The 42723-nt window shown below is 74.2% G+C and carries 43 protein-coding genes; 28 read left to right on the forward strand and 15 right to left on the reverse strand.

Annotation, left to right across the window (positions count from 1 at the left end; translation table 11 throughout):
* The 12 genes from ABD993_RS27400 to ABD993_RS27455 form a co-directional block, all read left to right on the forward strand.
* Positions 1 to 1859: phosphopantetheine-binding protein (locus ABD993_RS27400; RefSeq protein WP_345424586.1), on the forward strand; the 1859-nt coding region annotated here is incomplete at its 5' end.
* Positions 1856 to 3118 (forward strand): GNAT family N-acetyltransferase, encoded by a 1263-nt coding sequence (locus ABD993_RS27405; RefSeq protein ID WP_345424589.1) that lies wholly within the window; start codon positions 1856 to 1858, stop codon positions 3116 to 3118. The genes ABD993_RS27400 and ABD993_RS27405, both read left to right, overlap by 4 nt.
* An 18-nt stretch (positions 3119 to 3136) precedes the next feature.
* On the forward strand, positions 3137 to 3799 hold the full coding sequence (locus tag ABD993_RS27410; protein ID WP_345424592.1) for a formyltransferase family protein: 663 nt from the start codon (positions 3137 to 3139) through the stop codon (positions 3797 to 3799).
* Entirely contained in the window at positions 3790 to 5061 is a 1272-nt protein-coding gene (locus ABD993_RS27415) for an MFS transporter (RefSeq protein WP_345424594.1), read from the forward strand. Before ABD993_RS27410 ends, ABD993_RS27415 begins: the two co-directional genes overlap by 10 nt.
* Positions 5062 to 5163: 102 nt before the next feature.
* Positions 5164 to 6417: an FAD-dependent monooxygenase gene (locus tag ABD993_RS27420; RefSeq protein WP_345424596.1), complete on the forward strand. Its 1254-nt coding sequence runs from the start codon at positions 5164 to 5166 to the stop codon at positions 6415 to 6417.
* 34 nt (positions 6418 to 6451) lie between these two features.
* Complete coding sequence (locus tag ABD993_RS27425; RefSeq protein ID WP_345424598.1) at positions 6452 to 6691, forward strand: MbtH family protein; 240 nt, start codon at positions 6452 to 6454, stop codon at positions 6689 to 6691.
* Between the two features lie 17 nt (positions 6692 to 6708).
* Positions 6709 to 8013 (forward strand): lysine N(6)-hydroxylase/L-ornithine N(5)-oxygenase family protein, encoded by a 1305-nt coding sequence (locus tag ABD993_RS27430; RefSeq protein WP_345424601.1) that lies wholly within the window; start codon positions 6709 to 6711, stop codon positions 8011 to 8013.
* A 22-nt stretch (positions 8014 to 8035) separates the two neighbouring features.
* Positions 8036 to 9493: an AMP-binding protein gene (locus tag ABD993_RS27435; RefSeq protein ID WP_345424604.1), complete on the forward strand. Its 1458-nt coding sequence runs from the start codon at positions 8036 to 8038 to the stop codon at positions 9491 to 9493.
* Positions 9487 to 10281: an aminotransferase class IV gene (locus tag ABD993_RS27440; RefSeq protein WP_345424607.1), complete on the forward strand. Its 795-nt coding sequence runs from the start codon at positions 9487 to 9489 to the stop codon at positions 10279 to 10281. The genes ABD993_RS27435 and ABD993_RS27440 overlap by 7 nt, the downstream gene beginning before the upstream one ends.
* 44 nt (positions 10282 to 10325) lie before the next feature.
* The gene (gene pabB, locus ABD993_RS27445) at positions 10326 to 12401 is read left to right on the forward strand and encodes an aminodeoxychorismate synthase component I (RefSeq protein ID WP_345424609.1); all 2076 of its coding nucleotides are present in this window, start codon (positions 10326 to 10328) and stop codon (positions 12399 to 12401) included.
* The gene (locus ABD993_RS27450) at positions 12398 to 13246 is read left to right on the forward strand and encodes an alpha/beta fold hydrolase (RefSeq protein ID WP_345424612.1); all 849 of its coding nucleotides are present in this window, start codon (positions 12398 to 12400) and stop codon (positions 13244 to 13246) included. Before pabB ends, ABD993_RS27450 begins: the two co-directional genes overlap by 4 nt.
* Before the next feature lie 672 nt (positions 13247 to 13918).
* Positions 13919 to 14644 carry a TIGR03621 family F420-dependent LLM class oxidoreductase gene (locus tag ABD993_RS27455; RefSeq protein WP_425569160.1) on the forward strand — a complete coding sequence of 242 codons (726 nt, stop codon included), beginning with the start codon at positions 13919 to 13921 and terminating at the stop codon, positions 14642 to 14644.
* Positions 14645 to 14848: 204 nt separating this feature from the next.
* Here the strand turns inward: ABD993_RS27455 and ABD993_RS27460 are convergent, their stop codons facing one another.
* The gene (locus ABD993_RS27460; RefSeq protein WP_345424615.1) at positions 14849 to 15814 is read right to left on the reverse strand and encodes a helix-turn-helix domain-containing protein; all 966 of its coding nucleotides are present in this window, start codon (positions 15812 to 15814) and stop codon (positions 14849 to 14851) included.
* Between the two features lie 288 nt (positions 15815 to 16102).
* Between ABD993_RS27460 and ABD993_RS27465 the strand changes: the two genes are divergently transcribed.
* Positions 16103 to 16945: a cupin domain-containing protein gene (locus ABD993_RS27465; protein ID WP_345424618.1), complete on the forward strand. Its 843-nt coding sequence runs from the start codon at positions 16103 to 16105 to the stop codon at positions 16943 to 16945.
* 129 nt (positions 16946 to 17074) lie between these two features.
* Here the strand turns inward: ABD993_RS27465 and ABD993_RS27470 are convergent, their stop codons facing one another.
* The gene (locus tag ABD993_RS27470; protein ID WP_345424621.1) at positions 17075 to 17608 is read right to left on the reverse strand and encodes a GntR family transcriptional regulator; all 534 of its coding nucleotides are present in this window, start codon (positions 17606 to 17608) and stop codon (positions 17075 to 17077) included.
* A gap of 188 nt (positions 17609 to 17796) precedes the next feature.
* On the opposite strand from ABD993_RS27470, the gene ABD993_RS27475 reads away from it, so the two are divergent.
* On the forward strand, positions 17797 to 18351 hold the full coding sequence (locus ABD993_RS27475) for an antibiotic biosynthesis monooxygenase family protein (RefSeq protein WP_345424624.1): 555 nt from the start codon (positions 17797 to 17799) through the stop codon (positions 18349 to 18351).
* A 265-nt stretch (positions 18352 to 18616) separates the two neighbouring features.
* Here ABD993_RS27475 and ABD993_RS27480 read toward each other — a convergent pair whose 3' ends face one another.
* Positions 18617 to 18799 (reverse strand): YegP family protein, encoded by a 183-nt coding sequence (locus tag ABD993_RS27480; protein ID WP_345424626.1) that lies wholly within the window; start codon positions 18797 to 18799, stop codon positions 18617 to 18619.
* Positions 18800 to 19003: 204 nt separating this feature from the next.
* Here ABD993_RS27480 and ABD993_RS27485 point away from each other — a divergent pair, with 204 nt between their 5' ends.
* The 3 genes from ABD993_RS27485 to ABD993_RS27495 all read left to right on the forward strand — a co-directional run bounded on the left by ABD993_RS27485 (position 19004) and on the right by ABD993_RS27495 (position 21448).
* Positions 19004 to 19678, forward strand: coding sequence for a VOC family protein (locus ABD993_RS27485; protein WP_345424628.1), 675 nt, complete (start codon positions 19004 to 19006; stop codon positions 19676 to 19678).
* 47 nt (positions 19679 to 19725) lie between these two features.
* On the forward strand, positions 19726 to 20628 hold the full coding sequence (locus tag ABD993_RS27490; protein WP_345424631.1) for an aldo/keto reductase: 903 nt from the start codon (positions 19726 to 19728) through the stop codon (positions 20626 to 20628).
* A 631-nt stretch (positions 20629 to 21259) separates the two neighbouring features.
* Positions 21260 to 21448 (forward strand): hypothetical protein, encoded by a 189-nt coding sequence (locus tag ABD993_RS27495; RefSeq protein WP_345424634.1) that lies wholly within the window; start codon positions 21260 to 21262, stop codon positions 21446 to 21448.
* A gap of 9 nt (positions 21449 to 21457) precedes the next feature.
* Here the strand turns inward: ABD993_RS27495 and ABD993_RS27500 are convergent, their stop codons facing one another.
* The gene (locus tag ABD993_RS27500) at positions 21458 to 22156 is read right to left on the reverse strand and encodes a LysR family substrate-binding domain-containing protein (protein ID WP_345424637.1); all 699 of its coding nucleotides are present in this window, start codon (positions 22154 to 22156) and stop codon (positions 21458 to 21460) included.
* Between the two features lie 43 nt (positions 22157 to 22199).
* Here ABD993_RS27500 and ABD993_RS27505 point away from each other — a divergent pair, with 43 nt between their 5' ends.
* Both ABD993_RS27505 and ABD993_RS27510 read left to right on the forward strand, forming a co-directional pair.
* Entirely contained in the window at positions 22200 to 22601 is a 402-nt protein-coding gene (locus tag ABD993_RS27505; protein WP_345424639.1) for a DUF5997 family protein, read from the forward strand.
* A gap of 250 nt (positions 22602 to 22851) precedes the next feature.
* A complete protein-coding gene (locus tag ABD993_RS27510) occupies positions 22852 to 23088 on the forward strand; it encodes a hypothetical protein (protein WP_345424642.1) in 237 nt (78 codons plus the stop codon).
* A 57-nt stretch (positions 23089 to 23145) separates the two neighbouring features.
* On the opposite strand, the gene ABD993_RS27515 is transcribed toward ABD993_RS27510, so the two are convergent.
* Positions 23146 to 23904, reverse strand: a complete 759-nt coding sequence (locus ABD993_RS27515; RefSeq protein WP_345424645.1) for an SDR family NAD(P)-dependent oxidoreductase — start codon at positions 23902 to 23904, stop codon at positions 23146 to 23148.
* A 25-nt stretch (positions 23905 to 23929) separates the two neighbouring features.
* Positions 23930 to 25069 carry an acyl-CoA dehydrogenase family protein gene (locus ABD993_RS27520; RefSeq protein ID WP_345424648.1) on the reverse strand — a complete coding sequence of 380 codons (1140 nt, stop codon included), beginning with the start codon at positions 25067 to 25069 and terminating at the stop codon, positions 23930 to 23932.
* Between the two features lie 80 nt (positions 25070 to 25149).
* Between ABD993_RS27520 and ABD993_RS27525 the strand changes: the two genes are divergently transcribed.
* Positions 25150 to 25722, forward strand: coding sequence for a TetR/AcrR family transcriptional regulator (locus ABD993_RS27525; RefSeq protein WP_345424651.1), 573 nt, complete (start codon positions 25150 to 25152; stop codon positions 25720 to 25722).
* Between the two features lie 37 nt (positions 25723 to 25759).
* Here ABD993_RS27525 and ABD993_RS27530 read toward each other — a convergent pair whose 3' ends face one another.
* Complete coding sequence (locus tag ABD993_RS27530) at positions 25760 to 26041, reverse strand: SDR family oxidoreductase (protein ID WP_345424697.1); 282 nt, start codon at positions 26039 to 26041, stop codon at positions 25760 to 25762.
* A gap of 158 nt (positions 26042 to 26199) precedes the next feature.
* Here ABD993_RS27530 and ABD993_RS27535 point away from each other — a divergent pair, with 158 nt between their 5' ends.
* From ABD993_RS27535 to ABD993_RS27545, 3 genes are all read left to right on the forward strand, one after another.
* A complete protein-coding gene (locus ABD993_RS27535; protein WP_345424654.1) occupies positions 26200 to 26805 on the forward strand; it encodes a dehydroquinate synthase/iron-containing alcohol dehydrogenase family protein in 606 nt (201 codons plus the stop codon).
* Complete coding sequence (locus ABD993_RS27540; RefSeq protein WP_345424657.1) at positions 26802 to 27707, forward strand: intradiol ring-cleavage dioxygenase; 906 nt, start codon at positions 26802 to 26804, stop codon at positions 27705 to 27707. The genes ABD993_RS27535 and ABD993_RS27540 overlap by 4 nt, the downstream gene beginning before the upstream one ends.
* Before the next feature lie 330 nt (positions 27708 to 28037).
* On the forward strand, positions 28038 to 29612 hold the full coding sequence (locus tag ABD993_RS27545; protein ID WP_345424660.1) for a phospholipase D family protein: 1575 nt from the start codon (positions 28038 to 28040) through the stop codon (positions 29610 to 29612).
* A gap of 24 nt (positions 29613 to 29636) precedes the next feature.
* On the opposite strand, the gene ABD993_RS27550 is transcribed toward ABD993_RS27545, so the two are convergent.
* From ABD993_RS27550 to ABD993_RS27570, 5 genes are all read right to left on the reverse strand, one after another.
* On the reverse strand, positions 29637 to 30425 hold the full coding sequence (locus ABD993_RS27550; protein ID WP_345424663.1) for a class I SAM-dependent methyltransferase: 789 nt from the start codon (positions 30423 to 30425) through the stop codon (positions 29637 to 29639).
* 10 nt (positions 30426 to 30435) lie between these two features.
* A complete protein-coding gene (locus tag ABD993_RS27555) occupies positions 30436 to 32013 on the reverse strand; it encodes a putative bifunctional diguanylate cyclase/phosphodiesterase (protein ID WP_345424665.1) in 1578 nt (525 codons plus the stop codon).
* Positions 32010 to 32384: a DUF7793 family protein gene (locus ABD993_RS27560; protein WP_345424667.1), complete on the reverse strand. Its 375-nt coding sequence runs from the start codon at positions 32382 to 32384 to the stop codon at positions 32010 to 32012. Before ABD993_RS27560 ends, ABD993_RS27555 begins: the two co-directional genes overlap by 4 nt.
* A 74-nt stretch (positions 32385 to 32458) precedes the next feature.
* Entirely contained in the window at positions 32459 to 32887 is a 429-nt protein-coding gene (locus ABD993_RS27565) for a VOC family protein (protein ID WP_345424670.1), read from the reverse strand.
* Positions 32887 to 33231, reverse strand: a complete 345-nt coding sequence (locus ABD993_RS27570; RefSeq protein WP_345424673.1) for a DNA polymerase ligase N-terminal domain-containing protein — start codon at positions 33229 to 33231, stop codon at positions 32887 to 32889. Before ABD993_RS27570 ends, ABD993_RS27565 begins: the two co-directional genes overlap by 1 nt.
* A 51-nt stretch (positions 33232 to 33282) precedes the next feature.
* On the opposite strand from ABD993_RS27570, the gene ABD993_RS27575 reads away from it, so the two are divergent.
* Complete coding sequence (locus tag ABD993_RS27575; protein WP_345424676.1) at positions 33283 to 35223, forward strand: ABC1 kinase family protein; 1941 nt, start codon at positions 33283 to 33285, stop codon at positions 35221 to 35223.
* On the opposite strand, the gene ABD993_RS27580 is transcribed toward ABD993_RS27575, so the two are convergent.
* Positions 35224 to 36003, reverse strand: coding sequence for a carotenoid biosynthesis protein (locus ABD993_RS27580; RefSeq protein WP_345424679.1), 780 nt, complete (start codon positions 36001 to 36003; stop codon positions 35224 to 35226).
* A gap of 93 nt (positions 36004 to 36096) precedes the next feature.
* On the opposite strand from ABD993_RS27580, the gene ABD993_RS27585 reads away from it, so the two are divergent.
* Positions 36097 to 37170, forward strand: a complete 1074-nt coding sequence (locus tag ABD993_RS27585; protein WP_345424682.1) for a glycosyltransferase family 2 protein — start codon at positions 36097 to 36099, stop codon at positions 37168 to 37170.
* Positions 37167 to 38672, forward strand: a complete 1506-nt coding sequence (locus tag ABD993_RS27590) for a phytoene desaturase family protein (protein ID WP_345424685.1) — start codon at positions 37167 to 37169, stop codon at positions 38670 to 38672. Before ABD993_RS27585 ends, ABD993_RS27590 begins: the two co-directional genes overlap by 4 nt.
* On the opposite strand, the gene ABD993_RS27595 is transcribed toward ABD993_RS27590, so the two are convergent.
* The gene (locus ABD993_RS27595) at positions 38635 to 39366 is read right to left on the reverse strand and encodes a CDP-alcohol phosphatidyltransferase family protein (protein ID WP_345424688.1); all 732 of its coding nucleotides are present in this window, start codon (positions 39364 to 39366) and stop codon (positions 38635 to 38637) included. The genes ABD993_RS27590 and ABD993_RS27595 overlap by 38 nt on opposite strands.
* 178 nt (positions 39367 to 39544) lie before the next feature.
* Here ABD993_RS27595 and ABD993_RS27600 point away from each other — a divergent pair, with 178 nt between their 5' ends.
* Entirely contained in the window at positions 39545 to 40273 is a 729-nt protein-coding gene (locus tag ABD993_RS27600) for a YhjD/YihY/BrkB family envelope integrity protein (RefSeq protein ID WP_345424700.1), read from the forward strand.
* Here the strand turns inward: ABD993_RS27600 and ABD993_RS27605 are convergent.
* Positions 40215 to 41777 (reverse strand): FAD-dependent oxidoreductase, encoded by a 1563-nt coding sequence (locus ABD993_RS27605; protein ID WP_345424702.1) that lies wholly within the window; start codon positions 41775 to 41777, stop codon positions 40215 to 40217. The two genes, ABD993_RS27600 and ABD993_RS27605, sit on opposite strands and share 59 nt — an antisense overlap.
* A gap of 158 nt (positions 41778 to 41935) precedes the next feature.
* Here ABD993_RS27605 and ABD993_RS27610 point away from each other — a divergent pair, with 158 nt between their 5' ends.
* Positions 41936 to 42661, forward strand: coding sequence for an ANTAR domain-containing protein (locus ABD993_RS27610; protein ID WP_345424691.1), 726 nt, complete (start codon positions 41936 to 41938; stop codon positions 42659 to 42661).
* Positions 42662 to 42723: the final 62 nt, after the last annotated feature.

Below are 42723 nucleotides of genomic sequence, written 5' to 3' on the forward strand. Positions count from 1 at the left end.
TGAAGATCCGCGGCTACCGGGTCGAGCTGGGCGAGGTGGAACACGCCGTCGCGGCGGTGCCGGGAGTGGTCACGGCGGCCGTGGTCACGAGAGAGCATCCTGAGGTGCCCGGCCAACGCCGCCTCGCGGCCTACCTCGTCGGTGCCGCCACACCGGAGGAGGTGCGCGCGGCCGTCGCCCGGCGCCTGCCCCGCTACATGGTCCCGACCCTGTGGGCCGTCGTCGGCTCCCTGCCCCGCACCGTCAACGGCAAGCTCGACACCGCCGCCCTGCCCGAGCCCGCCCCGCTCGCGGCCGGCGCGGCACGGCCCCCGCGCACCGAGACCGAACGGGTGCTCTGCCGAATCGTCGCCGAGGTCCTCGGTGCCGCCACGGTCGGCCCCGACGAGGACTTCTTCGACCTCGGCGGCGACAGCCTCGCTGCGCTCGCCCTGGTCACCGGGGCCCGGGCCGCCGGCCTCGAGCTCCGGGCACGGGACGTCCTGGAGGAGCCGACCATCGCAGGCCTCGCGGGCAGGATCGGCGCCGCCGGGCCACCACCGCGCATCGACCCGGGCGAAGGGCTCGTCCCCCTGACCCCCGGGATGCGGCGGCTGGCGGCACGCTGCGGGCCGGTCGCGGGTATGCACCAGGCCCAGCTGGTGCGCACCCCACCCGGCACCACGGCGGCGGAGATCCGCGAGCTCGCGAGGGCCCTGCTCGCCGCCCACCCGATGCTCCGGGCCGAGCTCGTCCGCGACCCGGCCGGTGGCTGGGACCACCTCCAGGTCCCCCTGATGCTCGACGGCGACCCACCGGTCGAGCACGTGACCTGCACCGATCCGGACTGGACCGGGCCACTGCGCGCCGCCGCCACCGCCGCCCGTGCCCGGCTCGACGCGGGCCCCGGCGGGATGTTCCGGCTGGTCTGGTGCGACCGCGGGGCCGAGCACGAGGGCGGGCTGCTGGTCCTCGTCCACCAGCTCGTCGTCGACGGGCCGTCCTGGCAGGTGCTCCTGGCGGACATCGCCGCGTTCGGGGCGGGCACGCCGCGGACGACGCCCCGCGGCCTGTCGTTCCGCACGTGGTCCCGCACGCCGGGGGAGGAGCGGGCCGCGGCCGGTACGGCGCCGGTGGACCCGCTCCCGCTGCTGCGGCCGCGGGGTCCGGAGGACGTCGTGGGGACCGCGCGGCGGCACGAGGAGCGCGGGTCGCCCGCCCGCGGCGCCGCCGTCCTCCAGCAGCTGCCCGCCGCGCTCGGGGTGCGCGTCGACGCCGTCCTCGTGGCCGCGCTGTACGACGCGCTGGCCGAGCTGGGGCCGGAGCACACGCTGCTGGTCGACGTCGCCGGGAACGGGCGCGTGAGCGCCGCGGGTGACCTGGCGGACACGGTCGGCTGGTTCGCCACCACGACCACCGTCCGTTGGACGACCGCGGCCGCGCCACGGCAGAAGACGGACACGAGCAGTGAGACCCTGGAGACCCTGGAGACCCTGGAGACCCTGGAGTGGCTGGACGAGCACGCCGTGGACAGCATCCGGGAGATCGACCGGGCGCTGCGCGGCGGCGGGGTGGCCTGCCCGGGTGCCGAGGTGGAGTTCGGCCACCTCGGCCGCCTCGCCACCCCCGAACCCGGCGTCTGGCGGGCGGACCCCGCGTCCCCCGACGTGGCGGTCGGCTGGGCACCGGAGATCCGGGCAGGCCACGCCCTCACCGTCCATGCCGCCGGGCTCGCCGACCACGAGGGCACCACGCTGTCCGGGACCTTCACCTGGCCCGCGGGCGTCCTCGACGACGCCGCCGCGCGCCGGGTCGCCCGGCGCTGGGTCGACACGTGCGAGTCCTGGGCGGCCCGGTTCATCACGAAGGAGTCCGAGTGACGCAGACGACAGTCGGAGCGACCCGGGCGACGTCCCGGGCGGCCGCCGTCCGCCCCCTCGGCCCGGAGCGGTGGCAGGAGGCCTACGACCTGTTCATGGCGGCCCTGCACGTCCCGCCGACCACCGCGGAACGGTGGGAGGCCGTGCGCGGTCTGTACGTCGCCGACCGGGTGTACGGGGCGTTCGAGGGGGACGACCTCGTCGGGACGATCATGTCCTCGCCGCAGGAGCTCACCCTGCCCGGCGGGTCCAACGCGCCGGTCGCGGGCGTGAGCGTCGCGGGTGTGCGCAACGGGGCCACCCGGCGGGGCCACCTCGACCGGATGGTGCGCACGCAGATCCTCGACCTGGCCGCGCGTGGCGAGGTGTTCGCCGCGCTGCGGCCCTCCACCGCCGCCCTCTGGCACCGCTGGGGCGTCGGACCTGCCACCCGCACCACGACGGTCCGCGTGGACCGGCTTCGCAGCGGGGTGCGCCGCGAGCTCGCCGACCGGCGCGACCGGGCGCGGCAGCTGAGCCCGCACAGCGACCTGCACGAGGTGTTGCCGCCGATCCACCGGCGGATCGCCGCCTGCCGCGCGGGCGTCGTGAGCAGGCCGGACGCCTGGTGGGCCTGCTGGGACCCCTACGCCGGGGCCCCGAACCAGATCCACGTCGCGGTGGCCGGGCCTGCGGCCGAACCCTCCGGGTACGTCGCCTGGTACGTCGAGTACCAGGGCGGGGGCGACGTCGCGGCGGCCCGACGGGTGCTCCACGTGCTCGAGCTGTTCGCCGACACCCCGGCCACCGCCCTCGACCTCTGGGCCCACCTGCTGCACGTCGAGCTGGTCGAGGAGATCGTCGCGACGGGCCGCCCGCTCGACGAGGACGTCCCGCTGCTGCTCACCGATCCGCGCGCCGCCACCGTCGGCCCCGTGCTCGACGAGCTGTGGCTCCGGATCGTCGACGTGCCCACCGCGCTCGCCCTGCGACCCTGGGCGCCGACGGCAGGCGAGAGCGTCGTCGTCGAGGTGCGGGACGACCTCGTGGAGTCCAACGCCGGCTGCTACCGGATCGGCTCGGACGGCGCGCGGCGGGTGACCGCGCCCCCGGACCTCACGTGCCCGGTCGACCAGCTCGCCGCCCTCTATCTGGGGGACCGCCCGCCTTCCCGGCTCGCCGCGGCGGGCCGCATCGCGGTGCACGACGCCGCGTCGGTGGCCCGCGCCGACCGTCTCTTCGCCACCGGCCCGGTGCCCTGGGCCGGGACGATGTTCTAGACCAGGAGGAACCACATCATGATCTTCGTCGGGAACGGCGCCCTGCTCTGGCGGGCGGTCGCCCACGCCAAGGAGGCCGGGCAGCCGGTCGACCTGGTCGTCACCGGCCCGGGCGCACACCACCAGGACCCGGCCGCGGTCGACACCCACGACGTCAACGCGGTCGCGCAGGACATCGACGCGGCGTCGTCCGACGGCATCATCTGGTCCATCGACAACGCGTTCGTCTTCCGCGCCCCCGTGCTCGAGCTCGACCAGCAGATCTACAACGTCCACGGCGGCCCGCTGCCCGCCTACCGGGGCCTCCCGCTCGCCACCGTGGCACACGCCCTGCTCAACGACGAGCCCGAGTACGGCGCGACGCTGCACCATGTCGACGCGGGCCTCGACACCGGACCGGTGATCGACGAGCGCCGGTTCCCGATCGCGCCGGACGACGTCTTCGAGGACGTCATGCTCGCCACCATCGACGCCTGCCACGAGCTGTTCGTGGACAACCTGGACGACGTCGCCGCGGGCCGCTGCACCCCGCGGCCCCAGCCCGACGGCCCCTCCGGGTACTACGGGCTGCACGCCGCCCGGCAGCTCGACCGGCACCGCGACAACCCGCACTACGCCCGCGCCACCGACCTCGGCCTGTTCGCCGACTTCTACCCGGAGGCCGCGGCGGCATGGTCCTGAAGAGCGTCGCGACGAAGCTCGCCGTCGACGTCTCCCCGCTGCGGGAGAGCGTGCCGTTCAGGCGACTGTGGATCGCCCGCACGATCCTGTTGCTCGGGGTGGGGATGGTGGCGGTGACCGTCCCGATCCAGGCCTTCGCGCTGAGTGGCTCCACCGCGGTGGTCGGGGTGGTCACTGCGGCCGAGGGGGCCGCCTTCTTCGTGGGCTTCCTGTTCGCCGGGGTGCTCTCCGACCGGCGGGACCGGTGGGCACTGCTCCAGATCGCCCAGGTCGGGACGATCGTGTCGTTCGCGGGGCTTGCGGTCAACGCGCTGGAGTTCGACGCGGTCTGGCCAATCGGCGTGCTCGTGGCGCTCAACGGGCTGTCGGGGGCCGTCGGCATCACGGCGATGCTGGCGATCCTGCCCGGGTTGGTCGAGCCCTCCCGCTTCCACGCGGTCGGCGGGCTCAACACCTTGTCGCTGCGGCTGGGCTCGCTGGTCGCGCCGGTCGCAGGCGGCAGCCTGGTGGCGCTCGTCGGACCGGAGTGGAGCTACGGCCTGGGCGCCCTCGCCGCGGTGCTGACGTTCCCGCTGGTCCGCAGGCCCCGCGGCGTGCCCGTCCCCGACGGTCCCGCGGCCGGGCCCGGCGCAGGCCCGGTGCGGCAGTTCGTCGAGGGGTACCGGTTCGTGGTGCGGGACCGGGTGGTCCTCGGTGTCATGGGCGCCGGTGTGGTCGGGATGGTCGGCGGCGGCTCGATCGTCATGATCCCCGCCCTGGTGCAGGCCCGGATCGGGGAGGGCCCGGCGGCCCCGACGGTGGTGGGGCTGACCTACGCCGCACTCGCCCTCGGCACCGTGGTGGGGGCGCTGAGCAGCGGCTGGGTCTCCTCCGTGGTCGCCCCCGGCCGGCTGCTGCTGCTGGCGATGATCGTGTGCTTCCTGTTCTACGCGGGCGCGGGAGCCGCTCCCCGGGTGTGGCTGATGCTGCTGCTGTTCGTGGGAGCGGGCGGCACCAACGCGGTCGAGGAGGTGCTGCGGTACGCGCTGCTGCAGCAGCGCACCCCCGAGGACCTGCGCGGACGGGTGAACAGCGTGTTCGCCGCGCAGAACATGTCGGGGGTGGCGGTCGGCGCTCTGGTCGCCGGCGGCCTGGGTACGGTGCTGGAGCCGACGACCGCCTTCTGGGTGTACAACGCGGCGATGGCCGGGGTGGCGGCGCTGGTGCTCGCCGGGTTCGGCGAGCTGCGCCGCCACCGGAGCGCCGAGGGGGCTCCGGCATGACCGTCGGCCCGCCCTGGGAAGCGGATTCCTGTGATGTTCACGGGTCGCCCGATCGGCCGCCGGGTTCTCGCCCCGGCGCCTTTGATAGCCTAGGCTATCCTCATGTTCCCCAGTCCTCCGAATGGCAGGCACATGAGCCCGGCCAGTGAGGCGAACGGCGAGCCGGTGTGTGTGGTCGGTGCGGGGCCGGTGGGCCTGACGGCCGCGCTCGCCCTCCGTTCCCTGGGGGTTCCGGTCCGCGTTCTCGATGCCCAGGCCGAGAACCGGGTGCGGCCCGGGAGCCGGGCGCTGTACGTCCATCACGATTCCCTGCGCACATTCGAACGGATTTCACCGGGCCTCGGTGAAACGGTGGCCGCGCACGGCATCCAATGGTCCGGCAGGCGCACTCGCCACCGCGGCCGACTGGTCTTCGCGAAGGACCATCCCCCTTCGGCCGGGGGCGACCTCCCGCCTTACGCCAGTCTTCGTCAGCTGGACACCGAGGCGCATCTCCTGGACGCGTGCCGGGCCCACGGGGTGGCCTTCGGGTGGTCCGCGGAGGTGGAGAAGGTCGTCGCAGGCGCGGAGGGCGTCGAGCTCCGGAGCACGGACGGGCGGCGGTGGACGGCGCCGTACGTCGTCGCGGCGGACGGTGCACGATCCGTGGTGAGGGCCGCCATCGGTCGCCGGATGGTCGGCAGGCGATCGGCCTCCCACCACGTCGTCGTGGATCTCGCCGATCCTCCGGGTGAGCCCGTTCCCGCCCTCCGCGAGTTCCACTACCACCATCCCGGCCTCGACGGACGGCACGTCCTGGTCGTCCCCTTCGCGGGCGGCAGGCAGGTCGATCTGCAATGCCGGGAGGGAGAGGATCCCGATGCCCTGATGGAGCCGGCGCGGCTTCGGGGATGGCTGTCCGAGGTGGTGGCGACCGAGCTCGTGGACCGGGTGCTCTGGGTGTCCCGGTACCCGTTCCTCCAGTCGGTCGCGGACGCGTTCATCGACGACGAGCGCCGGGTCCTGCTCGCGGGCGAGGCCGCGCACCTCTTCGCCCCGTTCGGGGCGCGAGGCATGAACAGCGGCATCGCGGACGCCGACGCGGCAGCCGTCGCCGTGGCCACCGCGCTGCAGGCCACCGATCCGCAGCGGGCCCGGTCGACGATCGACGACTACGACGCGGTGCGCAGGGCGGCTGCCCTGCACAACCGCGACGCGGCCGGGCAGGCCCTGGCCCACATGCGTCCCTCGCCGGGGGGCCGGCTCCGGCAGCACCTGGCGGCCGGTCTCGCGGGCCGCGTCCGGCGGTGCGGCACGTGGTTGGAGAAGGCGCCCTACGGCCCGCGGACCATGGCCACACCGACCAGCACCTACTGAGTCGGCGCACCGATCAGAAAAGGAGTGAACGGCAATGGCCGTCAACCCATTCGACGATCCGAACGGCGAGTTCCACGTACTGGTGAACGCTGAGGAGCAGCGCTCGCTGTGGCCCGCATTCCTCCCGGTTCCCGCCGGATGGGAGGTCGAGCACGGGCCGAGTGCGCGACAGGAGGCTCTCGACCACATCGAGGCGAACTGGCTCGATCTCCGACCGAAGAGTCTGTCGGCTCCGGTGTCCGCCGCCGCGGCGCAGGATGATCGCGCTTCGTGACGACGACAGGTGACACGATGACCATTCCACTCCGCCCGCTGGACCTCGTCGGAATCGGCTTCGGTCCGGGAAACCTGGGGCTGGCGATCGCCGCGAGTGAGCACTCCGAGCCGCTTTCGATGCGATTCCTCGAGCGGCAGTCGGAGTTCGGCTGGCACCGCGGGATGCTGATCCCGGACGCCAGGATGCAGATCTCGTTCCTCAAGGACCTGGTGACGCTCCGCAACCCGAGCAGCACCTTCAGCTTCCTGGCCTATCTGAAGGCCAGGGGACGGCTGATCGACTTCCTCAACCGGCAGTCGTTCTTCCCGACCCGGATCGAGTTCCACGACTACCTCGGCTGGGCGGCCCGCCGGTTCGAGGACGTGGTCGACTACGGCGCCGACGTGACCGACATCAGGCCGGTGGAGGGGCGGGGTGAGCCGCTGCTGGAGGTCACGGCCCGGCGCGCAGGCCACACCCACCGCCTGCTCGCGCGGTCGGTCGTGGTGGCTGCGGGTCTCGCGCCCCACCTCCCCCCGGGGGTGGTGCTGTCGGAGCGGGTCTGGCACAACAGTGACCTGGTGTTCCACATCGAGCGGTTCGGCCGGGAGCACGCGGGGACCGCCCGGCGGTTCGTGGTCGTCGGCGCGGGCCAGAGCGCTGCCGAGTCGGTCGAGTACCTGCACCGCAGCTTCCCCTCGGCCGAGGTGCATGCGGTGCACGACAGCTGGGGCTACAGCCCCGCCGACGACAGCCCCTTCGCCAACCGGGTCTTCGACCCCGAGGCCGCCCACGCCTTCCACCGGAGCCCGCCGGAGGTGCGCGAGCGCATCGTCGCGCGCCACCGGAACACCAACTACTCGGTGGTCGACCCGGACCTGATCACCGACCTGTACGAGAAGCACTACGCGGAGCGGGTCGCCGGCGTCGAGCGGCTGCACTTCCACCGGATGAGCCGGGTCGCCTCGGTCGACACGGCCCCGGGGGGCGGTGTGGAGGTGTCGGTGCTCTCCGGGGTCGACGGGACGTCGTCGACGCTCGTCGCCGACTCCCTCGTCTACGCGACGGGCTACCGGTCGCGGGACCCCGGGCGGCTCCTCGGGGGCGGCCTGGTGGCGGAGCGGGGCGCGGACGGGACCATCCCGGTCGGGCCCGACTACCGGTTGCCGGTCACCGGGTCGGCGGCGCCGATCTTCGTGCAGGGTGCCACCGAGCGCACCCACGGGCTCGCCTCGACGCTGCTGTCCAACGTGGCCGAGCGGTCGGGCGAGATCCTGGCGGCCGTCCTCGGGCACCGGGCAGGCCTCACCTACGCGGCGGCGTCGGCCGTCTCGTCGTGAGAGACCCGGACCGGGGTGCCGGATGAACGTCGCGGAGCTCCTGGAGCGCCTCGTGCGCAGGCACGGCTGGCAGGCCGCGCCCGCCTACCACGCCGAACGGACCTGGACCCACGGCGAGATCCACTCGCTCGCGGCCCGGTGCACCGAGGTGCTGCGTGGCCGGGGCCTGCGGCCCGGCGGCCGGGTCGCCCTGGTGCTCCGGGACGGGCCGGCCCTGGTGGCGCTGTTCCTCGCGGTCGCCCGAGCCGGTGGGGTCGCCGTGCTGCTCAACCCCTACCTGCGGGAGGCCGAACGGGACCGCCTCCTGCACGGCGCCGTCCCGGACCTCGTCGTCGCCGAGGAGCCCGTGGACCGGCCCGGCTGGTCCACGGTGGATGCTCTCGTCGCCGCGGCCGAGCGGGCTCCCGAAGGCGCCGCCGTACAGGTCTCCGACAGCGCGGACCTGTACGTGCAGTTCACCTCCGGCACGACTGGGGCACCCAAGGGTGCGGTGCACCGGCACGGTGACCTGCCCGCCTACCAGCGGGCGGTCGGGCGGGACATGCTGGGTATCTCGTCGGCGGACGTCAGCCTGTCGATCTCCAAGATGTTCTTCGCCTACGGGTTCGGCAACTCCCTGGTCTATCCGCTCTTCACCGGGTCGGCCGCGGTTCTGCGGCCCGAGCGACCGGACCCGGGGACGGTCGCCGAGCTGGTCGACCGGTACGGCGTCACCGTCCTGCACGGGGTGCCCTCGGCCTACGCCAACCTCGTCGCGGACACCGACCCCGCGGCGTTCGCGACGCTGAGGGTGGCGGTGTCGGCCGGCGAGAACCTCCCGCCGACGGTGGGCGCCCGCACCCGCGAGCTGTGGGGGGTACCGGTCCTGAACGAGCTGGGCTCGACCGAGGTCGGGGGCGCGTACTGCGCGAACACCCTGGCCGACGACGCCCCGGGCACCCTCGGCCGCCCGCTCACCGGGTACGGGCTCCGGATTCTCGACGATGCGGGCCGGGCGGTCCCGCCCGAGAGTCCGGGCCGGCTGTGGGTGCGGGGTCCGTCGATGATGGACCGCTACCTCGACGCCCCCGGAGAGACCGAGCGGGTACTGGTCGACGGCTGGCTCTGCAGCAACGACACGGCCCTGCAGCGTGCGGACGGGCGGTTCGTCCACCTCGGACGCGCGGACGACATGGAGCTCGTCGGGGGGATCAACGTCTCGCCGCACGAGGTCGAGGCGGTCCTGGGTGGGCACCCGGCCGTCCGGGAGATCGTCGTCGCCGCCGTGCTGGACGAGCGCGGCGCGAGCAGGCTGCGGGCGTTCGCGGTGCCGAGGGCCGACGTGGTGCGGCACGCAGGGCTGGAGAACGAGCTGCTCGATCTCGCTCGGCGCCGGCTCGCGGCCTACAAGGTGCCGCGCAGTGTCACGTTCGTCGACGCGCTGCCGCGGACGTTCAGCGGGAAGGTCCAGCGCTTCGTGGCCAGGACGGGATCATGGTGAGGGCGGGCAGGCTGCGGTGGCGGAGCACGGTGGGCTGGTCCGACTCCGCGTGCCCGCTGCCCGAGGCGGCCCTGGTGGTCGACTCGTTCCTGGCCTCCGAGGGTGGGGTCCGGGACCTGGCGGAGCACGAGGACCGGTTCCGGCGAGGCTGCAGGGTGCTGGACCTCCCGGTCGCCGGACTCGACGGCTTCCTCGCCGCCGCGCGGGCGGAGCTGCCGCCGCGGGGCCGCTGGTTCCCGCGGTTCGAGGCCCACGCCGACGGGGCCCTGGTGTTCTGGGTCCGCGAGGCGCCCGCGCAGGGGCGCGAGGTCCGGCTGTGGAACCCGCAGGCCCCGGACCCGCGGCGCCATCCCACCGTCAAGGGCCCCGACCTCGCGCTGCTCGCAGACCTGCGCAAGCAGGCGGCCGAGTGGGACGCGGACGACGCGCTGCTGACCGGAGCGGGCGGCGTCGTGCTGGAGGCGTCGCACTCGGCGCTGCTGTGGTGGCGTGGGGAGGGGCTGGAGGTGCCGGATCCCGCGCTGCCCCTGCTTCCCAGTGTCACCGCGCGGCGGCTGCTGCGGATGGCCCGCGCCGGGTCCGTGCCGGTCACCGCTCGCCGATGCCGTCCCGACGAGCTCGCCGGCACCGAGGTGTGGACGGTCAACGCGCTGCACGGCATCCGTCCGGTCGTCGGATGGCGGTGTGGTGGACCGTCGCTCGCCGAGCCGGACCGGGCCCGTCTCGAGCGCTTCCGTGCGCACCTGGCCCTCCCCGGCGCACCCGCCCGCCACCGACCATGCCGCTGACCACGTCGACCACCACGAGCCACTGGACCCAGGCCGGAGATTCGATGCGCACCCTCCTCGTCGACAACTACGACTCCTACAGCTACAACGTGTTCCAGCTGATGGCCGCGACGTTCGGGGCCGAGCCGACCGTGCTCGCGAACGACGCCCCCGAGTGGGCGGACCTAGACCTCTCCGAGTACGACGCGGTCGTGATCTCACCCGGGCCTGGCAGACCGGAGGTTCCCGCCGATCGTGGCGTCGCCCTGGACCACCTGCGGACGGGGACGATCCCGGTCCTCGGCGTGTGCCTCGGCCACCAGGCTCTCGGCTGGCTCTCCGGCGGGACGGTGGTCACGGCACCGGAGCCGCGACACGGCTACCTGGAATCGATCCGGCACACCGGCACCGAGCTGTTCCGGGGCGTGCCCCAGGACTTCACCGCCGTGCGGTACCACTCGCTCTGCGTGGCCGAGCCTCTGCCCGAGGACCTCGAGGCGACGGCCTGGTCGCCCGACGGCGTCGTCATGGGTCTGCGGCACCGCAGGCTGCCGTGGTGGGGGGTGCAGTTCCACCCGGAGTCCGTGGCCTCCGAGCACGGCGCGGCGATCTTCGCCAACTTCGCCGAGCTGGTGCGCGCGGGCGGCTCGGCCACCGAGCTCCGCCCGTCGGCGCGGACCGTGCGACGCCGGGTGCTGGACTTCACGGCTCCGACCGAGATCCTCTTCGAGGAGCTGTTCGCAGGCTCCCGCTTCGCGTTCTGGCTGGACAGCAGCCGGATCGAACGCGGCCTCTCGCGCTTCTCCTTCCTGGGGGACGCAGGCGGTGAGCTCGGCGAGGTGCTCAGCGCCCGGGTGGGCACCGGGATCGTCAACGTGGTCACCGAGGACGGCGTCCGCTCGGCACCCGGCTCGATCTTCGACACGCTCGAGGAGCGCCTTCACACCAACCGGGTTCCGTGGGACTCCTCGGTGCCGTTCGACCTGGCCTGCGGGTACGTCGGATACTTCGGCTACGAGATGCGGGCGGAGTGCGGCTCGCCGACCGGCCACACCTCGGCGCAGCCCGACGCCCAGTGGATGAGCGCGAGCCGCATGGTCGCCGTCGACCACGAGACCGGCCGCACCTGGGTCCTTGCTCTGGCCGACGGCAGCGACGGCTCCGTCCGCCGGGCCCAGCGCTGGGTGGACGAGACGGCCGAGCGGGTCCGGGCGCTGCGTGACGTGGAGCCGCGCCCCGTCCTGCACCTGGAGCGCGAGATCGACGTGGAGCCGTACCTGCATCGGCCCCGGGACCGCTATCTCGCGGACATCGAGGCCTGCATGGCCAGCCTGCACGCGGGGGCGAGCTACGAGATCTGCCTGACGAACGGGGTGGAGCTGCCGTTCGCGGGCTCGGCGTGGGAGGCCTACCGGTGGCTGCGCCGCCGCAGCCCCGCGCCGTACGCCGCCTACCTCCGGTTCGACGACCTGCACGTGGTGTGCTCCTCCCCGGAGCGGTTCCTCACCATCGATGCGCAGGGGACCGTCGAGTCCAAGCCCATCAAGGGCACGGCCCGCCGGGATCCCGACCCCGAGGTCGACCGCGCGCTGCGGGACGAGCTGGCGGGCAGCGCCAAGACCCGGGCCGAGAACCTCATGATCGTCGACCTACTGCGCAACGACCTCGGCCGGATCTGCGAGATCGGGAGCATCCGGGTTCCGGGGTTCATGAAGGTCGAGTCCTACGCCACCGTCCATCAGCTCGTGTCCACGATCCGCGGGCGGCTTCGCCGGGACGTGGGTCCGGTCGCCGCGGTGCGGGCCGCCTTCCCCGGAGGGTCGATGACCGGCGCGCCGAAGCTGCGGACGATGCAGATCATCGACGGTCTCGAGGAACGGCCGCGAGGCATCTACTCCGGGGCCCTGGGCTTCTTCGGGCTCCAGGGCGCCGCCGACCTGAACATCGTGATCCGGACCGCCACCATCGAGGCCGGCCGGGCCACGATCGGCGCGGGTGGGGCGATCGTCCTCGACTCCGACCCCGCGGACGAGTTCGACGAGATGACGTTGAAGGCCTCGGCGGTGGTCCAAGCGGTGGCGGGCGGGTCCGCCGCCGCAGCCGCCCGCCCCGCACCGGCCCCCTGGGGACGGTCGGCGTGACGATCAGGAAGCGAGGCACGACGGTCCACCTCAACGGGATCTCGCTGAGCTACGACGTCCGCGGGGCCGGTGAGCTCGTCGTCCTGGTGATGGGGACGGGAAGTCCCGGCCGCGTCTGGCACCTGCACCAGGTGCCCGCGCTGCTCGCCGCCGGCTACCGGGTGGCGACCTTCGACAACCGCGGCATCGCGCCGACGTCCGAGTGCCCGGAGGGGTTCACTGTCGACGACATGGTCGCGGACACGGCCGCGTTGATCGAGCACCTGGGCGGCGGTCCCGCCCACCTGGTCGGAACCTCCCTCGGCGCCCGAATCGTGCAGGAGCTCGTCCTGGCCAGGCCCGAGCTCGTCGGCCGGGCGGTGGCGATGGGTGCCCACGCCCGGCTGGACGCCGTCGCCCGGGCGCAGACGCTCGGGCAGATCGCGCTGCACGACGGGGGTGTCGTGCTGCCGCCCGAGTTCCATGCCGCCGTGCAGGCCGTGCTGAACCTGTCCCCGGCCTCCCGGCGCGCCGACTCGGTGACGGACTGGCTGGACGTGTTCGAGCTGGGAGGTTCGGTCATCGGCCGCGGCGAGCGAGCCCAGCTCGCCGCCTGCGCGACGATGGCGGACCGCCGTGGCGCCTACCGGGCGATCGACCGTCCGCTGCTCGTGCTGGGCTTCGCGGACGACGTCACGATCCCGGCGTGGCTGAGCCGCGAGGTCGCCGACGCCGTCCCGGGGGCACGGTACGTCGAAGTGCCCGGCACCGGGCACGTCGGCTACCTGGAGCGTCCGGCCGAGGTGAACCGGATCGTGCTCGACTTCCTCGCGAGACGGCACCCGTCTGGGGTATCCGGACCGTGATGGTCGTGCCGTCGCCCGGCCGTGCCCGGACCACGACGGTGGCCCCGGCATCTCGTACCGCCCTTCGGACCACCGTCAGCCCTGTGTGTCCCGGACCGGGTGGGTCGCGGGATCGAATCCCCGTCCGTCGTCGCTGACTGTCAGCGCAACATCGTCCGATGGTTCAGGGACCAGCTTGCACCCGCACCGTGCGGGGGTCTCCGTGGCGGACCGGTCGAGCAGGAGCTCGGCCGTGGCCCGGTGCAGCAGCAGGAGCGCCTCGCCGTCGAGCTCGACGTCAGGGTCGACCGCGAGATCTCCTCGAGAGTCGGGGCCGGCTCGCGGGAGGGCGTGGGCCCGGGCCGGGTCGTCATCGCTGCCTCCTCGTTCGACCTGTCGGGGCTCTCGATGATGACGGCCGCGGCCGTCGCCGGGCGGCTCCAACGGACACCTCCGACGCGGTGGCTGAGTAGTCGCCGAAACCAGTGGTCATGAGCTGAGCCAGGGCGTCCGCCGTGGAACCGCATAGGGCACGAACATGGGTCCACGGGAGCACTCGGACGGTGGCGTCGTCGTGGCCGCGGACAAGGAGAACTCCCTCCATGCGATCCATCGTGGCTGAGTCGACCACCGCGCCGACCACCCCGGGATTCGGGTTCGGCGTCAACCGCTGACCCCGGTCGGGGCGGGCCGTTGCAGGACCGGTGTCGGCGGGCCGAAGACCTCGGCTACGACGTCGTCGCCGTCGCCGACCACCTGGACATGCCCGCCCCGTTTCCCGCTCTCGTGTCGGCGGCGGCCGTCACCTCTCGCCCGCGGCTGAGTGCGTTCGTGCTCAACGCCGCGTTCTACAACCCGGCCCTGCTCGCCCGGGACCTGGCCACGACTGACCAGCTGACCGACGGGCGGATCGACGCGGCGCTCGGTGCCGGCCACGTCGAGGCCGAGTTCCGCGCCGCGGGCCTGCCGTTCCCGTCGGCGCGCGAGCGCGTCGACCACCTGGAACGGACCGTGCTGGAGATCCGGCGGCTGTTCGCGGACCCGAGCCACGCTCCCCGTCCCCGTCAGGAACGGATGCCGCTGACGATCGGGGGCAACGGGGACCGGGTCCTCCGCTTCGCCGCCCGGCACGCGGACACCGTCGCGCTCAGCGGTGCCGCGCCCGGCACAGGTCCCGGACGCCACCGGCTGGTCGGCAGGGCCGAGCTCGCCCAGCGGGTCCGGTTCGTGCGGGACCGGACAGCGGGCCGCGACTCGGCTCCCGACATCAACCTGCTCATCCACGCGGTCGCCGCGAGCGGCAGCCGTCGTGACGTCGCCGCGAGGCTCCGCCGGTTCGACGACGCCGAGCTCACCGTTCCCGAGCCTGCGATGGAGACCTTCGCGCCGGTCATGGCGCGGCTGGACCGCAGGACGTGACGCGGCAACGGGCGTTGCCACGGATGCCGTAGAACGAGTCCGGGGTCTCGGCGTCGAGCTTGTCCGCGAGCTCGCCGAGTCGGTTGCGCCAGTGCGCCGCAACGTCCGGCCCTTTCGAGCCGGCCGAACCCGCCACGTGACGGTCGATCCCGCGGGTTCGCGCTCGACACGAGACGAACCGGCAGGTGAGGGTGGGGCGGGTCGTTACCGTCCGCTCCGGCCCATCCGGGTGTTCCGGTAGGTGCGGGGGGACATGCCGAAGCGTGCGGTGAACTCGCGGCTGAAGAACGAGGCGTTGGCGATGCCGTAGTGGGCCGCGATTCCGCTGATGGGGGTGTCGTTCCAGCTCGGCGAGCACAGCGCCCGCCGACAGGCCTCGAGCCGTCGCAGCTTGATCCAGCCGGCGGCGGTGAGGTCGTGCCGGGCGAACGTGCGGTGCAGCGTGCGCGTGGAGACGAACAGCGCCCCGGCGATGTGCTCGGCGCTCAGTCGGGGGTCGGTGAGGTTGTCCTCGACGAACTCCCGGATCTGCCGGAACAGACCCCGGTCGGGGTTCGCCGCCCGGCCCGTCTCCGACTCGGGTTCGGACGCCGCGATCATCGTGAGCTCGGCCATCTCGTCGGCGAGGCGGGCTGCGTTCGAGGGGGACAGGATCGGGGCGTCGTCTCCGGAGAACCGGTGCAGCATCGGTGTGACCAGGGACCCGATCGGAGAGCAGGGCGAGACCGGGCGGGCGGTCAGCCGCCGCAGCTCCGCGTCGGTGAACGGAAGACCGCTGCGGGGCCACGTGAAGACGTGCATGTCCCAGACGCCGTCGAGGCTCCAGGTGAAGGGGCGTGAGGTGTCGTAGAGCGCGAACCCGCCCTCGGAGACCACACAGCGGCGGCCGTCCTGCTCGAGGTGGCCGGTGCCGTGCTCGATCATCCCGACGGCGAGGAGGTCCGTGTCGGCTGCCGTCGCCTGTGGACGGGTGCGCTGGAAGGTCTGCGGCGCAGAGCGCACGGTCGCCGCCTGCATGTGCCCCACATGACGCGAGCGCACGGCGCCGCGGAGGTCCGGCAGGCCGTGCGGGGTGATCTGGAGGGCGATGAACCGAGCCCTGATCAGCTCCGCCCAGCTCGAGAGCGACGCGGCCTCCTCGACCGTGACGCCGGCGACAGGGGTGTCCACCGCGGTGAGGATACGAGCAGCGGTGCGCTGCGTCACTCCCGATCATTCTCAGAACGTTCGAACGCGGAGCCGGCGCACAGCGACAACTCGGTGTCCGCGAGGGAACACAACAGCCCGCCCTCCTCTCGTAACGTGCTGCCCATCACACGGCGCCCCGGCGGTTGGTCGGGGTTCCTGCACCACCCGGTCCGTCGCAGCGCCGGTCGTCGCCGGCTCTTCCCGGCATCCGATGTACCACGAAGCCGGCCCGATCCCGGGCCGCGATGACCCGACAGAAGGAGAGATCGAATGACCTCGGTCGTCGAGCACAAGGTTCACGGCGGGACCCAGAACCCCGCCCCGCAGGACTGGGTCCCGTTCGAGTGGGACGAGCCCCGCCTGGGCACGCAGGTCCACGGCGAGATCGCGATCTTCCGCCCGAACGGCACCGGCGGATCGTTGCAGGCGGGTTTCTGGCGGACCGGTCCCACCTCGCCGGGCGCGAATGCGGACGGATCGCACACCCTGGTCTACTCCTCCCCGCTGGGTGACGAGCTCGCCGCGGTCATCGAGGGTTCCGCGACCGTGACCGTCAACGCGACCGGCGAGCGGTTCGAGCTCGTCCCGGGTTCCGTCCTCAGCCACCCGAAGGGCCTCGAAGTCACCTGGGAGATCAGATCGCCGTACTTCAAGAAGTACTGCGTGATCTGGAACGGCAGCGAGCCCACCGCCAACCCGCCGCAGAACCTGCGGGTGCACAACGTCAACGACAACCCGGCCGAGTGGGTCGACTACCACTTCACCGAGCCCGCCGAGGGCCCGCAGGTCGCGGGCGAGCTGTTCTTCATCAGCGAGGGCGGGTCGACCGGGACGTTCCTGAGCGGGATCTGGCGTTCCGGCAAGGGCATCGCGGGCACCGACGTCGCCCCGGACGGCACCTTGACCACGCCCTACACCGGCACACTGGGTGACGAGACGATCCTGCTGCTGGCCGGCGAGGTCGAGGTCACCGAGACCGACTCCGGGCGCGTGACCAACTACGGGGCCGGGGACGTGATCGGCCTGAACTCCGGTCAGCACATCACCTGGGTCTCGAAGGGTCCGTTCACCAAGAAGCTCTGGGTGATCACCAAGGACCGGCTTCCCGAGTGACGGCCGGCCTGTGGGGGTATCGACGCGACCCGTCGGTGCCCCCGCGGGCCGCCCCCTGACGTCGGGCCTGCGGCGGACCGCGACGGCCTCCCGTAGCGGTCGGTAGCCCGCCGGGTCGTCGTAGCGGCATCAGCTGGGGGCCGATCTGCGGAACCGCTCGCGGTAGAGCTTCGCCCAGGTCTCGAACGGGAATGCGTCCAGCGCGGGCAGGCCGATGAGAAACGAGGTGCCACGGGGCCTGCGGTCGAGCACCGACGGCAGTGGGACCCGTCGGGTCCGCGCCAGCCGGTCTCCACGGGCCGAGAGCCTGCCCGGGACCCGGGCGGTCGCGCTGGACGACGGCGACGGCCGGACGCTGGTGGCGGGGTCGCCGAGCAGGCGCTCGGGCAGTACCTGCGCGACGTACGTGCCCGATCCCTGCCGCCCGGTGACGTAGCCCTCCGCCTGCAGTTGCTCGAAGGCGGCGAGCACGGTGTTGCGGGACATCCCGGTGTCGGCGGCGAGTATCCGACTCGGCGGCAGACGTGTACCCGCGGCCAGCTGCCCGGACAGGATGCTGGAGCGAAGCTGCTCGTAGAGCGCCTTGTACGCGGGTTGGCCCGACGCCGACTGGTGACGGGAGCCGCCCACCTCGGGGCCGAGGATGTTGCGTTCAGGTGACATGCGGCTCCCCTGATGACTCCGTGATCGCCTCTGGATAACTGTCACCGCTCCATTAATCTCAGGAGCCAACAGGCTGCGACACGATTGCCCCTCCGTGCCTCGGCGTGCCTCGATGTGCCTCCACGTGCCTCCACCGGGTCGATACATCCGACAACGCGCAGATCGCCCACCGGAAACAGGAGCGAACAATGCCGATCTACCTCAGCATTGCAGCGCGTGCGATTACGAGTCCCGATGCGTACGAGAAGTTCAAGGTCGTCTTCGGCGACACCCGCCACCACCTGATGAAGCTGCCGGGATTCCTGCACCTGACCTGGTGGGAGCACCCGGACGACGCGGGCTGGTTCAACGAGTGCAGCTTCCGGACCAGTGAGAAGGCGCTCTACTGGCACACCGACACGTATCATAAGCACGCCAAGGCGTGGGCTGCGAATGGCGCGATCATGGAGGACATCATCACCAACTTCGAGTTGGTGGGAACGCGCCTGCTGCGGATCTGTCCGACCTGCGGAGAGTTGCAGGACAAGGTCTACGAGCTCGCCCAGGAGCAGGCCGTCCTGCGGGAGCAGTGCCCCAGATGTGGGTTCCACTTCCCGTACCTGACTGAGCAGTCGTCCAGCTTCGTCGTGTTCAAGGACGTCCCGCTCGAGCATCTCGAGGAGTCCCCAGTGGCCGCCGAACCCGGTTCGGATGGGGAGTCACGGGAGACCACCCACGGTCTGCAGCAGGCCGTCGAGGTCTGAGAGGTGTGGTCCCCCGAGCGGGCCCGTGATCGGTCTCTCGTCCGGGTCGCGGAGCCGGACTCGCGCGGTTCCACGGGGCACGGCTCCCGATCGGTCTCGTACGAGCCGCGTCTCCTCGTCGGCGACGGAGCCGGTCGCGTCACCGGACGCTGGTCGTCGATGGCGCGACATCGGCTGCCAGACGACGCTGAGCCCGGGGAATCGGTGGAGGCGCAGGGGTTCCCGCGGCGCGCCCGGGTGATCCGGGCGCGCCGGGGGCGGGGGATCAGGACTCGACGTCGACGATGGTCGCGCCTGCCGCGGCGTTCTGAACGGACTCGGCGCCCTTCTTGGCGTTGGACTTGGACTCGTAGGCCTCGCCGGAGGCGACGATCTGGCCGTTGCTGGCCTTGAGCCGGAAGCGGTACTTGCCTGCGCGGTCCTGGTAGATCTCGAACTTGCCTGCCATGAGCGTCTCCAGTCTGGTGAGGACGGTGCTGATCGGCAGCAGGTTACGACGAATGGGCTAAGGCGGCAGGGTGAGGCAAGGCGGGCTGGCACCATCGGAAGTCCTCGGCCGGTGACGTGGCCGCCCAGAGGAGCGGGTGGCGTGATTCTCAGGTGGTCAGGATTCGAGAAGCGCCGGCCGGTACGCCGGGGTCATCGTGGACGCATGACGAACACAGAGCGCACCACCCTCGCCGCGACCGCCATCACCTCGCTCGCCATCGAGGTCTCCGAACCCGCGCAGGCATCGCCGTTCTACGCCGCCGTCGGGCTCGCGGACGCGGTCGGGGTCCGCGCCTCGGATGCGCCGAGCACGGGGTTCCGCGGATTCACGCTGTCGCTCGTCGTGGGGCAGCCGAGCACGGTCGACAGCCTGGTCGGCAGCGCCCTCGAGGCGGGGGCCACCGTGCTCAAGCCGGTGGCGAAGAGCTTCTGGGGGTACGGCGGTGTCGTGCGGGCCCCGGACGGCACGATCGTCAAGGTCGCGTCGTCGTCGAAGAAGGAGACCGGCCCCGCCACCCGGCGGATCGACGACGTCGTCCTGTTGCTGGGTGTGGAGGACGTCAAGGCCGCCACGCGGTTCTACGTCGAGCGGGGTCTGTCGGTGGCCAAGTCCTTCGGCGGCAGGTACGCCGAGTTCGACACCGCGGGATCGCCCGTCAAGCTGGCGCTCTACGGGCGCCGGGCCGCGGCGAAGGACGCGGGCGTCGACCCCGCGGGCAGCGATTCGCACCGCCTCGTGGTCATCGGCTCGGTCGGGCCGATCACCGACCTCGACGGGTTCGTGTGGGAGGCCCCGGCGGTCCGAACGGCGGGAGGGTCCCCATCGGGTGACGGGTGATGGACGCGGGATGGATACCCTGCTGCCCGACCGACCGAGGAGGACCGGTGTCCGACCACACGCCCGTCGCGCTGGGGATGATGCGCATCGCCGGGTTGGACGACGCCGCCCTCCGGCGGCTCGTCCACAGTGCTCTCGACCTGGGAGTGCGTCTGTTCGACCACGCCGACATCTACGGCGGCGAGCCGCACGGCTGCGAGCGGCGGTTCGGCGAGGCCGGTGCGGTGGCGGCCGGGCGGCGGGGTGCGGTGGAGCTGCAGTCCAAGACCGGGATCCGGGCGGGGTTCTACGACCTGTCCGCGGCCCACATCGTCTCGAGTGTCGAGCGGTCACTCGCGGCCCTGCGCACCGACTACCTGGACACGCTGCTGCTGCACCGTCCGGACGCGTTGGCCGAGCCGGAGGAGGTGGCCGACGCGGTGGACCGCCTGCACGCGGCGGGCAAGATCCGTGCCGTCGGCGTCTCGAACCACACCCCGGGCCAGATCGAGCTGTTGCGGCGGTGCCTGCGCCAGCCGATCACGGTGAACCAGGCCCAGCTCAGCCTGACGCACTCGTCGATGGTCGCCCAGGGCCTCACGACCAACGTCGCGGACAGCCCGCAGGCCGTCGACCGCGACAACGGCCTGCTCGACTACTGCCGTCTGCACGACATCGGGGTGCAGGCGTGGTCGCCGTTCCAGAGCCCGGCGACGGGGCGGCCCTTCGTCGGCGACCTCGACGCCTACCCGGAGCTGAACGCCGCGCTGACCCGGGTCGCGGGGGTGCACGGGGTGAGCGAGACGGCGGTCGCCGTGGCCTGGATCGTCCGGCATCCGGCGCGGATGCAGGTCGTCCTGGGCACGACGAACCCCGAGCGCCTCGCGGACGCCGTCTCCGGCAGCGCGCTGACGCTGAGCAGGGAGGACTGGTACGGCCTCTACCGCGCCGCGGGGAACGTCCTGCCCTGACGACTGACGGGGCGTCGAGGGCCGCCGGTCGGGTACTCACGGTCGGCGACGAGGAGGCTCGGCTCGGTCAGACGGTGCGAGGCCCCGCCCGGCCCGGTCCCGACGGTGGGCAGCACGTCGATGACGCTCTGCAGGTGCGCGCGGACGGCGGCTCCCGCCTCGGCTGGGGCGCGAGGAGCTCGGACAGGTCCGCCTCGACGAGCCGCTGGTGGGGGCGAGGTGCACAGCACGCCCCCGACGCGCGAGGGCCCGCAGGCATCTCAAAGGTCTGATCAGACCGCCGCGCCGGAGCGCGGGTGGCGCAGCAGCGCCTCCACGGGCTCGCGCACGGCGGTCGCCCTGGCGACCCGGTCGGCGTCGAGGAGGCCGGGTTCGTCCGTGCCGACCGCCACCGGCACCTGCGGCGGCAGCGTGCCGAGCAGCCCCGGCGTCCCGCCCGCCTCGAGGACCGCCGCGGGCAGCCGGACGTAGCCGAGCCGTGCTGGGCCGGCTCGGGGTGCCGTCGTTCCCCGGCTTCATCGCGTGGGACGCCGGTCTCGCCCGGCCGTAGACCCAGCGGTTCGACAGGACGTCTCAGGACCTGTCGCCGGAACAGCTGCGCGACGCCGACGGTGACCGGATCTTCTACTCCGTGCAGGGGTCGACGTCCCCCGCCGAGGCGGCGAGCTCCCCGGTGATCGCGAGCGAGCTGTGGCGGACCCTGGCCGGGGTGCGGGCGGGCGAGGCCGTCTGGGTGGACGACGACCCGTGGTATCTCAACGCAGGCCCGACCGCCGCCCGGCTGGTGCTGAGCGGGCTGGACCGACACCTCACCTCCTGACTCGGCGGGTCAGCGGCGGTGCGTGCCGCCCCGGCCCGGACGGCGACGGGCCACGCTCCTCCTCGCGGGGGCCCGTGCCGGGGTGGCCTCCCGGCGGGGGGTGCGGGAGCTGGTCGCCGAGCGCCCGCGGACGATCCCGATGAACTCCTCCATCAGCTCGCTGTTCTCCGCGTCCGGCCAGGTCAGCGCGACACCGGACCCCGGCGCGTCGGTCAGCGGACGGTAGGTGAGGTCCCGGCGGTGGTGCAGCCGCGCCAGCGACTGGGGGACGACGAGCAGGCCGACGCCCGCGCCGACGAGCTCGACCGCCTCGGCCGTCGTCTCGGGGGTGTACGCCGCCGCCCGTCCCGGCCGGTCCGCGGGCCAGGGCAGGGTGTCGTCCTGCGGGCGGAGGACGATCTCGTCCGCCAGGTCGGCGACGGTGGCCTCCTCGACCGCGGTGAGCACGTGGTCCTTGGGGACGAGTGCCACGGTGGTCTCGGTGTACAGCGGGATCGCGTGCAGCCCCGTCCGGTCGATCGGCAGCCGGACCACCGCGGCGTCGACCGCGCCGGCCCGCACCAGGTCCACCGCCTCGTCGGTGGTCGCCGCGACCAGCTCCAGCGGCACCTCGGGACGGCGCTCGGACCACAGCCGCACCCACTTGCCCGGCGTGACGCCGGGGACGTACCCGAGCCGGAAGACTGCGGCGTCGCTCGGCTCGGTCACCTGCCCAGGCTATCGGCAGGCCCTGCCCCGATACGCTGGGCATATGACGCGGCAGAGGTCGACCCAGACGATGAAGCCCGCGACGGCGGCGAAGAAGCTCGGCGTGTACCTCGACGCCACGCCCGAGGAGTTCCGCGCCGGGGTGGTCACGCGGGACGAGCTGGACGCCCTGCAGGCGGATCCGCCCGAGTGGCTGCGCGACCTGCGCCGGGACGGCCCGCATCCCCGCCAGGTCGTCGCGGACCGGCTGGGGGTGTCGATCTCCGGGCTGGCCAGGGCCGAGATCACCGAGCCCCTGACCACCGCCCAGATCGCGGCGTTGAAGGAGGAGCAGCCGGAGTGGCTGCTCCGCGAGCGCACCACCCGGGCCGAGGCCCAGCGCGCCGAGGCGCGGCTGCGGGCCGAGCGGTCGGGGAAGGGTCGTGCGGCTCCCGCCGGGGGATGAGCGTCCAGGGTGGTGGCGGGCCCGGCGACGAGGGCGACGGGGAAGGGCGGGGCGCCGGGACGGGTCCCGGCGCCGCCCCCGGGCTCACTTCTTCTTCTTGCCCTTCTTCTTGTCCTTCTTCTTCTTGCCCATCGTGCACCCCCCTCGTTCCTGTCGACGTAACCTGTCGGTAACGGACGTCAACCTAGCATTGACCGCCAGGTTGTCAACGCCGGGTTGACGAGCACCACGTCAAGATAGGCTTGACCGCATGGCGGGGTCGACACGCGTGCAGAAGGCTCTCGAGGCGCTGGAGGCCGCATCCACGCCGTTGGACGCCTTGGCGGCCGCGCGGGAGCTGCGGCACGCGGCCGAGGACGTCGAGCGGGAGCGGGCGGTCGAGGCGCGGGCGGCGGGGGTGAGCTGGACGAAGATCGGCGCCCTGTACGGGACCAGCAAGCAGAACGCCCAGCAGCGCTTCGGCGCGCGGAAGGCGGGCGGGCGCTAGCCGCCGGGCCGCTCGGTGATGGTGCCCGCGTGGGGTTCCCTCCGGCGAGGAGTCGGGTCAGCGGGCCGCCATCCGGATGGCGCCGTCCATGCGGATGGTCTCGCCGTTGAGGTAGTCGTGCTCGGCGATCATCGACACGAGCCGGGCGTACTCGGTCGGGTCGGCGAGCCGCTGCGGGAAGGTCACGGACTTCGCGAGGCTGTCCTGGACCTCCTCCGGGAGCCCGGCGAGCATCGGGGTGGCGACGATGCCGGGGGCGATCGTGACGACGCGGATGCCGTACTGGGCCAGGTCGCGGGCGGCGGTGATGGTCATGCCCGCGACGCCGGACTTCGAGGCGGTGTAGGCGATCTGGCCGATCTGGCCCTCGAAGGCCGCGACCGAGGCGGTGTTGACGACGACGCCGCGCTGGCCGTGCTCGTCGGCCTCGGTCTCGGCGATCTTCTCCGCGGCCAGGCGCATGACGTTGAAGGTGCCGAGCAGGTTGACCTTGAGCACGGTGTGGAAGAGCTCGAGGTCGTGGACGCCCTTCCTGGACAGGATGCGGGCGGACGGGGCGATGCCCGCGCAGCTCACGACCAGCCGCAGCGGCTCGGGGCCCTCCGCGGCGCGGGCGACGGCCGCGCGCACGGACTCCTCGTCGGTGACGTCCGCGGCGAGCAGGGTGAGGCCCGCGGGTGCCTGCGCCGCGGCGACGGACCGCTCGAGGTCCACGCCGAACACCGTGGCGCCCTGTTTGGCCAGGTGCGCGGCGGTCGCGGCGCCGAGGCCGGAGGCGGCGCCGGTGACCAGGGCGGAGATGCCGTTGAGCTCCATGGGGGGACTCCTTCGTCGGGGAGGGTCAGCGCGCGAGGCCGCGGCTGATGACGAGTCGCTGGATCTGGTTGGTCCCCTCGAAGATCTGCATGATCTTCGCCTCGCGCATGTAGCGCTCCACGGGGAAGTCGCGGGTGTAGCCGTAGCCGCCGAGGACCTGGACGGCGTCGGTGGTGACCTTCATGGCGGCGTCGGTGGCGATCAGCTTGGCCACGCTGGCCTGTCGGCCGTAGGGGCGACCGAGGTCGCGGCGGCGGGCGGCGTCGAGGTAGGTGGCGCGGGCGGAGTCGACGGCGGCGGCCATGTCCGCCAACAGGAAACCGAGACCCTGGTGGTCGACGATCTTCTTGCCGAACGTGGTGCGCTCGTTGGCGTAGTCGACGGCCGCGTCGAGCGCCGCCTGGGCCAGCCCGGTGGCGCAGGCGGCGATGCCGAGCCGCCCGGAGTCCAACGCGCTGAACGCGATCTGCAGGCCCTGGCCCTCGGCGCCGAGCAGGCGGTCGGTCTCCAGTAGCGCACCGTCCCAGTTGGCGGTGGTGGTGGGGATGGCGTGCAGCCCCATCTTCTCCTCCGGCCTGCCGAACGACAGGCCCTCGGCCCGGCCGGGGGCGAGCAGGCAGGAGATGCCGCGGCCGCCCTCGCCGGTGCGCGCGAAGAGGGCGTAGAAGTCGGCCTTCCCGCCGTGGGTGATCCACGCCTTGGTCCCGGTGACCCGGTAGCCGCCGGTCTCCTTCACCGCGCGGCAGGTGAGTGCGGCGGCGTCGGACCCGGCCTGGGGCTCCGACAGGCTGTACCCGCCGACGAGGCCGCCACCGAGCATGTCCGGCAGCCACCGCTGCTTCTGGGCGTCGGTGCCGTAGGTGGCGAGCGGGAAGCAGGCCAGCCCGTGCACGCTGGTGGCCACCGCGACCGCGGCCCACCGGGCGGCGAGCTCCTCGAGAACCTGCAGGTAGACCTCGTAGGGCTGGGCGCCGCCGCCGAACTCCTCGGGGTAGGGCAGGCCCAGCAGGCCCGCCTCGCCGAGGGTGGCGAACAGCCCCTCCGGATAGGTCTCGGCCTTCTCGTGCTCGTCGACCCGGGTGGCGAGCTCCTTGTCGGCGAGGTCGCGGGTCAGTGCGATCAGGTCCTCGGCCTCCTGTGTCGGGAGGAGTCGGTCGACGGCCACGCTGCACTCCGTTCGGTACGCTTATCGGTACGATCGTATTTGACACGGTACCGATAGCATAGGCGTGGGAGGATCCGGGAGTGACCAGTGCCCCAGTCCGCCGCGGCGAGGCGCGCCGCGCCGAGCTCGAGGACGGGGTGCTCGCGCTGATCCTCGAGGAGGGCTTCGCCCACCTCACGCTAGACGATGTCGCGGCTCGGCTGCGCTGCTCGAAACGGACGCTCTACACGCTGGCGCGCAGCCGGGAGCAGCTGGTCCGGGCTGCGGTGGTGCGGTTCTTCCGGGAGGCGACCACGCGGGTCGAGGCGGCCGTGACCGACGACACCCCCATCCGCAGCTACCTGGAGGCGGTCGCGGCGGTGCTGGCGGTGGCGAGCCCGGCCTTCTTCGACGACGTCGCCTCGTTCGCCCCCGCGGCGGAGGTCTACGAGCGCAACACCCGCGCGGCCGCCCGGCGGATCGGCTCGCTCATCGAGCAGGGGGTCGCGCAGGGGCGGTTCCGAGACGTCGACGCCGCCTTCGTCGCGGACCTGGTCACCGCGCAGATGGTGCGCATCCAACAGCGCGAGGTCGCCGCAGCCACCGGGCTGTCGGACAGCCGGGCCTACAGCGAGCTCGCGGCGCTCGTGACGACGGGACTGCGCGCGGGCTGACCCCACCCCGCGGCGCGCGGGGTGACGGGGCCGTCCGTCAGACGAGGACCATCCCGCCGTCGATCGCCATGACCTGCCCGGTGACGTAGTCGGAGTCCGGGGCCGCGAGGAACACGGCGGTCGGGACGACGTCGTCGGGCTCGGCCGCACGGCCCAGGATGATCGAGCCCGACATGGCGGCGAAACCCGAGTCGCCCTCGCCGATGGCGGTGAGGTCCCGGTCGAGGCGCTCCCACAGCGGCGTCCGGACGACGCCGGGGGAGAAGGCGTTGACCGTGATGCCGTGCTCGGCGACGGCGCGGGCGGCGGCCTGGGTCAGCGAGATGACGGCGGCCTTGCTCGCGCTGTACGGCGCGAAGTTCGGGTAGCGGGCTCCGAGGGCACCCCTGTCTGGGGCCTGACCGGGGGCGGGCGGAAGACGACCGGCACCGCCCCCCGGGTGCTGCCGCGCACCGTGGTCGACGAGCCGACCTCACGATGACGCTGCCCGCCGGCCTCACGGTGGCGAGCGGGCTGAACGCGATGGCGCACCGCGTCGAGGCCTTCTGGGCGCCGCGGCGCAACCCGGTCTCGTCGGCGGTGGCGGAGGACGGCATCCGGCGCCTGGCCGGAGGCCTGCCCGCCGTCGCGGCGGACGCCACCGACCCGGCAGCGAGCGCGGACCTGCTGCTCGGGGCCCACCTCGCGGGCTCGGCCTTCGCGGTGGCGGGCTCCGGGCCGCACCACGAGATCTGCCACGTCCTCGGCGGGGCGTTCGACCTCCCGCACGCCCGGACCCATGCCGTGGTGCTGCCGCACGTCCTGGCCCACAACGCCCCTCCGCCCCCGCGGCCGTCGCCCGGATCGCGGGGGCACTCGGCGCGTCCGACGCCGCGGCGGCGCTGCACGCCCTGGGCCGGGGGCCTCGGGCTTCCGGCTGGCCTGCGTGAGCTGGGCCCGGCCGAGGAGGATGTCGACACCGTGCTCGACCCGATCCTCGCGGTGGTGCCCGCCGACAACCCGCGCCCGGTGCCCCGGGAGGGACTGCGGGGCCTGCTGCGGAGGGCCTGGTCGGGCGAGGCCCCGCGGAAGGAGACGGCATGACCATCGACCACGCCCTCGACCGGGAGCGGGCGGTGACCGAGGAGGTCGTCGCCAGCTTCGCGGGCACGGCCGACTCGCGGCTGCGGGAGGTGATGCAAGCCCTGGTGCGCCACCTGCACGCCTTCGCCCGCGACGTGCGGCTCACCCAGCGGGAGTGGGAGGCGGGGATGGCGTTCCTGACCCGGGCCGGCCACATCACCGACGACCGCAGGCAGGAGTTCATCCTGCTCTCCGACGTGCTCGGGCTGTCCATGCTGACCGTCGCGATCAACGAGCCGACCGCGCCGGGCGCGACCGAGGCCACGGTGTTCGGGCCGTTCTTCGTCGACGACGCCCCGGAGGTCGAGCTCGGCGGGGACATCGCGCGGGGCGCGGTGGGCACCCCCTGCTTCGTCCACGGCACCGTCCGGTCCACCGAGGGCGATCCCCTGGTGGGCGCCCGGCTCGACGTCTGGGAGGCGGACGACGACGGCTTCTACGACGTCCAGTACTCCGCGGAGGCCTCCGCGGGCCGCGGCTGGCTGCGCTCCGGCGCGGACGGGGCCTACCGGTTCTGGTCGGTGCTGCCCGCCCCGTACCCCATCCCGCACGACGGGCCCGTCGGCGCGTTGCTCGAGGCGGCGGGTCGCGGCCCGATGCGGCCCGCCCACCTGCACTTCAAGGTCACCGCGCCGGGGTACCGCACCCTGATCACCCACCTCTTCGTGGCGGGGGACCCGCACCTCGCGGACGACGCGGTGTTCGGCGTCAAGGACAGCCTCGTCGTGCACGTCGACGAGCACGACGGCGGCGTCGCCCCCGACGGCTCCGAGCGCGAGGGGCGGTGGACCGAGATCGCGTTCGACCTCGTGCTCCCGCCCGAGGCCCCCGACATCCGCCCGACCTCCGAGGAGCACCGATGACCGCGGCAGCACAGCGACGCACCGCCCTCGTCGTCGGCGCGACGGGCGTCTCGGGACGCGCCGCGTGCGAGGAGCTCCGCTCCCGCGGCTGGACGGTGTAGGCGCTCTCCCGGCGGGCGCCGCCCTCGTTCTCGGCGGTCGGACGGCGACGGCGGAAGGGGCACGACCGGCGGACGTGGCCTACGCCGTGCTCTCCCGGCATCGGACGCGTCGTCGTGGGTGACCAGGCAGGCGCTGCGGCTCGTCGGCGGGCGCCATGCCCTGGTGATCCCCAGGAGTTGTCGGATCGCGGCGGGCGGGTGAGAGTGCGGCGAGACGAGGGGAGGCCACGTGTCCGACGACTGGTTCCTGACCGCCGCCGAGCGCGGCAACCCGGCCTGGCGGCTGCCCGACTCCTGCCGGGGCAACGAGGTCCGCCCGCTGGTCGACGGGGCGGCCTACTTCGCGCGGCTGGTCGAGGCGGTGGCCGAGCTCGGGGCGGGCGACCACCTCTTCTTCACCGACTGGCGCGGCGACGCCGACGAGCGCCTGACCGCGGACGGCCCGACGGTCGGCGAGCTGTTCGCGGCGGCCGCCCGGCGCGGCGTCGTCGTGAAGGGGCTGATGTGGCGCTCGCACACCGACGAGATCGCCTACAGCGAGGAGGAGAACCGGCACCTGGGAGACGAGGTGCGCGAGGCGGGCGGTGAGGTGCTGCTCGACCAGCGCATCCGGCGCGCGGGCTCGCACCACCAGAAGCTCGTGGTCCTGCGGTGTCCGGGCGAGCCCGGTCGAGACGTCGCGTTCGTCGGCGGGATCGACCTCTGCCACTCCCGACGGGACGACGCCGCGCACGGCGGGGACCCGCAGGGCCTGCCGATGAACGCGGCCTACGGCGACAACCCGCCGTGGCACGACGTGCAGCTCGAGGTGCGGGGACCCGCTGTCGGGCTGCTGGACGCCGTGTTCCGCGAGCGCTGGGAGGACCCGCACTCCCTCGACACCCACAACCCGATCGCCCGGGTGCGGGACGTACTGCAGCACGCCGACCTCACCGCGGACCCGCTGCCCGCGCGGCCCGCCGACCCGTCGCCGGTGGGCACCTGCGCCGTGCAGGTGCTGCGCACCTATCCCGCGATCCGGCCCGGCTACCCCTTCGCCCCGCACGGCGAGCGCTCGGTGGCCCGCGGTTACGGCAAGGTGCTGAAGCGGGCGCGGCGGCTGCTCTACCTGCAGGACCAGTACATGTGGTCGCCGCACATCGCGCGGCTGATCGCGGCGGCGCTCGAGCGCAGCCCGGAGCTGCACGTGCTGGTCGTGGTGCCGCGCCACCCGGACGTCGACGGCAGGCTCGCGCTGCCGCCCAACCAGGTCGGCAGGCTGCAGGCGCTGGAGGTGTGCCGCCGCGCCGCCGCGGACCGGGTGCACGTGTTCGACCTGGAGAACCGCGCCGGGACACCGGTGTACGTACACGCCAAGGTCGCGGTGGTGGACGACGTCTGGGCCGCGGTGGGCAGCGCCAACCTCAACCGGCGCTCGTGGAGCCACGACAGCGAGCTGACCGCCGCCGTGCTCGACGAGGACCGGGACACCCGCGCCCCGATCGATCCCGCCGGGCTCGGCGACGGCGCCCGCACCTTCGCCCGGAACCTCCGGCTCCGCCTGCTGCGCGAGCACCTGCAGCGAGACGACGACGCCGACCTCGTCGACCCGGAGTCCGTCGTCGGCGTGGTCGAGGCGGCCGCGGACGCGCTGGACGACTGGCACGCAGGCGGCCGCCGCGGCCCGCGCCCGCCCGGCCACCTGCGCCGCCACGAGCCCGAGAGGCTCGGGCTGCCGACGAGGCTCTGGGCGGTGCCCGCGTACCGGCTGCTCTACGACCCGGACGGCCGGTCGTGGCGCGACCGGCTGCATCGCCGCTGGTGAGCCGTCCGGCTCGACGCGGCCCACTCAGCGGGGGCGCAGCACCGCGACGTGGCCGGGGACCGTGTCCGGGACGTCCGGGGTGCGCAGCGGCACGGTCCGGATGACGGCCGTGTGGTCGACCAGCACCCGTTCCCAGCGGTCCGGGGGGAACGCGGCGTCCCGTTCGGCGTCGCCGAAGCGGTGCGGGCGCGGCAGGCCCGCCGAGAGCGCCCGGGCCAGGGGGGCGGGCAGGCCGCGCGGGCCGCCGCCGAGGCTCTCCAGGTAGCCGAGCAGTGGGCCGCGGTAGTCGGTCTCGGCCAGCAGCACGGTGCCGCGGCGACCGGCGAGGGCGGCGACCGTCGCGGCCGTCCGGCGGGCGGCCTCGGGGCCGAGGACGTGCAGCACGCCGCGGACGAACACGGTGCAGTCGCCGAGCTCGTCGTGCAGGGCCCGGCCCGCGTCGGCGTCGGTCAGGTCGGCCACCCGGAACTCCGCGTTCGCGACCCCGGCCGACTCCCGCCGCGCCCGGGCGATCGCCGCCGCGGCGATGTCCACGCCGACCACGCGGTCGAACCGGCCCGCGAGCGCGCGGGTGTAGCGCCCGTTGCCGCACCCCGCGTCGACCACCGGGAGCGTCGGGTCGGCGTGCGCCGCGAGCAGCTCGACGTAGCGCTGCGGCTCGTCCGTGCTGCTGGCGTCCCACAGGACGTCCCCGGTGTCCCCGGTGGCCGTCGTCGACGCCCAGTAGCGGTCCCACCGGACCGTGACGTCCCGCGGCGCTCGCAGGCTCAACCGGACGACGTGCGGGATCAGGAGTGCCCTGCCGACGTTCACCGGCGAGAGGTTAGTGAACCGACTGCCGCAACCGCCCGGTCATCGTGTCCGCCGACACGGGACGACCCCACAGATAACCCTGACCGTAACGGCAGCCGAGCTCGGCGAGCGTCTCGGCCTGGGCCGCCGTCTCCACCCCCTCCGCCACCGCGGCCAGGCCGAACGCGTCCACGACGGCGAGGATGGCCGCCGCGACGTCCCGCTGGTGGGCGTCGGTGTCCAGGCCGGTGATGAGCGAGCGGTCGATCTTGATCAGGTCGACGAAGAGCCGCCGGACGTAGGTCAGCGAGGAGCAGCCGGTGCCGAAGTCGTCGATCGCGACGCCGATTCCGGCGGAGCGCAGCGTCTCCATCTGCTGCAGCGTCTGCGCGTCCTCGCCCATCATCTGGGTCTCGGTGATCTCGAGCATGACCGAGCCGTGCGGCACGCCGTGGCGCGCCAGGCAGGCCACCACGTCGTCCGCGAACCGCGGCGAGCGGAAGCCCATGGGGGAGATGTTGACGTGCAGGTCGAACGGGGTGTCCCCGAGGACGCCCGCGCGCCAGCGGGCGAGCTGGGCCACCGCGGCGTCGAGCACCCAGCGGTCCAGGGTGCCGACGAGCCCGGTGGCCTCGGCGACCGCGACGAACGACTCCGGCGGCAGCGGCCCGCGTTCGGGGTGGTTCCATCGCACGAGCGCCTCGACCCCGGCCAGGCGCCCGGTCCGCAATTCGACGATCGGCTGGTAGTGCACCTGCAGCTGGTCCGCCGCCATCGCGGTGCGCAGGTCCTCGGCGAGCCGCACCCGGGACAGGGCGGCCGAGTGCATCGCGGGCTCGTAGATCTGCACGGTGCCCGGGGCCCGGGTCTTCGCCTCGTACATCGCGGTGTCGGCGTCCCGCAGCAGGGTGTCCGCCGCCTGCCCGCGGATCGCGAAGCACACCCCGATGCTCGCGCCCACCCAGCACGAGTGCCCGCCCGCCAGGATCGGGCTCTCCAGTGCGGCGATGATCCGGTCCGCGATGTCCAGCACGCGCTCGGGCCCGGAGTCGAGCACGACCAGGGCGAACTCGTCCCCGCCCAGCCGGGCGACGGTGTCGGTGTCCGCGACGATGGCGCGCAGCCGGTCGGCCACCTCGACGAGCAGCAGGTCGCCGACGGTGTGGCCGAAGCTGTCGTTGACGGCCTTGAACGAGTCCAGGTCGAGCACCAGGACGGCGGGCGCGGCGGCGCCGTGCTCGGCCTGCCCCATCGCGCGGCGGATGCGGTCCCCGAGCAGGGACCGGTTCGCCAGCCCGGTCAGCGGGTCGTAGAGCGCCACCCGTTCGAGCTGGTGCTGGGCCGCCTCGAGCTGCGCGGTCCGCTCGGCGACCCGGACCTCCATGTCCTCGTTGAGCGCCTGCAGCTCCTCGGCGAGCATGTTCAGCCCGACCGTGACGGCGTCGACCCGGTCGTCGGCGGGCGACGGGTCCATCCGACGGTCGAGCCTGCCCGCGGCGAGCTCCACGACGAACTGCACGAGGCCGTCGAGGCGCTCGTCGTTCGGGGAGATCGGCGGGCCCGGGGCGTAGTCGTCGAGGTGCTCGTCCGGGCCGTGGGGGCCGGTCATCCGGGCTTCCGCAGCCAGACGACGGCGGCGGGCTCGGAGGTGAAGAAGCGGGTGGGCACCGGGACGTGGGTCACCCCGAGGGCGAAGTTGGCGATGACCCGGTCCACCGCCGACCGCCCCACCAGCGCGATCCGGGTCGCCGAGCAACGCCTGCCGAACACCATCCGGGCCTCCCGGGTCAGCTCGGCGGTGCCCGCCATGCTCACCAGCAGCGGGTGACCGGTCTCGCCGTTGATCTCGTCCACCCGGGCCATCGCGGTGCGGGCCAGCTCGCCGGTGATGCGCACGCCGCGTCCCCAGCTCAACCGGATCAGGCCGTCCGGCTCCACCGCGAACGACATCACCTGCTCGTGTTCCGCAGCCTCGGCCACCTGCCCACAGTAGACGCAACGCAGCGCACACGTCGGACGGACCACTCACCCGACCGGGCGACGCGTCGGCGCGCTCAGGTCCCGACCGTCTCGCCGCCCCACTCCTCGGGGCGGGTATCGGCAAGGGTCTGGGTGAACACCCAGCGGTGCCCGAAGGGGTCGCGGGCGTGGTACTGGCGCTCGCCGTACTCGTAGTCCGTCGGCTCGGTGAGGATCTCCACCCCGGCCGCGCGGGCGCGGGCGCAGTGGGCGCGGGCGTCCTCGACCCGGACCATCACCTCGTGGGCGTGGAACACCCCCTCGGGCGGGCGGGCCTCGTGCCGGACGTCCCGGACGATCACCGCGCCGTCCCCGACCGCGAGCTGGGCGCGGTGGGCCTCGCCGATCCGGACGCGCTCGACGAAGCCGAACGCCGCGGCGAGGAACGCCACCGCGGCCCGGACGTCCGGGTAGACCAGCACCGGGACGACGGTGCTCGCGGGGATGGACCTGTTGTCCTGCATCACGGTTGCTCCTTGGTCAGGTGCAGGAGCCAGTCCGCCCCGGTGTCGATGAGGGCGTAGCGGCGGGAGTCGCGCAGACCGTGCAGGGTGAACACGATCCGGCGCTCGTCTCGGTCGTGCTCCTCCCACCAGCCCGTGTCGGCGATCGTCTTGGTCTCGTCGGTGTAGGTGAGGTGGTCGAGGGCGTGGTCGGGAACGGGGACCGCCAGCCGGTTGCGCCGCGGGTCGTCCGGCAGGCCGCGGGGGACGGCCCAGGAGCGCAGCACCCCGCCCTCCTCGAGCCGCAGGTCGAAGTGCGGGCGGGGACGACGGTGGTCGTGCAGGACGAACGCGGGCCGGGCCACGGCTTCAGTGTGCCCGTTCCCCTGTGATCGTCCGGGGTGGATGCTGGCGCCATGAGTCTGACCCTGGAGCTGTCCTTCTGGGACACGGTCCTGCTCGTGGTGTTCGTGATCGCGGTGAACATCGGCGCGGGCCGGGTGCTCGGCGTCCGCCGCGGGTTCCTGCGCGCGGCCGGGGCGGGTCTGCTCGGCACGCTCGTCGGCCTGGGCGTGGCCGCGGCGCTCGTGGGGAACGCGCCCGACTCGACGGAGTCCGAGGTCCTGTTCGTCGCGTTCGGGTTCGCGCTGCTCGCCACGATGATCCTCAGCGTCGCGCTGGAGGCGGTGCTGCGGCCCCGCCGCGGCCGCCGCGGGTCGCTGCGCACCCGGGTGCGCACCTTCCTGACGGTCGGCGGGCGCCTGGTCGAGGTGCTGCGCATCGCGCGCAGGCACGGGCTGGCCGGGCCGCGGCTGGCGTCCCGCGCGGCGCTGTCCAGCCCGGAGGGCGCGCTGCGGATCCGCCGGTTCCTGGAGGACTGCGGCGGGATGTTCGTGAAGTTCGGCCAGATCGCCTCCACCCGCTCCGACCTGCTGCCGCCGCCGGTGATCGAGGCGCTGGGGGACCTGCAGGCCAACGTGCGGGCCGTCCCGACCGCGCAGATCCGCGAGCGCATCGGCGAGGAGCTCGGCGCGCCGGTGTCCGAGGTGTTCGCCGAGTTCGACGACGAGCCGCTCGCCGCCGCGTCCATCGGTCAGACCCATCTCGCGGTACTGCGGGGCGGGGAGCCGGTCGTCGTCAAGATCCGGCGGCCGGGGATCGAGGTCTCCGTGGCGCGGGACTCCGCGGTGCTGCGCTGGGCGACCCGCGCCGCGGCCCGGCGGTCCGCGGCGGTGCGCTCGCTGGGCCTGGTCCCGCTGGTGGACGAGCTGGTCCGCTCGATCGACGGCGAGCTCAGCTACCTCACCGAGGCCGCGAGCGCGCGGGCGCTGGCGGCGGCGACCACCGACCCGGGCATCCGCATCCCGGCGATCCACACCGAGCTCAGCACGGACGGCGTCCTCGTCATGGAGCGGGTGATCGGCCGCCCGGTCTCGGACGAGGCCGCCGTCGAGGCGACCGGCGTCTCGCGCACGGAGCTCGCGGACCGGCTGCTCGGCACGTTCCTCTCCCAGGTCATGACGGCGGGGGTGTTCCACGCCGACCCGCACCCCGGCAACATCCTGATCGACGCCGAGGGCGCGCTCTGGCTGATCGACTTCGGCGCGGTGGGGATCATCGACCCGGTGACGATGGAGGCGCTGCAGCTCATGGCCGCGGGCCTCGCGACCCGTCAGCCGGGCCTGATCAGCCGGGCGATGCGCCCGCTGGCGGGGGCCGCGGGCGACTCGATCCGGCCGCAGGCCCTCGAAGCCGAGATCAGCAGGGTGCTCAGCGCCCAGCTGCACGCGGGCGGGTTCGACCCGCGCAGCCTGCAGGACGTCATCGCGATCATGCAGCACCACGGCATCCCGGTCCCGCCCACGCTCACCCTGCTCGGCCGGGCGCTGGTCACCCTGGAGGGGACGCTGCGGTCGCTGGACCCGCGGGTGGACCTGGCCGCGGCGGCGTCGGGGCAGCTGGGGTCCGTGGTGGACCTGACGCCGGAGGGCACCCAGGACGTGGTGCGCGCGGAGCTGGTGCGGAACCTGCCGTCGCTGCGGGCACTGCCCGGGCTGGTGGAGGACGTCGCGCTGCAGCTGCGGTCGGGGAACGTCCGGTTCGGCGTCGACGCGTTCTCCGGGCCCGGCAGCCGCACGGTCGGGCGCTGGATCGACCGGGTGGCCTTCGCGCTCGTCGGGTCGGTGGGGCTGCTGGCCTCGGCGGTGATGCTGGTGGGTGCCGCGCTGGCCCCGGCGGGTGGCGCGTCGACGACACTGACCGCGGTGGGCTACATCGGGCTCGTGGTGACGTCGGTGATGCTGATGCGCAGCGTCGCGCAGATCCTGCGCCGCGAGGTCGATCCCGACCAGCGATGACTAGCGCAGCCGCAGCGCGAACGGGATCGCCACCAGGCCCATCGCCAGGCCGCCGACCAGCGCCGAGCCGGGCCGGTCGAAGAACACGAGGTGGCCCAGCACGGACGAGCCGTAGACCCAGAGGTACAGCGCGGCGGCCGGGCCGCTGGTCACCGTGGGCCGCGCGGGCCGGTCCAGCAGGGCGTGCAGGGCCGCGACGATCGCCACCGAGACCACCACCCAGCCGCCGAAGTTGGTCAGCGGCACCCCGGGCACGAGCGGCAGGGCGGGCGTGGGGTGCGCCCAGGCCCAGTGGCCCGCGTCGACCATCTGCGGGTCGAGGAACAGGTCCCAGGTGGCGAGGGCGGGCCCGCCGACGGCCACGACGGCGAGCGGCGAGGCCGCGAGCGCGCGCCCCACGACCAGCGCGGGCCAGGCCATCATCAGCCAGGCGAGCGGCACCACGAGCGGCACGCCGAACGCCGTCGGGCCGAGTGTGTCCGCGTAGGCGTACTGGCCGAACGGGAACCCGGTCGCCAGCCCGACCGACTCGGCGAGCAGGCCCCCACCCCCGGCCACCGCGACCAGCACGACGACGCCGCGCAGCCCGTGCACCCGGCCCGCGTCCGCCAGGGACGCCGCCGCGAACACCACGACCGACAGCACGGTCACCGGGGTCCGCCAGGACTCCGCGGTCAGCGGGTAGGCGATCTGGACCAGGACGGCGGCGGCCACCAGCGACCACGTGGTGGCGTCGGCGGGCCGCATCCGGTGCGGGCGGATGCCGAGAGGACTGTGCACGACGACCTTCCGGGGACAGGGGGCGGAGTCCAGTGTGGGGGCCGCCCGTGGTCGGCGCGCGCCGAACGTCCGCGGCCCTTAGGGTCGGGCGCGATGAACGTGAGCGGCGCCGCCGTCCGGGTGGGCACGGCGCTGGCCTGCGCCGGGGCGGTCCACCAGGTCGCGAACCTGCGGGCGCTGCGGGTCCCGCCCGCCGACCCGCCGCCGGTCGGGGAACCGGTCTCGATCCTCGTGCCCGCCCGGGACGAGGCCCATCGGATCACCGCCACCCTCGAGTCCCTGCACGCCCAGACGGGTCTGCGCGAGGTCGAGCTCCTCGTGCTGGACGACGGGTCCACCGACGACACCGCCGCCGTCGCCGCCGCGGCGGGGGCGAAGGTCCTCACCGGCACCCCGCCGCCCGCGGGCTCGCTGGGCAAGCCGCACGCCTGCGGCAGGCTCGCGGCGGCGGCCCGGGGGAGCGTCCTGGTGTTCGTGGACGCGGACGTGGTGCTGGAGCCGCACGCGGTCGCCGCCGCCGTCGCGGTCCTGCGGGACGCCGGGCTGGACCTGCTGTGCCCCTGGCCCCGCCAGCTCGCCACCGACCCGGCGGCCCGGCTCGTGCAGCCGCTGCTGGCCTGGTCGTGGATGGTCACGCTGCCGCTGCGGCCCGCCGAGCGCTCCGGGCGCCCGTCGATGGTGGCGGCCAACGGCCAGTTCCTGCTGGTCGACGCCGGCGCGCTGGCCCGTGCGGGCGGCTGGGCGGCGGTGGCGGGCGAGGTCCTGGACGACATCGCGCTGGCCCGGGCGGTCCGCCGCGCGGGCGGGCGGACCGGGGTGGCGGACGGTTCCGCACTGGCCTCCTGCCGGATGTACGACGGCTGGGCGGAGGTGTCCGCGGGCTACCGCAAGTCCCTGTGGAGCGCCTTCGGCGGGCCGGTCGCGGCGCTGCTCGCGCTGGTCTACGTGGTCCCGGCGCTCGCGGTGCTGCGCGGCTCGCGGATCGGCCTGCTGGGGTACGCGGCCGGGGTGCTCACCCGCGCGCTCGCCGCCCGCCGGACCGGGACGCCGGTGTGGCCGGACTCGCTGGCCCACCCGGTGTCCATCGCCGCGGTGCTGGGACTGCACACGGCGTCCCGGCGCGACCGCCGCGCCGGGCGGCTGCGCTGGAAGGGACGGCCGGTGTGAGCCGGGTGGTCGTCGTCGGGGCGGGACTGGGCGGGCTCGCGGCGGCGGCCCGGCTGGCCGCCGCCGGACATCGGGTCGCGCTGTACGAGCGGGCGACGACGCACGGCGGCAAGCTCGGGACCTTCACCCGGGACGGGTTCACGTTCGGCACCGGGCCGTCGCTGCTCACACTGCCGCACGTGCTCGCCGCGCTGTTCGCCGAGACCGGTGGGCCCGCGGACCTGGACGTCCTGCCGGTCGACCCGGTCTGCTCGTACCGCTTCGCGGACGGCACCCGGCTCGACATGCCGCACGATCCCGCCCTCGTCCCCGCGGCCCTGGACGCCGCGCTCGGGCCCGGCCGCGGCGCGTCCTGGTCCCGCCTGCACGAGCGCTCGGCGCGGTTGTGGGAGCTCGTCGGGGACCCGGTGCTGCGGGCGCCGTTCGACGGCCTCCGCGATCTCGCGCGGCTCGGCGGCCCCGGCGACCTGGGGCTGGTCGCGCCGTGGCGCACGCTGTCCGGGCTGGGCCGTCGGCTGCTGCCGGACCCGCGGCTGCGTACCTGGCTGGACCGCTACGCCACCTACTCCGGCTCCGATCCTCGGCGCACCCCGTCGGTGCTGTCGGTGACGCCGTACGTCGAGCAGGCCCACGGCGGCTGGTACGTCCGGGGCGGGCTGCGGCGCATCGCCGACGCCGTGCTGGACCGCTGCCGCGAGCTCGGCGTCGAGGTCCACCTCGGGGCCGAGGTCACCCGGATCACCACCGTCCGGGGCCGGGCGACCGGGATCGAGGTGGACGGCGACCGGGTGCCTGCGGACGTCGTCGTCGCCAACGCGGACGCCGCACGGGTGTACGGCGAGCTGGTCCGCGACCCGGCCGCCGACCGGCCGCGGCGGGCCGTGCGCCGCGCGACCCGGTCGCTCGCCGGGTTCGTCCTGCTGCTCGGGCTCGACGGCCGCGAGCCCGGTCCCGCGCACCGGGTCCGGTTCCCCCGCGACCACCACGCCGAGTTCGACGCGATCTTCGGCGGGCGACCCGGACCCGTCCCGGACCCGACGGTCTACGTGCACGCCCCCGACGATCCTGCGCTGCGCCCGATCGACGCGTCCGAGGGCTGGTTCGTACTGGTCAACGCCCCGACGCACGACCCGGGGCGGGGCGTCGACTGGGACGCGCCCGGGCTGGGGGAGGCCTACGCGGACCGCGTGCTCGCGGCCTTGGCCGAGCGCGGCGAGGACGTCCGGGGCCGGGTCCGGTTCCGCGAGGTGCGCACGCCCGCCGATCTCGAGCGGGACACCGGGGCGCCGGGCGGTGCGATCTACGGGACCGCCTCGCACGGTCCGCGCGCCGCCCTGCTGCGCCCCGCCAACCGCTCGCCGGTGGCGGGGCTGTTCCTCGTCGGCGGCTCCGCGCACCCCGGGGGCGGGCTGCCGCTGGTGCTGCACTCGGCCGAGATCGTCGCGGGGCTGGTGGGGCCCGCGGTCAGCGCCGCGGCCCGAACTCCCGGGGGACCGTCCTGACCACCGAGACCCCCAGCTGCCCCAGCCCGACCAGCGCGAGGACCGCCCAGATCAGCAGGCACGCCGTGGCCCAGGACCAGCCCGTGAACGGGGTACCCGCGGGCATGAGACCGGAGCCGAGCGCGGCGACCAGCACCACGACGACCCGGGTGGGGCGCTCGGCCACGGTCACCGCGCCCACCCCCGGCATGCCCACGGCCTGGGCGCGGGCCCGCACGTACTCGTGCAGCAGCACGGCCGCTCCCACCGCGACGCACCACCGGGGCGGCGCGCCGAGCGCGGCGAGCACGGCCGGGAGCAGCAGGTCGCCGAGTCGGTCCGCGGTCGCGTCCACGACCGCGCCCAGGGGCCGGGCGCGGCCGGTGCGCAGCGCGACGGCGCCGTCGAGTCCGTCGAGCACGCCGCCGACCAGCACCAGGAGCGCGGCGAGGAGGGGCAGGCGGCCCGCGGTCGGGACCGCGGCGCCGACGGCGACCACCCCGGCCAGCGACAGCAGGTCCGGCGGGACCCGGCCGACCGGGCCCGCCGCGAGCCGCTGCACCCCCGCGATCCACACGCGGGCCGGGGCGGGCGGACGGACGCCCCCGTGCAGCCGGGCCCAGCCCTCCTCGTCGGTGCGAGCGGACCCGCCCGCCGGGCCCCGCTCGGCACCGGTCCCCGTGCTCGGCCCCGGCCGCTCGGCATCCGCCCCCATCGGGCCAGCGTCGCACCCCGCGCCCCCGAGCACCCGTCGAGCGGGTCGGTCGTGAGCCGCGTCGAGGAGCGGGTCCCCGCCCGCCCGCGGGCCTACCTGCGCGAGGTCGGGCGGTCCTTCCCGGGGCAGCGATGTCGCCCTCTGGGCGGCGGGCGCCACGTTCTTCGGCCTGATCGGGCTGGTCCCGCTCGCGCTGGTCGCACTGCGGCTGGCCGGGGCGCTCGTCGGCGCGGACACCGTGACGGCCGGGATGGACACCGCGGTCACCGGGCTGCCCGGCGGGCACGGCACCCCGGAGGCGCTGCGCACGCTCACCGCCGTCGCGCTCGACCTGTCGTGGGTGCAGACCCTGGTCGCGGTGTTCCCCGCCAGCCTCTACGGCGAGGGGCTGCGACGCGCCTTCCTGCAGCTCGCGCCGACCCGCTCGGACCGGCTCACCGGCTGGCGCGGGCGGGCGGGCGTGCTGCCCGTCGTGCTCGCCGCGCCGGTGCTCGTCGCCGCCCTGCTCGCCTGCGCGCCGTTGGTGGCCCCGCTCTACGCCCGCGGTGGCTGGTGGCTGGTGCTCGGCGTGGTGATCGCCTTCCACGTCGTCTGGATCCTGCTGTCGACGGCGTTGACGCTGGTCTACGCCGCGGTCGCCCCCGAGCGGCCCAGCCCGAGAGCCCTGCTGTGGGGCGGGTTCGGCACCGGCTCGGTGCTGGCCGGGTTCCTGCAGGGCTTCCTGCTGTTCCTGGCCATCCCGGTCGACTGGTCGCTGCCCTTCGGCGGCCTGCCGGTGTTCGGCGCGGTCGCGGCGCTGGCGCTGTGGCTCTACCTGCTCCACATCCTCGTGCTGGTCGGCTACCGGGTCACGCTCGTGCTCGACCAGACCTTCCGCGGCGGGCTCGGAACGGCACCCCCGCCGTGAGCCCGCGCTGGGGCACCCCGAGAACCTCCTCGGCGGCCGCCCCGGCCTCGGCGAGCACGTCGTTCGCGGCGAGCACCCCGGTGAGCGCGGCCCGTTCCATCAGCCCGGCGAGGAACGGCGAGTCCACGAAGTCGCCCGCGACCCGAACCCCGCGGGCGTCCGTGCGCACCCGCGGCCGGGTGCCTGCGCTGCCGGGCGGGAAGGTGGGGGCGGTCGCCTCGTGGCGTTCGTGGAGGTGCAGGACGGCGGCCTCGCGGGTCTCCGGCCACAGCGTCGCCAGCTCGGCGCGCATCGCGGCCGTAGCGGAGGCGGCGTCCGGCTCGGAGCACGCGTAGGAGTGCAGCTCGACGACCGAGCCCCCGGTCCGCGCGGCCCACTCGGCGGACGGCCGCTCCAACCGGGAGTACACCGTGATCGAGTCCAGCGCGGGCTCCCCGCTGACCGCGCTGAACGTGGCCCGCGCGGGGTCGACGTCCCGGTCCAGCCACATCCGGGTCACCGCGAACGGCGGCGCGGTGCGCAGCGCGGCGCACTGCGCGGCCAGCCGGGGCGCGCCCGCCGCCGCCTCGGGGGAGTCCGCGAGCAGCCGGTGCAGGGCCCCGGGATCCAGCGCCAGGACGACGTGCGGGGTCGAGACCGAGTCCCCGTCCAGCTCCAGCCGCCAGCCCTGACCCTCGGGCACGAGCCGACGCAGCGCCGCCCCGGTCCGGACGGTCGCCCCGTGCTCCTCCAGATGTGCCCGCAGCGGCGTCCAGATCGCGGTGAGGTGGTCGGTGTCCGGGGCGTCGAAGCCGATGCCCTCGGGGTTGCCGAGGAAGTAGTAGTGGAACATCGCGACGAGCTCGGCAGCGGACAGCCCGTCCTCGGCGCAGAAGAAGGACCGCGCGAAGGCCTCGAAGAGCATCTGCCGGGCCCGCTCCGGCATCGCCATCCGGGCCAGGAACGACGCGGCGGACTCGGCGTCCAGAGCCGCCGTGCCCATCCGGTCGTAGGACATCAGCGCCATGCCCGCCTCGGGATCGGCGTCCTTCACGTCCCGCACGCCGAGGCTGGGGGAGCGGGCGAGCAGCGCCAGCAGGTTGAGCGGCGGGGCGGCGGGCAGGCCGGAGAGGTCCTCGTCCGGCCAGCTCCGGGAGATCACCGGGTAGCCCTCGACGGGGCGGAGGAAGCCGAGCTCCGGGTCGATGCGGCGCAGGATCGAGCGCCAGGTGTAGTAGTGCCGGAAGAAGGCGTGGAAGCCGTGCTCCACAACCTGCTCGGTCCCGTCCGGCAGGGTCACCGGCCAGGCGCCGAGCCTGCCGCCGAGTGTCTCCGCGGCCTCCAGCAGGGTCACGTCGACGCCGCGCTCGACCAGCACCACCGCCGCACTGATCCCGGCCACGCCGGACCCGACGACCACCGCGCGGGTCCCGGCGGGGACCTCGCGGGGGAGCGTGGGATCGGCGCGGACCAGCCTCCGGGGCCGCATCCGGAAGGGAGCGGCCCGGCTGCGCAGTTCGTCCATCACCCGTCGACAGTAAGGAGGCCGGGCCGACGGCGCGCGCCCACGCCCGGCCCGTCACGCGGCGGGCCGCGGCAGGAGACGGTAGACAGGGACCCGACGACGCGCGGGTTCAGCCACGAGACCGCCACGCCGCCCACTCCGTGCGCAGAGGTGGTCTCATGGTGGAACGATCCGACACGGTCGCGAACGAGGACGTCGTCGAGGCGGCCTACCGCGGGGCCGAGCGCCTCGCGCGCACCCTGCACGCCCGCAGCAACAGCGTCGAGGACCTGGTCACGGCGGTGTGCGAGCAGGCGGTGGACCTGGTGGAGCCCGCCCAGGGCGCCGGGGTGATCATCGCGGCGCCGCGCCGCCACCTGACGACGGTGGCGGCCATCGGCGTCGGGCCGGCCGAGCTGGACGCGCTGCAGCAGGACACCGGAGAGGGCCCCTGCCTCACCGCCGCGCAGGACCAGGTCGTGGTGCGCGTACGGGACACCGCGACCGAGGACCGCTGGCCCAGCTACGCCGAGGCGGCCCGCACGCTCGGCGTCGGCAGCATGCTGTGCCTGCCGCTGGAGGCGGGCGACCGGACGCTGGGCACGCTGAGCCTCTACGCCGCGGAGGCGGAGGCCTTCGCGGAGGGGGCCGCGGGCGAGCCCGCGGTCCGGCTCCTCGCGGCGCTGGCCGCCACGACCCTGGCGCAGACCCGGCTGGTCGACCAGCTCCGTGAGGCGCTGGCCAACCGGGACCTGATCGGGCAGGCCAAGGGGATCGTGATGGCCCGCTACTCCCTCGACGCCGAGCAGGCCTTCGCGTTGATCCGGCGGTACTCGCAGGACCACAACGTCAAGCTCGCCGACCTCGCGGGAGCGCTGTCCACCCGGTTGGACTTCCCGACCTGAGGATCAGCCGGGGGCGTTCGCGCGGACCGTGCCCGCGGAGTCGGTGGCCTGGTCCTTGACCT

This window comes from Pseudonocardia xishanensis, from assembly GCF_039541715.1.
Lineage (GTDB): Bacteria > Actinomycetota > Actinomycetes > Mycobacteriales > Pseudonocardiaceae > Pseudonocardia > Pseudonocardia xishanensis.

Bases quoted from the DNA above. Each gene is read 5' to 3' on its own strand.
- ABD993_RS27555 (WP_345424665.1), bottom strand. From the start codon at position 32,013: ATGACCGGCCCCCACGGCCCGGACGAGCACCTCGACGACTACGCCCCG.
- ABD993_RS27420 (WP_345424596.1), top strand. From the start codon at position 5,164: ATGTTCCCCAGTCCTCCGAATGGCAGGCACATGAGCCCGGCCAGTGAG.
- ABD993_RS27515 (WP_345424645.1), bottom strand. From the start codon at position 23,904: ATGGAGCTCAACGGCATCTCCGCCCTGGTCACCGGCGCCGCCTCCGGC.
- ABD993_RS27595 (WP_345424688.1), bottom strand. From the start codon at position 39,366: ATGGGGGCGGATGCCGAGCGGCCGGGGCCGAGCACGGGGACCGGTGCC.
- ABD993_RS27605 (WP_345424702.1), bottom strand. From the start codon at position 41,777: ATGGACGAACTGCGCAGCCGGGCCGCTCCCTTCCGGATGCGGCCCCGG.
- ABD993_RS27465 (WP_345424618.1), top strand. From the start codon at position 16,103: ATGACCTCGGTCGTCGAGCACAAGGTTCACGGCGGGACCCAGAACCCC.
- pabB (WP_345424609.1), top strand. From the start codon at position 10,326: ATGCGCACCCTCCTCGTCGACAACTACGACTCCTACAGCTACAACGTG.
- ABD993_RS27480 (WP_345424626.1), bottom strand. From the start codon at position 18,799: ATGGCAGGCAAGTTCGAGATCTACCAGGACCGCGCAGGCAAGTACCGC.
- ABD993_RS27565 (WP_345424670.1), bottom strand. From the start codon at position 32,887: ATGCAGGACAACAGGTCCATCCCCGCGAGCACCGTCGTCCCGGTGCTG.
- ABD993_RS27540 (WP_345424657.1), top strand. From the start codon at position 26,802: ATGACCATCGACCACGCCCTCGACCGGGAGCGGGCGGTGACCGAGGAG.
- ABD993_RS27415 (WP_345424594.1), top strand. From the start codon at position 3,790: ATGGTCCTGAAGAGCGTCGCGACGAAGCTCGCCGTCGACGTCTCCCCG.
- ABD993_RS27485 (WP_345424628.1), top strand. From the start codon at position 19,004: ATGACGAACACAGAGCGCACCACCCTCGCCGCGACCGCCATCACCTCG.
- ABD993_RS27585 (WP_345424682.1), top strand. From the start codon at position 36,097: ATGAACGTGAGCGGCGCCGCCGTCCGGGTGGGCACGGCGCTGGCCTGC.
- ABD993_RS27575 (WP_345424676.1), top strand. From the start codon at position 33,283: ATGAGTCTGACCCTGGAGCTGTCCTTCTGGGACACGGTCCTGCTCGTG.
- ABD993_RS27505 (WP_345424639.1), top strand. From the start codon at position 22,200: ATGACGCGGCAGAGGTCGACCCAGACGATGAAGCCCGCGACGGCGGCG.
- ABD993_RS27435 (WP_345424604.1), top strand. From the start codon at position 8,036: ATGAACGTCGCGGAGCTCCTGGAGCGCCTCGTGCGCAGGCACGGCTGG.
- ABD993_RS27425 (WP_345424598.1), top strand. From the start codon at position 6,452: ATGGCCGTCAACCCATTCGACGATCCGAACGGCGAGTTCCACGTACTG.
- ABD993_RS27470 (WP_345424621.1), bottom strand. From the start codon at position 17,608: ATGTCACCTGAACGCAACATCCTCGGCCCCGAGGTGGGCGGCTCCCGT.
- ABD993_RS27510 (WP_345424642.1), top strand. From the start codon at position 22,852: ATGGCGGGGTCGACACGCGTGCAGAAGGCTCTCGAGGCGCTGGAGGCC.
- ABD993_RS27610 (WP_345424691.1), top strand. From the start codon at position 41,936: ATGGTGGAACGATCCGACACGGTCGCGAACGAGGACGTCGTCGAGGCG.
- ABD993_RS27440 (WP_345424607.1), top strand. From the start codon at position 9,487: ATGGTGAGGGCGGGCAGGCTGCGGTGGCGGAGCACGGTGGGCTGGTCC.
- ABD993_RS27535 (WP_345424654.1), top strand. From the start codon at position 26,200: ATGACGCTGCCCGCCGGCCTCACGGTGGCGAGCGGGCTGAACGCGATG.
- ABD993_RS27410 (WP_345424592.1), top strand. From the start codon at position 3,137: ATGATCTTCGTCGGGAACGGCGCCCTGCTCTGGCGGGCGGTCGCCCAC.
- ABD993_RS27430 (WP_345424601.1), top strand. From the start codon at position 6,709: ATGACCATTCCACTCCGCCCGCTGGACCTCGTCGGAATCGGCTTCGGT.
- ABD993_RS27475 (WP_345424624.1), top strand. From the start codon at position 17,797: ATGCCGATCTACCTCAGCATTGCAGCGCGTGCGATTACGAGTCCCGAT.